We start from the raw sequence: 56315 nt of genomic DNA on the forward strand, positions 1-56315 counted from the left end.
GATCCCGCAGTAGCCCCAAACAAGGTCCATCGCGATGGCGATCAGACAGAGGCACAGCGTTTTGCCGAGGGTTTTCACGAAGCTGGTCGAGATCACGCCAGCGCCGAACCCGTCGGCCAGAACCGAAACCGTAAGCGTAAAGAGCGCGAGGCAAGCGATGAAAATCAAGACCGAAGGGTTACGGGCAAAAAAGCTCTTGTTCATGGCTTAATCTCCTGCCGCGCGGCCTTTGAGGGCAATGATGCCTTTGGGCCGGAATTGGATGAATATGATGATAAAGACGATCATGTAGGTTTGAGCGGCAAGCGTATTGGATGGGTTCATCCACTCGATGCCTTTTTGCAATCCGCCGATCATCGCAGCGCCCGCGAGCGTTCCCCAGATGTTGCCGACACCGCCAACGACGACCGTCATGAAGCTTTGTACGATATAGTCGGAACCAAGTTCGGAGGTCACTTTGGCAAAGAGGCCGATGGCAACGCCAGCGATCCCCGCGATCCCCGAGCCAAGCCCGAAGGTGAGCATGTTGATGCGATCAGGATTGATCCCCATCGAAGATGCCATGCGCGGGTTTTGCGTTACTGCGCGGACTTCGAGGCCAAGGCGGGTCCTCTTCATGATAAAGAGGAACAGCACGAGGAACACCAGTGCGAGCACGAAAATTGCGATGCGAATATAGCTGATCGAGACGACATCGTTGAATGTCAGAGCGCCGTCGAGCCACGCAGGAGACGTCAGCGGACGGGCCTGTGTGCCGAAGATATTCTTGGCAAGCTGTTGCAGCGCGACAGAGATACCGAACGTTGCCAGAAGTGTCTCAAGCGGACGATTGTAAAGGAAGCGGATCACGAGCCGCTCCATCGCCACACCGGCAGCAAAGGTCACAGCAAAGGCTGCGGGCAGGGCCACGATGATCGACAACGTATAATCGGGAATGATTTGTTGAACCACATAGCCGGTATAGGCGCCCATCATGATGAATTCGCCGTGGGCCATGTTGATCACGCCCATAACGCCAAATGTGATGGCAAGCCCGATTGCCGCAAGGAAATAAATCGATGCGAGCGACAAGCCATCAAGTCCGAGGTCAATGGCTTGGCTCATTCCAACCTTGAGTTCGATAGAGTCGAGCGTGTCTTGCGCGGCGTCGGTGATCCGGCTGTCGGCGATATCATAGACTTCGAAATACTTATGAGCCGCGACAAGCGCCCTTTGCTCCGCAGCTGAAATAGCGGGCGGGACGATGCCGTTTTCTGCGAGGGTATTGTAAGCCTTAAGGCGCGTCTCTTCGTTTGAGAGTTGCGCAGTTGGGATACCTGCTACAGAGCCTTGATCGATGTTTGCGGCAAGCGCATTGCGGATGTCGTCGCTGCTTGGCACAGGTTGAGCAAGGCCGGAATTCACAAGAAGCGCGTAAGCTTCGTTTTGGCTGAAATCATCGTCACCAGGCTCAAGTTCGCGCGCAATGTTGCCTTCGGCCTCACCAAGTACAGCGATCCGCTTTGTGGCGAGGAGCGGATTAAGTGCTGCACGGGCATCTACACCAAGGTCGCCCTTAAGCGATTGGATGGCGGTAATACGCGCTTCGGTGTCGGTTTCGTATTGGACCGAAAGGAGCCGTTCTAGGCGGATCTTCTCAGCTTTGATTTGCGGATCAGGCTCACCATCAATTGCACCACGCAGAGCGGGAAGATGGCTTGCATTTGGGTCTCGTCCAATTGCGACCAAAGCTTCGCGGCGTTTATCGATGTCCGCATCAAGAAGTTGGAATTGAACAAGCGCTGCGCCGATCAATCCACGCACACCAGAGTTTGGCTTGATTTGTTTCAGTTCTTTCTTGTCGGCTTGACCCTCTGCAGCGCCAGTTACCACGTCAAAGAGGTTATAGGTCGAGCCGCTGTCTTTCTCGGCGGTAAAGAAAGCCTTGTCCGCCTTCCGTTGCCAAAGTTCCTTGGCTTGCCAGATTTCGAGAATTTTCTGGGCCTCAGGAAGACCGGAGTCCCGAAGGGCGGCGATTGCGGGCTCAATCGTTTTGCGAGAGCCCTTAGCGATAGCGGCCTCATGGGTATTCAGGATGTCCTGAATTGTCTCTGCTTGCGACGATTTTGGGGAAATAGTCATGAGCAGGGCCACGAAGAGTGCGAGAAAGATATTTTTCATGACAGCCTGGCTGGAATTTGGGGCAAAGAAGGGGGCAAGTTTCTGCCCCCTTCGTTCATATGAGCGGTGCGATTAGTAGTTGGATTTCAACTGTACGCAGGACTCTGTTTCGACGTTGTACATGCCGCAGCCGAGGTCTTTCCAATCGGACTTAAGAACCGCGGATTCTGGCAGGAAGTCTGTCCAAGCATCGCCAGGAACTTCTTCAGTCTGGCTGATGATGTCGAACTGGCCGTCCTCAAGGATTTCACCGATCAGAACTGGCTTGGCCAGGTGATGGTTTGGCAACATAACGGCTGTGCCGCCTGTGAGGTTCGGGAATTCCTGGCCGTACATAGCTGTGCGAACAGCGTCTACGTCAGTTGTGCCTGCCTCTTCGACAGCGTTCACCCACATGTTGAAGCCGATGTAATGCGCTTCCATTGGGTCATTGGTTACACGATCTTCGCCCATCTTAGCTTTCCAAGCGGCGATGAACTCTTCGTTTGCTTCGCTTTCTGCGGACTGGAAGTAGTTCCAAGCAGCGAGGTGGCCAACGAGGTTGGATGTATCAAGGCCGGAAAGCTCTTCTTCACCAACGGAGAATGCAACAACTGGGATGTCGTCAGCGGAAATGCCAGCAGCGGCGAGTTCTTTATAGAAGCCGATGTTTGCGTCGCCGTTGATTGTCGAGATCACGCCAACTTTTTTGCCGTCTGCGCCAAGCGCAACAACATCTGCAACGATCTTGGACCAGTCGGAGTGACCGAATGGCGTGTAGTTTACAAAGATGTCTTCGGCTGGAATGCCTTTATCTTTGAGATACTGCTCGAGAATTTTGTTTGTTGTGCGTGGGTACACATAGTCTGTGCCGAGGAGGGCGAATTTTTCAACGCCAAGCTCTTCGAGGTAGTAATCAGTTGCGGGGATCGCTTGCTGGTTTGGAGCCGCACCTGTGTAGAATACGTTTTTGGAGCTTTCTTCACCTTCGTATTGAACGGGGTAGAAGAGAAGGCCGTTCAGCTCTTCGATAACCGGAAGAACCGATTTACGCGAAACCGATGTCCAGTTGCCGAACATCACGTCAACTTCGTGAACAGTCAGAAGTTCGCGTGCTTTTTCTGCAAAGAGAGGCCAGTCGGATGCCGGATCAACAACGACGGGAACGAGCATTTCGCCGTTCACACCGCCTTTTGCGTTCTGCTGTTCGATCAGCATCAGCATAGTGTCTTTAAGAGTTGTTTCGGAGATCGCCATCGTGCCGGAAAGCGAGTGGAGGATACCGACCTTGATGTCGGCGTGCGCTGCAGAGGCTACAGTAGCGGCTACGGCGGCAGTTGAGAGGAGTTTCTTCATCATGTCTGAGGTTCCCTGTGTCCTGTGGCATCGAAATCGGTCCGGTGCCTGAGAAAAGGGGTAAAACTTGTGCAGTGTTGCTGTCTGTAACAATTTTTGTGTATATGCGTTGCAAAATACGCAACATACAGAAATGACAACACAGTGCGCCACCTACAAATCTATCGTGCAATTAAGACAATCGCAGAACAGGGATCGTTCCGTAAGGCCTCGGAATTATTAGCAATTTCTCCTTCTGCCTTGGTGCGGCAAGTGAAGGCTCTGGAAGATGAGCTTGGAGCGGAGCTTTTTGACCGGCTCCCGGTTGGTGTTCGGCTGTCGACGGTCGGAGAAATCTATCATCGCCACTTTATTGGGCACCTTGCTGAAATAGAACGCGCAAATGGAATCGTGTCCGACATGAAGGGCATGAGAATCGGGAGTGTTTCGGTGGCGGTAAGTCCGCAAATGGCGATAAGCTTCTTGCCGAATGAAATCGCCCCGTTTCGCGAAGAGCATCCCGGTGTGAGCTTTTCGACCATTTCGACAGGCGGCGAAGAGGCAAACACGATGCTCTTGGCGGGTTCGGCCGACCTCGGCCTTATCCTAGAGCCAACGGAGCGATCCGGTGTTGAGATGCTAGCGAGCAACGACATTTCGCTTTCGCTTGTTTTGCCGATTGGCAGCAAGACAGTGTTGTATCCGCATGAGTTGGAAGACCACGATGTGATCTTGCCAAGTCGCGGGACAGGGTTGCGGCGGCTTTTGGATACGCATTTCGCCTCAAAGCGACTAAGTGTACGCCCTGCTATGGAAGCGGATGTATTGCTGCCGCCGCGATTATCTCCGCGTCCAAGTTTGCAGTTTTGGCCTGCGCTCGGGCTCTCGGCTGATCTGGTTCAGCAAATGGGCGGACAGGTCGGGATTATGAACGGCATGCCACGAACACGGTTGGCGCTGTGCCAAATGGAAGGGCGACCGCTCCCTATTGCAGCGGCGCGGTTTGCGGGGCGCTTGAGTGAAAAGATCGGAGTTTAAACGCCGGGAACCGGTTTGTCGGTGACAAGGCGAAGGCCGAGATGGGCAGGAGGAGTGCCCACCGCACAGCCGCCGCGCGCAGGGTCGCGGGTAAAGATCGACATGGCCGCAACATGCTCGCCGCCCATCCAGAAAGCCGGACAGTTGTCTGCATTAAGGCCCAGTTCTTCGCCGGCATAGCAATCGGAGGTCCATTCCCAAACATTGCCGTTCAGGTCGGAGATGCCAGCGGATGTGGTTTTGAAGCTGCCAGTTGGGCGCAAGCTTCGGTTGATCTGTGGCTCCATGAGATATGCGGACGCCCAAGTTAGCTCCGGATCGGTAAAGATCGGGTCTTTCTTCTTCGGAAGAACCTCGGCGGCCATCTCGTTCCACTCGGCCAAAGTCGGCAAACGGAATTCGTGGCGCGATGTTTCGTTGATCCATGCAACATATTCGTTGATGTCCATCCAGTTCAGACCGGTCGCGGGGTAATCATCGCCTGATTTCCGCTCTCGCATCTGAATACTGCATGCACCAGCCTCATAGCATCGGTTCCATTCTGCGGTGGTGACGCTGAATTTCTGAACATAAACGCGGCGACCATCGGCAAATTCAACAGGCGCCATAAGTGGAATGTATTCGACGTTAGGCCCCCGAAGAGGCCCAACAGTGATCGCAGCCACACCCATTGCCAAACCAGCCAAGGCTGTTAGCCCAAGGATTAGTTTTTTAGAAGCAATAGACATAGCTGCGACTTTCTTAGTGTGTGGCACTTAGCTGCCGATTGGCTGTGGAGCGACGACCTGTTCCATTAGCTCGTTGTCCCATTCGCCTTCGACGACGAAGTGTGCGGATGCACCGAGCAAGGTTGCTTCGATCAAGTTGTGGTTTACATAGGCGTACACACCTGGCTGAAGGAAAGTGTACATCGCTGCACCGGCAGAGCCGCCGCGGATGAACCATGTTTCAAAGCCGGTTTGTGGCGCGTCAGTAAAGCTGCCGCCTTCCCAGAGGTAATCCGCGTGGCCGCCAATAAGGTGAGGACGTGTGTCGCGGTTCGCTTGGGCGTGGATCATAAGGACGGTGTTGCCAACCTTGGATTTCAGCGCATTTTCACCTGTCAAGGCGCCCACGGCACCGTTGAATACGGAGTGAGTTGGGATCAGGCCGCGCATTGCATCGAGTGCATCGGAGTAATCTTCACCAGCGTCTTCGTATTGGATGTATTCGCCGTCTTCGTTCATTGGCAGGTAATAGTCCTGCTCACCGATGTATGCGATTTCGTCGTAACGGAGTGGGTTACCTTCGCCGTCTTTCAGACCGTCACGTGGCAGAACCATTACCGCGCCGTTCATACCTTTACACACGTGGTAAGGGATCATCGCGCCGCCTGGGGCACAGTGATAAACAAACACGCCTGGTTTTGTTGCCTTCCAGCGTAGGACGGTTTCTTCACCTGGGAGAACGTGGGTCAGACCACCGCCACCAAGCGCACCTGTGGAGGAGTGGAAATCGATGTTGTGCTCGAACACAGAGGACTCTGGGTTGGAGAGTGTCAGTTCAACATAGTCGCCTTCATGAACAATGATCAGCGGACCAGGAACAGAACCATTATATGTCAGAGCCCAGACTTTTGCGTCTGTGTCTTCGTCAACGGTCATCAGCTTTTCTTCAATGTCAAAGCGCACTTCGACGATTTTCGGACCACCAGTTGCAACTTGATCATGCTCAGGAGCAAAAGGAGGCATCACCATTTCCTGCTTGACGCGAGGGAGGTGGGAAAGGTCAACGGCTTTACCGGACACTTCTTGTTTTTCAGCAACGGGAAGGACCATGCCTTCGCGTGTTTTTGAGAGTTTAGGAGCAGCGCGTCGTGCGGATGCCATTGCAGGAACAGCACCTGAGAGCATCGCAGCACCTGCGAGAGCGGACCCTGTTAGAACAGAGCGGCGGCTAGGTTTGAAGCCAATCTTTTTAGAGGCGGTCATTTCAATGTCCTTCCAACTTTGCCGCGCTGTCATCGCGCAGCTTCATTCGGATTATTGCCGGATTTTTCCGGTCATTATCCCGACCAGATTCGGTTTGTTCTGGTCGTTGGAAGGGACATTGCTGCAAGAATCATTTGCGCGCTTTGATCGACATCAACCGAATTCTTGACATTGATCAACTCGCTTGAATGGTACAATGGGAGCGGATTTCGTTCGGTGTTAAGATATTGAAAATAGTCATTAAAAGTTAATTAAGTCGCAGCGCGACAGGTTGCCCCGTAGCGCTGCGACTTTCAATATTGGAGAGTTTTTCTCTAATTTATGCGCACGTGAGTTGGCGATAGATTTGCGGTAATGCCGCAGTCAGGTGGTCAGGGTTCGGAATGACCGAGAACCGACCCGAGCCGAACATCCGCGAGAACCAAGCCTTGGATTTGGCGTCAATCGTGATGCCATAGACCGCCGCACCTCCGCGCCGCGCTTCGCGGATCGCCATGCGGGTGTCTTCGATGCCGTGGCGACCTTCGTAGTGGTCCAGATCGTTGGGTTTCCCGTCTGTCAGGATCAGGAGAAGCTTGCGTTGCTGGCTCTGTTTCTGAAGGTCAACGCTGACGTGGCGGATTGCAGCGCCAAGGCGTGTGTAAAAGCCGGGCCGAAGCGCTGCGATCTTGGCTTCGACATTTAGTGACATATCTTCGTCGAACGCTTTGCAGCGGTTCACATAGACACGGTTCCGTTTCAGCGAAGAGAACGAGTTGATTGCAAACGTGTCGCCGCAGGCATTCAGCCCCCAAGACAATGCAGCCATCGCCTCGCGTTCAATTTCGATTACAGGGCGGCCCGCGACAACGCTTTCGGTTGAGCGGGACGTATCGAGCAAGATCGACACCGCCAAATCTCGGGCCTCTGGGCGGGATTGCCGCCAGATGCGGTTGCTGCCGTGGCCGCAGGCCGAGATGTCGACATAGGATCTCACCGCGGCTTCGAGGTCGAGGTCTTCACCGTCTGGCTGGGCGGGAAGGATAACGCGACCAGGGCGCAGGGCTTCGAACTGGCGGCGCACAGCCTGAATACGGCGCTTGGCGCGCGGGTCTGTTTGAAAGGCAGCTTGCGCATCACTCGGTTCGGCGGGCGCGTCAAACACACAGGTGTGGTCCTGCATATAAGCGCCGGTGCGAGCGTCCCATTCAGGATATGTGAACTGTCCCGAAATGGCTTCGCGGTCCACATCTTCGGGCGCGAGATCTAGGTGCAGTTTCAGTTTGGTTGCGGGCGCCTTGCTGATCTGGCCAAGGCCGATTTCTTCTTGATCGTCGGCGGCCTTCTTGGCGTCGTCGTTATCGTCATCATCGACGCGGCGGTTGAGGTTAAGGAACTCTGCCCAGCTTAGGATGCCTTCGAATTTGTGTAGGATTAGGCTGTCTTTGCGCTCCGCTTGATCCGATTTGCGGCGGCGGGCGCGGTGTGTCTTGCCGGAGGTGTTCTCTTCGGGCGTGCCTTCTGTGTCGCGTGTCTCTAGGTCGCTCGGCGCGCTGAATGTTACGTCGCGCAACTCCGGCCAGATTGGCACAGGCTGGAACGGCTTATATCCGCGAGGTACGGGCAAATCGGCGGGAATGTTGCCAGAGAGGGCCGCTTCGTAAAAGGATTTCGCAAGGGCGCGTTCGGGCGTTTCGCCGATCAGGAGACCACAGAGAGCTGCTTCAACGGCAGCTTCGTATTTCGGAAGGTTCGCGATTTTGCGCGCGGCAACGGACGCAGCGGAGAGATCGCGGTGCAAGCCGGCAAGTCCAGGGCAATCCTCAACAACAGCGCCGCACATTTTATGCGCTTCAGAAAGGGCGCGAAGATCGCGTTCGAGCGGGTTCTCGGCTTCGACGTAGCGGCCTGCGTGGGCGCTTGCGGCGGTAAGCCAGAGATAAAGCGCGGCGTTTGCTTCGCGCGCGGGGAATAGGGCCAGTCGAGCGGGAAGGCGTAGGGCCTCCCCGTCGAAACTGGTGCGGGGCAGGGCTTCAACTTCGGTGCCCAAGCGCCGCTTGAAGGACAGCCGGTGATGGCTGCTTTCGTCTTCTGTTGGTCGAATTTCAACGGATGGGGCGCCGCCAAGTGCGCGGAAAAAGACCGCCAGACGCCCCGACACTTCGCCAAGCTCCACAGAGGCTTCGGGATAGCGTTGGGGTGCGTCGATCCGGCTGGCGAGGCCGTGCCAGATCTTGCCTACGGTTTCTTCGGGTTCCCAAGGTTCAAATTCGACAAGGGCCATGATTTATCCAAACACTGCTGTGACCAGATCCAGTAGGCCGGTCTTTACATCTTCGTCATCGGTGAGCGGTTCGATCATTGCTGCTTCGATGGCGCGTTCAATGGGCATTCCTTGAACGACAAGCGTTGCCGCATAAACGATCAAACGGGTCGAGACACCTTCTTCGAGGTCTTGGCCCTTGAGCGCACGCAGCTTATTCGCAAGCCGCACCAGCCCTTTGGCTCGATCCGCATCGATGCCTGTTTCGCGCAAAACAACGTCGATCTCGCGCTCTGCATCGGGGAAGTCGAACGCAACCGAGAGAAAGCGCTGACGTGTCGAAGGTTTGAGCGTTTTAAGGATGTTTTGGTAGCCCGGGTTATAGGATGCCACGAGCATGAACCCATCAGCGGCCTCAAGCTCTTCGCCCGTGCGGTCAATCGGCAGGATGCGCCGATCATCCGTCAGCGGGTGAAGCACAACGGTCACGTCCTTGCGCGCTTCGACCACCTCATCGAGGTAACAAATCGCGCCCTCACGCACCGCGCGAGTTAGCGGCCCGTCAACCCAAACCGTTTCGCCGCCCTTAAGAAGGTAACGCCCGATCAGGTCAGCGGCGGAGAGGTCGTCATGGCAGGCCACAGTATAGAGCGGCCGACCGAGCTTTGCGGCCATGTGGCTTACGAAACGTGTTTTACCACAGCCGGTTGGCCCTTTGAGGAGCAGGGGCAGATTGTTCTCTGCCGCTGCTGCGAATACGTCGCATTCATCCCCTTGCGGGAGGTAGAAAGGGGCGGTTGCCCCTTCCATTTCGAGTGTGTCCTTAGCCATCATTCAGCCGCCTCTGTTGGAGATGCAGAGATAACCTCACTGCGTGGTACGAAAATGGCATAGAGGTACAGGGCCACACCAAGGAACACGACAACGCCAGAGCCGAAGCGCATCCAGTAGAAGAGTGTGAGGTAATCCTGAACATCCATGTAGTAGTCCCCGATCACACGCTGCATGTGGGTCTGGATTGTACCGGCGAAAGTCAGCACGAATGTCATGAAGACCATACCACCAGACATGAGCCAGAACGACGCCATGTTGAGCACTTGGTTATAGGGATCGCGGTTCTTAAGGATCGGCATTGCATAGGCCATGATCGCAAGGTTCAGCGATACATATGCGCCGAAGAAGGCGAGGTGGCCGTGCGCCGCTGTGATCTGGGTGCCGTGTGTGTAGAAGTTCACACCGTGCAAAGTATGCAGGAAGCCCCAGACACCAGCGCCGAAGAACGCCAATGTGGCACAACCAAGCGACCAGAGAAGCGCAGCTTTGTTGGGGTGATCCCGACGACCCTTCCAAACCATCACGAAGGCAAATGCCATCATGCCGAAGAATGGAACGACCTCGAGTGCAGAGAACACAGAACCGAGCCACTGCCAGTAACCAGGCGCACCGATCCAGAAGTAGTGGTGACCTGTTCCGAGGATGCCGGAGAACAGCGCAGCCGCTACGATCACATAGAGCCACTTTTCAACAACCTCGCGGTCAACACCTGTAAGCTTGAGCATCAGGTACGCAAGGATCGACGCCATGATCAATTCCCAGACGCCTTCCACCCAAAGGTGAACAACATACCACCAGTACATTTTGTCGAGTGACAGGTTCTCAGGGTTGTAGAAGGAGAAGAGGAACAGAAGCGCAAGGCCCCAAAGCCCCAACAGAAGGATGTTGGTAATGGCTGTTTTCTTACCCTTCAACACAGTCATTGTGACGTTGTAGAGGAAGATCAGCGCTGCAACGACGATACCGGCCTTGACCCATTTGGGTTGCTCAAGGAATTCGCGACCCTCTTTCCCAAGGAAGAAGTTGCCTTCGAACAGGTTGAACACATAGGTCAGAACCACACCAAGCGTGCCGATCACAAGAATGGCAAGCTGGATATAGGCCAGTTTAGGTGAGTGAATTTCGCGCTCTGCTTCCTCGGGAATAAGGAAGTAAGCCGCGCCGAAGAAGCCCAGCAGAAGCCAGACGATCAGGCTGTTTGTGTGCAGCATCCGCACAATGTTAAAGGGCAACAACTCCGATAGAGTGTTGGGCATGACATAGATCCAGCCCGCCAGCAGACCGCCGAGGATTTGGATTGCAAATAGCCCAAGAGCGCAGATAAAATACGCGTAGGCGATTTTTTGGGTTTGATATTTCATCTCGGTGTCCTTTCCTAGCCTGCCTCGTTTGGCGGCCAGCCTTGGGTGTCAATTGTTCCGGTCCAGAGCAGGAAGTCCGAAAGCGCACGAATATCTTCGTCGCTCAGGTTGAAGTTCGGCATCTGGCGACGCCCTTCGATTCCTGTTGGTTGAGCTTCCATCCAGCCTTTGAGAGCCTCAAAAGCGGTCTCTGGGTCATCGTCCACGCCCCAGCGGATCATCACGTTGCCGACTTCGGGGGCAAAGTACGCACCCTCGCCGAGAATGGAGTGGCAGTTGATGCAGGAATGGTGTTCCCAAACTGCTTTGCCGTGGGCCACGCTTTCAGTGAGGCCTTCGGCATCCGTCGATTCCGTTACGATGTAGTTGTGAGAGTGGATCGAGAGGCCAATAAAGATGGCTATGAAAAACAATGACCCGCCATAGAATATGTTTCGGGCCATGCTTTTGGTCATGACTTCGCGCATTGCGCTCTCCTTCTTCGGAGGGTTTCAGATGGTGCTGAAATGCGGGAAGTTAGATGCGCTCGCCTTGATCATTCTCAATTAGAAGGAATTTTGTCAGTTTTTTGTGACTGTTATTCTCGAATCGAAAAAGCGACCCCGAATTGGGGCCGCTTTTGTTTTTGTAGTTGAATATCAGGCTCTTGCAACACGAGGGCGCGAGACAACAGGCCAAACCATCCTAACAAAGAGTGACAGACTGACACACCAGAGTACGCCGGAGCCAAGAATAGCCATTTGAGCTAACTCTCCTCCAAGTTGACTGCCGATCCAACGCAAGAGAGCCGAAAAAGGAAGAATCGCATAGGCAACGCTTACGCCGGGCGTTGCGATAAGTTCGCGCCCGGTATGCCCTAAGGATGCGCGGCTCATCACTGCGAGTGTCATGCCGCCGACGGCGCCAATCGCCAACACATGCAATGCGCCGACTTCGCTTCCGAGTCCCGTGCGTGACAGACCATAAAGGAAGTAGCCGAGCGCCAGCATGCCGTAAGCGAGATGGAGGCTCCAGATGATTGGATTGTGGCGTGTCCAATCGCTCCGCCATCCTGATAGGCGTAGCATTTGCGCGATGCCTGCAATGATCGCAACAAAGCCTACAAGCATATCCGGCGCGGAAAGAAGGATAACTATCGGCAATAAGACCGCACTTGCAGCCCCTGCAATCTCGAAGGGTTTGCGCGAAACGGGCAAGTTGCTTTCAATGCCGAGTTTACGCATGGCGTTGCGTGTGAATGCTGGCGTTACGCGTCCGCCCAGAATCGCGATCATCGCACAGATACCCATCATGCCCGCTCGCAATCCTGCATATGCGTCGCCCCAGCTGAACCCCATCCAGTCAAGGTGAACCCGAAGGTTGCCGAACCAGATCAGGGCAAGCAAAACAAGAAACATGAGGTTTGCCGGTTTGGGGTTGCGCATGAGTTGATGGGCAATGTTCGCGCCCATGACGGGAATGAATAACAGGTCAATGGCCGCCAACACGTAAGGATTAAGTACGCCCGCAAAAAACATTGCCACGCGACCGGCAAACCAGATTACAGCCAATAAGGTCACGAATGAGGCAGGCGCCATCTTGCCCTTCGTCCAGTTGGGAACGGCCGTTAAGAAGAAGCCGCCAAGAGCAGCGGTCCCGTATCCGAAGATCATCTCGTGGGAGTGCCACGCAGATATCGACATGTCGCCCGGAAGAACCAACGGGGCGTTAGGCATTGCAAGCGACACCGTCCAAAGCGCGATAACGACAAAGCCGAAAATACCTGCTGCGAGGAAAAAGAACCGAAATCCCTCGGTAAAGAGCTGACGAAACTGCGACATGATTGGAACCTGATCAATAATGAAATCTATGGCGCAGTATCTGCTCCCCGGTTGCAAGAACCTTGACCGAAATCAAAGCAATCCACGCGAAACGGAAATAAAACCCAACACAACCTAGGAAAATGAGCGCGCTATGAGCACCGACACCAGCAGAATTTGGCCACTTTGGAAATTTGCCGTGGTCTTTTATCCGTTTGCTTCAACTGCGGCGGCGATCAATATCTTTATGGTGTTCTTGTTGCTTCAGGCACTGGGCATCGTGGCGATTTCGCCCGTGGTCGCGCTTATCTTTGGGCTGGTCACGGGGCCGTATTTTAGCTGGCTCGCGGCCAAATGGATACGCGGCCTTATCATGGAAGCAGAGCGCAAACCTGGTTAGCGGCTCAATTCCTGCTCTAACCGCTGTTTTGCTATGGCTTCGTTCTTTTCGTCGCGGGTCTTTTCGAATAGCGACTCTTCGACATAATCCAAATGCGCGGTCGTCGCTTGCCGCGCTGCCTCTGGGTCACGGTTCTGAATGGCGCTATTGATGGCGCGGTGCTGCTCAAGGATAGTGTCGCGTGTTGTGCGTTGCTTGAACATGACCTGCCGATTGTAAAACACACCTTCACGCAGTAGCGCATACATCGCCCGCATCATGTGAAGCATCACAGTATTGTGGCTCGCCTCGATGATTGCGAGGTGAAACTCCGCATCAAGCGCGGCTTCTTCTGTTGGGTTGCGCTTTGAGTGGGCCGCTTCCATCTTGCGGAAAATCGCGTCAATCACCTTGAGGTCTGTCTCCGACCCGTTGCCCGCGGCGCGCTCTGCGGCGAGCCCCTCCATATCCCGTCTGAACGAAACGTAATCGAAAAACGCATCATCATGGCGGCCGAAAAGCTGGACCAAAGCGCTGGAGAAAGCGCTTCCAAGACTTTCGGAAACGTAGATTCCGGCCCCCGCCTTGCTTGTCAGAAGGCCCGCATCCTGCAACTCTGAAATTGCTTCGCGCAAGGATGGGCGCGATACACCCATGCGCTCTGCCAATTCGCGCTCCGCAGGGAGCCTTTCGCCGGGCCTAAGAATCCCGCGCAGGATAAGCCGCTCAATCTGAACGACAACGGATTGCGAAAGTTTTTCGGATTGGACTTTTTGAAATGGCATCGGCGGTTGCCCCTCTGGAATTGGTAAAAATATATGACCAGTGAGGGGAGAGGACAACCGTAAACCTGACGCGCCGCCTTAGAGCGCATCAGGAAATAGCTTCGTAAACTTGTTAGGCGTTAGGCCGGATAACGATTTCAACACGGCGGTTCTGGGCGCGGCCTTCTTCGTTGAGGTTGCTGGCAACGGGCTGGTCTTCACCATAGCCAACCGCCGAAATGCGTCCCGGTGCAACGCCATCAGATTGCAATATCCGCGATACCGCGGAAGCGCGTTCCTGTGAGAGAGTCAGGTTGTAATCCGCCGCGCCGACGTTGTCTGTGTGGCCCGCAATTAGAACGGTAGAGTCCGGATAATTCCGCAGGTTAGCAGACAGTGCGCCAAGATCGCCATAGAGCGAAGATTTCACAACCGAGCTATCAGTATCAAACAAGATTCCTTGCGGCATCAGAACGATAAGTTCGTTGCCAGTGTTGGTTACGGTGATTTCGTCATTCGCCAAGGAGGCTTCAAGCTCGCGTTTTTGTTTATCAAGCTGTTGCCCGACCAAACCACCAACAACTGCACCCGCAACTGCGCCTGCTGCAATGCTTGTTGCGTCTTTGCTTCCGATTGTGGAGCCGATCAAACCACCAAGAGCCGCGCCAAGCGCGACGCCACCGGTTGTCTTTGGGTTGGCCGCCGGCTGGCCCGTGATGTATGCGGGATCAGTACAGCCAGCAAGTGCCGCAACGGCCGCACCTGCAAGTGTGAGTTGAATCTTTTTTTGCATTATTTCTGCCTTTTGTCTGCTCTGGCTGAATTACAGCAGAAAAGTTGCAAAAGTGAAAGAATGCAAACTTATTTCTCGGCGAAGTGATGCCATATGTTGGAAATTAACGGGCGACTTTGCTGCTTTGCCCCTCATTGAGGGCGGTTTCATAAGCCAGCATCGCCCGTTTGACGGGCAATCCCCAATGGTATCCACCCAGCCCGCCGGATTTGCGCAATGCGCGATGGCAGGGGATGATCCAACTCACCGGATTTCGTCCAACGGCTGTACCAACGGCGCGAACGGCCTTTGGGCTGCCGACACGTGTGGCGATTTCGGAATATGTGGTGACGTGGCCGGATGGAATATTAAGCAGCGCCTCCCAGACTTTGATCTGAAATGGCGCGCCGAGCAGGTGTAGGTTTGCTGTTCCGTTTTGTTGGAAGGCGGCCTCGACCCATGCTGAAATGCGTTCCGGAGCTTCGCGCAGGACGGCGTTAGGCCAACGGCTTGCAAGGTCTGCGAAGGTCTCGTCGCGCGGGATTTCATCGGCGAACCCAAGGCCGCAAAGCCCCTTGTCCGTTCCCATTGCGAGGCAATCCCCAAAGGGGCTTTCAAACCACCCCCAGTAAACAGTTAGCCCGTCACCTTTGCGCGCAAATTCACCGGGGCTCATTGCTTCCCATTTGATGAAAAGGTCGTGCAGGCGCCCGCTTCCTGAAAGGCCGACTTCATTCACGACATCGAGGGTTGTGAACCGCTTTTGCAGCAACGCCTTTGCGTGGCCGAGCGTAAGGTATTGCTGATAGCGTTTTGGAGAAACACCGACCCAAGCTGAGAACACCCGTTGCAAATGCGCGGGGCTCATCCCGACCTCTCGCGCCAGATCGTCCAGCGCGAGGGGGGTACCTCCGGCGGCATCAACAGCCTCAATCGCGCGTTTAATGACGCCGTAATGATAGCTGGTTTCGATGTCGATCTTGGTCATTTGCAGCTCCTTTGCTCACAGAATAGGCAAATGCCGCAGAACGTCGATCCATTTCTTGCGCAATTCTGTCTGTTCTGTCCTTGCCCGTTTGGGCACAAACATGCATACCCTGCGCCCATGGCAAAACAGATGACCTATCACCAGATCGTCGAGATATTTGAGCGATTTCAAGAGGCGGAGCCGGAGCCGAAGGGCGAGTTGGATCACACCAACGCCTATACGCTTGTGGTGGCTGTTGCTCTTTCGGCGCAAGCGACGGATGTGGGCGTCAACAAGGCCACAAAAGAGCTGTTCAAGATCGCCGACACGCCGCAGAAAATGCTCGACCTTGGTCTTGAGGGGCTGACTGAGCATATCAAGACAATTGGCCTTTACCGCCAAAAGGCTAAAAACGTCATCCGCATGAGCGAAATTCTGGTGAACGATTACGGCGGAGAAGTTCCTTCGTCGCGGGCCGCACTAGAGTCGCTGCCCGGTGTTGGGCGCAAAACCGCGAATGTTGTTTTGAATATGTGGTGGCATCTCCCGACCCAAGCGGTTGATACGCATATTTTCCGTTTCGGGAACCGTTCTGGTGTCGCTCCGGGCAAAGACGTTGTGGCCGTCGAGCGCGCAATCGAAGACAACATCCCCGCTGAATTCCAGCGCCATGCACATCACTGGATGATTCTGCATGGGCGCTATACCTGCAAAGCCCGTAAACCGATGTGCGGCACCTGCCTTATTCGGGACCTTTGCGCTTTCGAGGACAAAATCTATGACTAAACAATACAAAACCGTCGGCATCGGAAACGCGATTGTCGATGTGATCTCGCACGCAAACGACAGTTTCCTCGATATCATGGGTATCGAGAAGGGCATCATGCAGTTGGTGGAGCGCGAACGCGCCGAAGTCCTTTACGCTGCTATGGAAGATCGCGTTCAAACTCCGGGCGGCTCGGTTGCAAATACGCTGGCGGGGCTTGGTGCTCTTGGCCTCAAGACAGCATTCATCGGGCGGGTACACAACGACGCGCTTGGCCGTTTCTATGCCGATGAACTTACCAAAGGCGGGACGGATTTCGTCAATGATCCTGTAGCTGACCAAAACATGCCAACATCACGTTCTATGATTTTTGTGTCCGAAGATGGCGAACGCTCGATGAATACATACCTCGGCATTTCAGCGGACCTTGGTCCTGATGATGTCTCGGAAGAGGTTGTTGCCGATACGGAGCTGCTGTTCCTTGAAGGTTATCTCTTTGACAAACCCAAGGGGAAAGAAGCATTCGAGCTTGCCGCGAAAACCTGTCAGCAGGCGGGCGGCAAAGCGGGTATCGCGCTGTCGGACCCTTTCTGCGTGACGCGCCATCGTGAGGATTTCCGTCGTCTATCGCGTGAGTTGGATTTCGTGCTGGGCAACGAGCAAGAGTGGCTTGAGCTTTACCAAACCGATGATCTGGAATCGGCGCTTCGCCATGCGGTTCAGGAGTGCGGGTTGGTGGCGTGCACCCGTTCTGGTTCCGAAGTTGTTGTGCTTCACAAAGAAGATCAGGCTGTGATTCCGGTAAATCGCGTGGTGCCAGTGGATGCAACCGGCGCGGGCGATCAATTTGCCGCCGGGTTCCTTTATGGCATCGCAACCGGACAGAGCCTCGACGTCGCTGGTAAAATGGGTTGTATCGCCGCCGCTGAGGTCATCAGCCATGTTGGCCCACGGCCACAAGAAGACGTAAAGGCGCTCTTTTCCGCAGCAGGTCTTTAGGCCGCTTTCCCTTTCGCGAATTGCCGTTACACTGCGCACTCGTGAGGAGAAGCGCGGGGAGGCGATATGCACGTTTTGATAATTGGTGCGGCCGGAATGGTCGGCCGCAAGCTGGTCGATCGATTGGTGGCAGACGGTGGCCCCGCAGGGGCGGAGCTCACCAAACTTACGTTGGCCGATGTCGTGCGCCCAGAATTTCCAGCGGCTTTTGCCGGAGATGTAAGCACGCTCGAGGTCGATATTGCGGACCCAGCAACGGCCCCGCGGTTGGTGCAGGAACGACCAGATGTGATATTTCACCTTGCCGCGGTTGTCTCGGGTGAGGCGGAAGAGAATTTCGACAAGGGCTATGCGATAAATCTCGAAGGGTTTCAGCATCTCTTGCACGCGATTGAGCGGCAATCGATTGAGGCTCCATATGTGCCGCGCCTGGTCTTTACGTCATCGATCGCTGTTTTTGGCGCGCCTTTCCCTGATGTGATTGGTGATGATTTCCTCATGGCACCACTAACAAGCTATGGGACGCAAAAAGCGGTTTGTGAGCTGCTGCTGAATGACTTCTCGCGCAAAGGGCTGGTTGATGGCGTTGGTATCCGTTTGCCGACGATCTGTATCCGCCCAGGAAAACCGAACCTCGCGGCGAGTGGTTTCTTCTCTAACATTTTGCGCGAACCATTGGTGGGACAAGAAGCCATTCTTCCTGTCGATCGCGACGTCATGCATTGGCACGCCAGCCCTCGCGCGGCGGTCGGGTTTCTGCTTCATGCAGCAGCAATCGACACGGGGCCGCTTGGCGGGCGGCGGTGTTTGAGCATGCCGGGCGTTGCGGCGACGGTGCAGGAACAGATCGACGCGCTTGAACGCGTTGCAGGGACCAAAGCGACTCGGCTGATCAAATACCAGCCAGACGAAAAGATTGCGCGTATTGTTGCAGGATGGCCCCGCGCATTTGATCCGCAACGCGCGTTGGCGCTCGGGTTTGAAGCCGAGAGTAATTTTGATGAGATCATCCAAGCCCATATCGAAGATGAACTTGGCGGCAAGATCGCTTGATGCTGTTACACGCTGCGCTGTGACAGAAGCTCGTGAAAACGCGCAGGGCCAATGTTTGAGCCACACGCCACAAGCGCCACGTTTTTGCCTGCAAGATGCTCGTGCAATGGTCCGGTTGCCGCTGCTGTCGTCGCTGCACAAGCGGGTTCAGCCACGATTTTCAGCCCATCATAAAGCAGCCCCATCGCGTTGATGAGCGCCTGATCGTCAACGCATATCATCTGGTCAACATGGTCTTTGGCGAGCGAAAATGAGTAGGACTGTGCTGAAGGCGCACCAAGGCTGTCAGCGATTGTTTGTACCTTTTCGATGGCTTGCGGTGTGCCTTCGGCAAAGCTCCTGGTCATCGTGTCCGCGCCAAACGGCTCTACTCCGATTACTTCACAGGATGGGTTGATGAGCTTAACAGCACGCGAAATGCCGCTGATCAAGCCGCCGCCACCTACTGGGACGACAACCGCGTCGAGCTCGGTGATATCTTGCATAATCTCGAGCCCGCAGGTCGCGGCTCCGAGTGTCATATATGGGCTTTCAAACGGATGTAGCGCCGTGGCTCCTTTCGCCGCGAGCTCTTCCATGCGCGCCACGCCCGTAGCTATATCTTCAGCAAGCTCAACCTCCGCGCCAAGCGAACGGCATCCTTCGATGCGGGCGGGATCGGTGGCTTTGGGCATGATGACTCGGGCGCGGATGCCGAATTTTTTCGCACCATAAGCAACAGCGAGGGCATGATTGCCGCCGCTCACCGCTACAAAGCCAGCCTCTTTTTCTTTGCTACTTGCGGCCATGATGGCCAGTAACACACCGCGCGCCTTAAATGTCCCGGTTTCCTGAAACAATTCAAGCTTGGTAGAAACCTTTGCCCCATTGGGAAGGGCAGGGATGCGGTCGTGGCTCAGGCGCACGACTGGTGTGCGGATGATCTGGCCAGCGAGAATTTCGCTTGCTGCTTTGATTTCGTCGAGCGTTGGGGCGTTTGGCATATTATTGACCGAGCTTTGCATGGATTTCGTCAAGGTCGATTTCACCCGTCGGCATTTTGTTTGCGGGGTTCTCGAAATCATATTTGAACAGGCGGAAATCGCGTTTGTAGATCTCAAACATTAGATGCATCGACAGGTCGTCGAAATAATCTTCAACCGGATGCAAACGTTTGGGGCCGTGGCCTTCGCTCTCATTAAAACGCGGAATTTCGGCAAGATTGACGGCATGTGGCGTTTCGATTGCGTCGATCACCCGCTGCATCCCTTCGTTAAAGTTTTCGGTGTGGACAATGGCGTCGTACTGCCCACCATTCTGAATCAACGTTGAGACATGCCCAGATGTGGCAGACCAATGAATGTCCGGATCCATCGGTCGACGCCAGCGAATGGTGTCCCGTGCAAAAAGCAGGAAACGGCGGAAGCTCTTGATTTGGTCAAATTCAAACCCTGTGTCTGGGCTGCCAACTTCGATCCCGTACTTCTGGGCCAGCAGAGGCACCAAATTGCCGCGATAGCGTTTGCCGTTGCGCTGGATACCGCAAATCTTGTCAAAGAAAGACGAAAGGATGCGCGTGTAAGGGTTGCGCACACAGGTAAAGGTATAGCTCTTGTGAGTGGTGATATTCGTTTCGATCAGCGCTTGGCTATCTTCGAACGCCCATTTGTGCATGCCGCTGGTTGCGTCATGAATGTCACCGTCGAAAAATTCGCCATTGTCAGAGTAATACATGATCTGACCAATGGTTGAGCAGGCGCATTTAGGCACCACGCGATACACGACGCTCTCGCTCTCGGTCATCCAGACACCGGGAAAGCCCATATGAAAATGCCTCCGTAAACTCTCGGCGTTTGCCAACACACCGAGATTAATTTCGCTTATGAGATCAAAGAAATGCTGTTTATTCAACGTCTCTTGGCGTTAAACAGGAAAACAATCAAGACTTTCGCATGCGCAGGTTCGCAATATGGCAAAAATAGCCTTCATACTTTTATGTCATAAAGACCCGGATGCCATTATCCAGCAGGCTCTCCAGCTTACGGCGGCTGGCGATTATATGGCGATCCATTTTGATGCAAGCGCCAGCTCAGAGGCATATCAACAGCTTCGCTCGGCGCTCGATGGAAATCCGAATGTCGTTTTTGCAAAGAAGCGGATCAAATGTGGCTGGGGCGAATGGTCTTTGGTGCAAGCTACGCTTAATGCCATCGAAAGCGCCACGGTGGCCTTTCCGCGCGCGACCCATTTTTACATGCTGTCAGGCGACTGTATGGCGATTAAATCCGCCGCCTATGTCCATACCTATCTTGATGATCGGGATGCGGACTTCATTGAATGCTATGATTTTTTCGAAAGCGACTGGATCAAAACGGGCCTCAAAGAAGACAGGCTTCTCTACCGCCATTTTCTCAATGAGCGGAACAACAAACGGGCATTCTATGCCTGTTTGGATCTTCAAAAGAAGCTGGGACTTAAGCGCGAAATTCCGGCCGATATACAGGTGCAGATCGGGAGCCAGTGGTGGTGTCTGAGGCGGCGGACCATCGAGTGGATTCTCGACTTCACCCGCCAGCGCAAAGACGTCATGCGGTTTTTCAAAACAACATGGATTCCGGACGAAACCTTTTTCCAAACGCTTGTGCGGCATTTGGTGCCTGCCCAAGAAATCGAATGTCGAACGCTGACGTTCCTGATGTTCTCAGATTACGGCATGCCCGTTACGTTTTATAACGATCACTACGACATGCTGCTCGGGCAGGATTTCTTGTTCGCACGTAAAATTAGCCCCGAAGCTGATGAGCTCAAAAAACGCCTTGGGGCGCTTTATGCGAGCGAGCGGGAGGATTTCATTGTCTCGAACGAGGGGCAGAATCTCTTTCGTTTCCTGACAGGGCGTGGGCGCGAAGGGCGGCGGTTTGCGCCTCGGTTCTGGGAGTCTGAGGCAACACTCGGGCGCGGTCGGGAATTGATGATCATCGCGTGCAAAAAATGGCACGTGGCGAAGCGGCTGGCCGAAAGCATCCGCAATAGCACCAACTACCCTGTTGTCGATTATCTCTTTAACGAAGAGCATACCCCCCTGCCGGATATTGGCGGCATCCAAGCGTCGCTTGAAAAACGTACCCGCCATCGGCGCGCGCTGACGCGGATGTTGTTTGATTACTATGAAACCGATCGCATGGTGATCTGTATGGATACGAGTAACATTGAACTCATCCATGATTTCTATGCCGACCGCAGCAAAACAAAGCTGCTCGAGATCGAGTGTAGCTTTTCCGAGGACTACTTACATGGGCACGCCATCAGAGTAGGGCTTCTTGGAGAGCAGGCAGCAGAGGAGACTTTTGCACGATTACTTCCCACAATCCGGCAAGATATTCACCACGAAGTTGACCGCATTCGCGATGAGGAATTCGCCGATCACTATCGGCTTCGAGAGGACGCCTTGCCCGAAGCAAACGCGCAAGCGTTGTCGGATTTCCTTGATATCCCGATGGAACGCGCTCTAGATATTGCCAAAACCGAACACTTGTTTGTCGACTAACAAACAAAACCGCAAGAAGGAGCCTAACCATGGCATACGCATACGATCCTGAAAATATTTTTGCCAAAATCCTGCGCGGTGAGATTCCAAGCACTAAGGTTACTGAAACAGAGCATAGCTTTGCGTTTCGCGATATCACCCCACAGGCGCCCGACCATGTGTTGGTAATTCCGAAAGGGCCATACGTTTGCTTTGACCACTTCGCGCTTGAGGCAAGCGACGCCGAAATTATTGACTTCAACCGTACGGTTGGCGAGATTTGCAAAGAGCTTGGCGTGCAACCAGGCGAGGGTGGCAATGGCTATCGTCTAATTGCGAACTCGGGCGAGGCCGCCGTGCAAGAGGTACCGCACATGCACGTGCATATTCTTGCAGGACGTCCGCTTGGTCGGATGCTCAACCCAGCTTAAACAAATCAGGAGCCGGATTTGCTGCTTGTGAGGCTCACGAAAACCTCCTCAAGGTCCGGCTCTTCGCTTCTGACATCCTTGATCGTTACATTCTCGCGGCTCAGCGCGCCAAAAATGCTGTTGGCGCTGGTTGTGCCGCTTGAATAGGTGAAGGCAAGGCTTCCGTCGGCGCGTTTTTCCAGCTCTGTACCTGCGGGTGCGGCAAGGCCGGTTACTTCGGTCTCGGGTGTGATCACCAAAGTCTTGCGATCGAGCCGCCCTAGGAGAGCGGGTGTCTTATCCTGAACGATAACCTCGCCGTGGTTGATAATGGCGATCTCGTCACACATATCCTCGGCCTCTTCGAGGTAATGTGTTGTCAGGATGATCGTCACGCCCTGTTCATTCAGCTTGCGTACGTTATCCCAAAGCATCTGGCGGATTTCGATATCGACGCCCGCTGTTGGCTCGTCCAGAACCAGAACATCAGGATGATGCACCAGTGCTTTGCCCAAGAGGAGCCTGCGGCGCATCCCGCCAGAGAGCGTGCGCGCATAGGCATCCGCTTTGTCGGTGAGGCCGATCATAGCGAGGATCTCATCGCTTGTTCGTTTCGACTTTGGAATGCCATAAAGACCCGCCTGAACTTCAAGCGCCTCGCGTGGCGAAAAGAAGGGATCGACGTTTAATTCCTGTGGCATCACCCCTATTGAAGCGCGGGAATGGCGCGGGTTGGTGTCTTGATCAAAGCCACAGATGTTGATCTGCCCTTCGGTTTTCGTAACCAAACCCGCGAGGATATTGATCAATGTCGATTTCCCCGCGCCGTTGGGGCCGAGTAGTCCAAAAATGCTTCCCTTTGGAATCGCCAGATCAATTCCCTTGAGCGCTGTTTTCGGAGGTTGGTTGCCATGTGCGGCATAGGTCTTTTTAAGACCGGAAATTTCGATGGCATTCTCAACCATTTGGCGCTCTTTCGTCGGGTTTTCGATCTTGCCCCTATGGCGTGGATCGCTATCATGCGCCAGACTTAAGCCCGAAGCGCGCCTTCGACAAGCCATACGGAGCCACTATGACAATTGAAGCCCCCGAAACCGAGATCGTTGAGAAATCCCGCGTTGCCTGTGATGGCGGCGAAGGAGCACTTGGCCATCCGCGCGTGTGGCTGAGTATTCCCGAGGAGAGTGGCTTTGTCGAATGTGGCTATTGCGACAAGAAATTCATTCTCAAAGGTGGCCCTGCAGACTCCTAAACCCGCCTGTTTCGGGTGGCGTAGCGCGGTCAAACATGTAAAACTTTTCCGGCATTGAATTCGGGAAGGGCGTAGCATGGGTTTGGCTTTTGGCAAGGGGTGTCATCTTCACCTCATTGATGGTTCGGCATTCATCTTTCGCGCCTACCACGCGCTGCCGCCGCTGACCCGCAAATCCGATGGCCTGCCGATTGGTGCAGTGGCCGGATTTTGTAACATGCTGTTCAAGCAGGTCGAGGACAACAAAGGCCCCGACGCGCCCACGCACGTTGCAGTAATCTTTGACCATTCCGGAAAATCCTTCCGCAACGACATCTACGACAAATACAAAGCCAACCGCCCGCCAGCGCCAGAAGACCTGCGTCCGCAGTTCCCGCTCACGCGTGATGCCACACGGGCCTTTAACATTGCCTGTATCGAGATCGAAAATTTCGAGGCCGATGACATTATCGCCACGCTCGCCCGTCAAGCCGATGAGGCCGGTGGGCGTTGTACAATTATTTCAAGCGACAAGGATATGATGCAGCTTGTAGGCGGCGGCGTTGAAATGCTCGACGTTATGAAAAACCGCCGCATTGACCGCGAGGGTGTTGAGGAGAAATTCGGTGTCGGGCCCGAACGAGTTGTTGATGTTCAGGCGCTCGCAGGGGATTCGGTTGATAACGTCCCTGGGGCGCCGGGAATTGGGATCAAGACAGCCGCGCTTTTGATTAACGAGTATGGCGACCTTGAAACGTTGCTGGACCGCGCCGAAGAGATCAAACAGCCCAAGCGCCGTCAGACCCTGATTGATAATCGCGAGTTGATCGAAGTTTCCAAACGGCTTGTGAAGCTCGATACGCATATGGACCTCGATTTCACCCTTGATGATTTTGAGGTGAGGGAGCCTGAGCCAGAGGCGCTCCTTGGCTTCCTTTCCGAGATGGAGTTCCGCACGCTCACCAAGCGCATTGCCGATAATCTTGGCGTTGAGCCGCCCGCGCCCAAAGAGGTTGCCGAAACCGAAGAGGCGCAACCGGTTGAGGCCATTCCGTTTGAGCCCGAAAGCTATGAGTGCGTCTCTGATGCGGCCGCGCTTGAGCGTTGGATTGACAAAATATATGGGCGTGGTTGGGTTGCGGTTGATACAGAAACAACCGGCCTGAACGAGATGACCGCTGATCTCGTTGGTATTTCGCTGTGTGTCGAAGCAGGAGAGGCCTGCTATATTCCGCTCGCGCACCGTGCCAATGCTGGCGATGACCTCTTTGCAGATGATACGCTCGCAGATGGTCAGATGCAGATGGAGAATTGCCTCGACCTCCTGCGGCCGATGCTTCAAGACCCGTCGATCTTGAAAATCGGCCAAAATATGAAGTACGACGCCAAAATTTTTGCGCGCTACGGTGTCAATGTTGCTCCGATTGATGACACGATGTTGATGTCATATGCGATGAATGCAGGCGTGCATAATCATGGCATGGATACGCTTTCGCAGCGCTATCTTGATCATACGCCGATCCCGATTAAATCGCTCTTGGGAACAGGCAAATCCGCGATTACTTTTGACAAGGTTCCGGTGGAGGAGGCCGTGAAATATGCGGCCGAGGATGCGGATATCACTCTGCGCCTTTGGCAGCTGTTCAAACCGCAGCTTCACCGCAAGAAGGTCACCACCGTCTATGAAACGCTAGAACGTCCGTTGGTGCCGGTTTTGGCCGAGATGGAGATGAATGGCATCAAGGTTGACCGCGATACCCTTAGCCGAATGTCCAACGCCTTTGCCCAGAAAATGGCGGGTCTTGAGGCGGAGATTCACGAGATGGCGGGTGAGACGTTTAATGTCGGCTCTCCGAAGCAGCTTGGTGAAATCCTTTTTGACAAGATGGGCATTGAAGGCGGCAAGAAGGGGAAAACCGGCGCATATGCAACTGGCGCGGATATCCTCGAAGACCTCGCGGCGGAGGGCCATGATTTGCCCGCGCGTGTTCTGGATTGGCGGCAGTTGAGCAAGCTCAAGTCAACTTATACTGACGCCCTTCAAACTCACATCAACCCTGATACGGGGCGGGTTCATACGTCTTATTCCATCGCGGGCGCCAACACAGGGCGATTGGCTTCGACCGATCCGAACCTGCAAAACATCCCGATCCGTACCGAAGAAGGCCGCCGTATCCGTGAGGCGTTTGTCGCTGATGAAGGAAAGCGCCTGATTAGCCTCGACTATAGCCAGATCGAGCTTCGGATTTTGGCGCATATCGCGGGTATCGAAACGCTTCAGCAGGCGTTCAAGGATGGCCACGACATCCACGCGATGACCGCAAGCGAGATGTTTGACGTGCCGCTTGACGAAATGACACCCGATATTCGCCGACAGGCTAAGGGTATCAACTTTGGTGTGATTTACGGCATTTCTGGTTTTGGCTTGGCGCGCAACTTGCGTATTCCGCGCAAAGAAGCGCAAGGGTTCATTGATCGCTATTTCGAGCGTTTCCCTGGCATTCGCGCCTATATGGACGAAACCGTGAAGTTCGCCAAAGAGAACACCTATGTTCAAACGCTCTTTGGCCGCAAAATCAACACGCCGGAAATCAATGCCAAGGGACCGCACGCCGGTTTTGCCAAACGCGCCGCGATCAATGCGCCCATTCAGGGGACCGCCGCCGATGTGATCCGCCGCGCCATGATCCGTATGCCAGATGCAATTAACGGCCTTCCGGCCAAGATGTTGCTACAGGTTCATGACGAACTGATTTTCGAAGTGGATGAAGCGGCTGTCGATGACACGATCAAAGTTGTGCGCGATGTGATGGAAAGCGCCTCGCTTCCAGCGGTCAAACTTGATGTGCCACTTTTGGTTGATGCAGGGCAGGGCGCGAATTGGGCCGAGGCGCATTAAGCTAGGTTGCCGAGCTAAGGCGACGGCTTACATTTTTCAATGCGGTAGAAATCCGCCATGGTCTTGCCGCGCTCCGTTTCAAACGGGGCGCCCTCGGTTAGGTATAAAATGCGATCAAGTCGGAACATCCGAAAATCATTCCGAAGTTCGCACCATCCGACCAACGTCCAGACCCGCCCCCAAAACCACAACCCGAGCGGGCGAACAACTCGGGTGCTTCGGGTGCCATCGGCGGTTTCATAGAGCATTTCGAGTTTCGCGCGAGTGTTAACGGCGGCTTCAATCCGGTCGATCTGAGCGCGCTCTTCGTCAGTAAACCAGAACGGATTGGGCGCGAAAATTTGAACGTTCTCCGCTTCTTTCCGCGCGTCATCTGGCAAGACCGCTTCGATTTTGGCAAGGGCTTCTTCTGCAGCCAACGCCATCGATGCGCCGCCCCATGCGCGCAGCATGCGTGCCCCTGCGACAAGTGCGGTGATCTCTTGGGTGTTGAACATCAGGGGCGGTAGGTCATACCCCTCGCGCATTAGGTATCCGACGCCAGCTTCGCCATCAATCGGGACGCCGGAGCCGATGAGGTCGGCAATATCGCGGTAAATCGTGCGCTCGCTGACCTCAAGTCGTTCGGCCAAGACGTGTGCCGTAAGTAGCCGACCGCCCCGCAGATACTGCACAATCTGAAAAAGGCGGTCGGCGCGTCTCATTAGGCGGCCAATTCAAAGATGCCGATGGAATTGCCGTCTGGGTCGAGCATGTATTGGAAACGCCCCGATGGAATCGTCACCGGTTCGCCAACAATTTCACCACCAGCGTCAAAAGCGCGTGCGACTGTGGCTTCCAGATTATCCGGCGCATTGAGGTGGATAGTCCCGCCTGTTCCTTTCTCGGCTGGTTTCCCCACGTAGATGTGGCCCGAAGAGTCTGTGTCCCCCTCATGAGGGAAAAAGGCGATCTCTCCGCCATCGAACTCTGTTGGCTCGAGTTTGGTGTTGAATACAGCGCTATAGAACTTCACGCCTTTGTTCAGATCAGTCACAGGGATTTCGCACCATACGAGGGCATTTGTTACGGTATCAGACATTTGAATTATCCTTTGTTGAAATTTCCGATACCCATGTTCTGACATACCCCTCCTGACAGCATAGTGTCAGGAGCGTTTCGCGAAATACAGGTTTTTCAAATGTCTTTTGATGGCATAATCGGGAAGAATGTGCCGGAAGACCACAGCCCGAACCAGCTTTTCCCTTCAACATCATGGTGTTGGCCAAGATCAATCAGCCGATAGAAGCTCTTGCGGTCTATCAGCGCCTCAAGGTTGGCGCGGACAAGGATGTAGGGCGATGGCTCTTTTGTGTCAGGATCAAAGGACACGCGGATCGGATTTTCGGCGCTCGCCACAACCGTATCGCCTACATGGGTTTCAAAGGTCAAAACTTGTGCCTCTCCATCGCCTTCGGCGTTGAAATCAATCGCCACGAAGGGCGCATCATCAACTTGAATCCCGACCTTCTCAACGGGGGTCACAAGGAAGTAATCATCCCCATCTTTGCGGATGATCGAGGAAAATAGCCGCACAAGCCCCGCGCGGCCAATTGGGGTCCCGAGGTAGAACCATGTTCCATCCCGCGCGATCCTCATGTCGAGGTCTCCACAAAACGGTGGATTCCAGAGATGAACTGGCGCGGGCCCCTTTTTCGTTGCGGCGCGCGCAGCCGTTTCAAGCGACGCAGCAGTGGCTTTAGGCGCGTCCGATGACGCAGATTTCACAATCTTTTCATCTGGTTTTGCTTTTGTCATTTGTACACCACCGCGTTTTTGGCCTTTAATGCAGTATATAGTTTAAGCCGGAGTCATTCCATGTCCGATACCGAGAATCTTGTTGCCGAAATCGAAGCCCTCTCTGCGCAGCTAGCGAAGGCAAAAGCGAGCCTGACACAGCGATTTATCGGGCAGGAGCGGGTGGTTGATCTGGCGCTTGCAGCTCTGCTCTGTGGGGGGCACGCGCTTTTGGTTGGCTTGCCGGGGCTTGGAAAGACGCGCCTTGTTGAGTCGCTTTCGACGATCATGGGCCTCACGGGTAATCGCATTCAGTTCACGCCAGACTTGATGCCCGCGGATATTCTCGGTTCTGAAATACTGGATACAAATGCCGCCGGAGAACGAGCGTTCAAATTCGTACCGGGGCCGATTTTTTGTCAGCTTCTTATGGCTGACGAGATCAACCGCGCCAGCCCGCGTACCCAATCTGCCTTGCTTCAGGCGATGCAGGAAAAGCAGGTGACAATCGCAGGGCAGGAGCGCGCACTTGATGCGCCCTTCCACGTGTTGGCTACGCAGAACCCGATCGAGCAGGAGGGGACATATACGCTCCCCGAAGCGCAGCTTGATCGCTTCCTTGTTCAAATCAACGTTAATTATCCGGACCGCCACACAGAGCGAGAGATCGTCCTTGCCACGACGGGCATAGAGGATGGGCAAGTGGAACAGGTGTTTACGGCTTCTGATCTTGTTGCGGCGCAAACCTTGCTGCGTCGGATGCCTGTAGGCGAGTCTGTGGTTGAATTGATCCTTAGCCTCGTGCGCTCCTGTCGTCCTGAGGATGAAACCGCGCCGGAGTTCGTGCGGGACGCAGTTGCGTGGGGGCCCGGGCCACGTGCGGCACAGGCGTTGATGATGGTTGTTCGAGCGCAGGCCTTGCTTGAAGGGCGTCTTGCCCCGACGGCGGAGGATGTATTGCGCATGGCCGAGCCCGTTTTGCAGCACCGCATGGCGCTTGGCTTTGGCGCGCGGGCGCAGGGCGTGACGCTCGAAGAAGTGATCGGGAAGGCTGCGGACGTGATAGGTGCGCAGACGCGCGCGGCATGAGTTCCGAGCCGCTCAGATTCAGGCAGCGGGCCGAAGAGCTCGCCGCCCCGCTCCCCGGCTTACTGGCCGAGGCGGAGCATCTCGCGGCGACCATCCAGATGGGTGAGCATGGCCGCCGCCGTAGCGGCGCAGGCGATGAATTCTGGCAATACCGCCCTGCAATGCCGGGCGATCCGGTGCGACTGATTGATTGGCGGCGTTCGGCGCGGTCTGACATCCATTTCGTTCGCCAACGCGAATGGCAAGCGATGCAATCGGTGCGCTTTTGGGCAGATCCCTCGCAGAGCATGAATTTCGCCAGCTCCAAAGACCTCACCACAAAGGCGCGTCGTGCGCGACTGCTTGTTATGGCGACGGCGATCCTGCTTCAGCGCGGCGGCGAACGTGTTGGTCTGCTGGGTGATGCTAACCCGCCAAGCGCAAATAAAGCCGCGCTTCTTCGTATGGCGGAAACACTGTTTGTTATGGGGTCAGAAGCGGAATACGGCGCGCCCGATGCGCCGGAGTTACAATCCAATTCGCAGCTTGTCCTTGTTTCAGATTTCCTAGGCGATCTTGCCTCGCTCGAGCTGGTGATCGAACGCGCAATGGCGCGCGGATTACGCGGCGCGATGGTTCAGGTTCTTGATCCTATGGAGGTCGAGTTTCCCTTTGAAGGCCGAACGGTATTCCAGAGCATCGGAGGCTCTATTCGGTTCGAAACGCAAAAAGCAAATGCCCTGAAATCCCAGTACTACGATCGTTTGAAAGAGCGACAGTTCGAACTTAAGGATTTGGCGAAACGAGCTGGCTGGCTTTTCGAAACCCACCATACCGATACCTCGGCGGCTTCAGCGCTTATGTGGCTCTACCAAGCGCTTGAAAGGGGGAGTTGATGGCTAGTCTGCTTCCCATCAGCTTTGCCTACCCTTGGCTTTTGTTAGGCTTATTGGCGCTGCCGTTGTTGATCTGGCTCTTGCGCGCGGTGCCGCCTGCTCCTGTTTTGCAACGCTTCCCGGCGGTTGGGTTGTTGCTGGGCTTAAAGGACGACGAAGCCCAATCCGACAGAACGCCATGGTGGCTGCTCGCGTTGCGAATATTTGCCTTGGCGGCGGTTATTGTTGGTTTCGCCGGACCCGTCCTTGACCCCAAGACGCCGCCAGCGGAAGGGCGCGGTGATTTGCTTGTTGTGATGGACTCTACATGGGCGAGCGCGGCTGGCTGGAGCCGCACGCGCACGACATTAGAAGCCGAACTTGAGGCCGCAAGCCGCGCTGGGCGGCGCGTTGCTGTTCTTCAATTAACGGATGGAACCACCGAAGCGCCGCAATTCAACACAGCGGAGCATTGGCTTGCGGCTGTGCCGTCGCTAGTTCCACACCCCTATGAGGTTGGTGTTGATCGGGTTCTCGAGCGGATTGAGGGGATCGAAGGCAACGAGCTAGACGTGTTCTGGATGTCGGACGGGCGGAATTGGCAAGGGCGTGAGGATGTTTTGGCCGCGCTGGAGGAGCTTGGCCCCGTGCGCGTTTATGAAACTGGCGCGCCGATATTCGCGCTTGCCGCCGCAGAATTCCAAGATCGTGCTATTACTGTTCCTGTTCTAAGGGATGTTACCGTTTCCGCAGAGGGGCTCTCCGTTGCCGTGATCGGGCCGGACCCGAGCGGCGTTGAGCGCGTGCTGTTGCAAACACCTGTGGAGTTTGATGGCGGGTCTATGGAAACCGAGGTTGTGCTTGAGCTCCCTCCTGAAATTCGCAATCGCATCACCCGTCTAACGCTAACTGGGCAAAACCACGCTGGTGCGGTCTGGCTGTCGGATGATGCGCTGAAGCGGCGCGAGGTTGCTCTCTTCTCTGCGCAATCCGAACAGGAGGCGCTCGCGGTTCTCGACCCGTTGCATTACTTGCGCCAAGCTTTGGTGCCGTCCACTGATCTGATTGATGGCGCAGTTGCCGAAACACTTCTGGCCAATCCGGATGTCGTCATTTTTGCGGATATTGCCCGCCTTGCGGATGAAGACAATGCCGCGTTGATTGAGTGGGTTGAAAAGGGCGGTTTGCTTGTTCGGTTTGCGGGGCCACGCCTTGCGGCAAGTGACCTGAGCCGCGCAGAAGAAGACCCGCTGATGCCCGTTCGCTTGCGTGCAGGAGGACGAACAGTTGGCGGCGCGATGAGTTGGGGGCAACCGCGCGAACTTGCGCCCTTTGCTGCCGAGTCACCCTTTTTCGGGCTAGAAGTGCCTGATGATGTTGCCATAACCGCGCAGGTGATCGCAGAGCCAGACCCTACGCTTTCTGCCCGTGTTCTCGCATCGCTCAAGGATGGCACGCCACTGGTTACGCGCAAAGAGCTTGGCAACGGTCACGTCGTCCTGTTCCACGTCACCGCGAGCGCGCGTTGGTCGACTTTACCGCTCTCGGGATTGTTCGTTCAGATGATGGAGCGGCTGGCGATTTCCAGTCAGGGTATGCCGCTTGAGGAGCAAAAACTGGAAGGTACGGTCTGGACCCCGAAGCAGGTTCTTGATGGGTTCGGCCAAATCGGCTTGCCCTCTGCGGAGCTTGCTGGCGTCAAAGGTGAGCAATTGGCAGAGGCGCCGCTGAGTGCGGAAGTACCGCCTGGCGTTTATACCAGCGAAGACCGCCAAATTGCCCGCAATGTCGGTGTTGATGCAGAGCAGCTCTTGCCGATGGATTGGCCCACGCGAATTCCCGTTGATGGTGTTGTTGTTGAACGACCGCAGCCGTTGAAGGGCATACTTCTCGCTGCGGCGCTTGTCGCGCTTTTGGCGGATGCGCTGGCAGCGCTGATGCTTTCCGGCAAGCTTCGTCGTGAGGTGGTGCATGGCGCTTTCGCTGCCGCAGCGGTTATGCTGTTTGCGGCAGAAGATGCGCGAGCGCAGGAAGAGTTGCCCCCCCTTGACCCCAAGGCTTATGCCGCGACCCGAGAGGTTGTGATGGCCTATGTGGAAACAGGTGACACAGCAGTTGATGAAGTGTCCTATGCGGGGCTGTACGGGCTTGGTCTTGTGCTGAACCTGCGGACATCTATTGAGCCAGCGGAGCCGATTGCGATTGATCTGGAGGAGGATGAGCTTGCGTTCTATCCGATGATTTATTGGCCGATCACGCCGGAACAACCGCTCCCCACGCCCGCAGCCTACGCCAAATTGAACCGCTATATGCAGAAAGGCGGGCTTATCCTTTTTGATACGCGGGACGCGGATCGCGTGTCGTATCGCGGTACTTCTGAAAATGCGCGCAAGCTGCAGCAACTGGCGCGGCAGCTTGATATTCCACCGCTTGAGCCTGTTCCTGATGATCACGTGTTGCGCCGGACATTCTATCTATTGAGTGACCTTCCCGGTCGCTACTACGGGCCGGATGTCTGGGTCGAGGCCGCCCCCGCCGATGCCGAACGCGCCGAGGGGATGCCCTTCCGCAATCTCAACGATGGTGTGACACCTGTTGTGATTGGCGGAAACGATTGGGCCGCAGCTTGGGCCATGACGGAAAACGGCAACCGTATGTTTACCGTTGGTAGAGGCCGAGGCGGCGAACGACAGCGCGAACTGGCATTTCGGTTTGGTGTGAACCTGATGATGCATGTGCTGACAGGTAACTACAAAAGCGATCAGGTGCATGTGCCCGACCTGCTGGAAAGGCTGGGTCAGTGATGCGCGAACAGATCCTATTTGATCCGCTTTTACCGGTTTGGCTTGTTGGTGTGCTTGCCGCTGTTGCTGGGGTTGTACTCGTGATTGCAGCGCTGCGTGGGCTTTCAGGGTGGTGGCTGCGCGGATTGGTGGCTGCAATACTGCTTGGGGCGGTTCTAAACCCGTCGATCCAGCGCGAAAACCGCGAGGCGCTTTCTGATCTGTTGCTCGTGCTCGTTGACAACTCGGCAAGCCAACGTATCTCTGATCGGCCTGATCAAACCGCGGCTGCGCTTGCAGAGGTTCGTGCAAAGGCCGCGGCTTTACCTAATACCGAAGTCAAGGTCGTAACCTTCGAGGAGGCCGAGCAAGATGGCGGCACGCCGATTTTCTCGGCACTCGTGGCTGCGCTCGCGGAACTGCCTCAATCGCGTATCGCGGGGATTATTGCCATAACTGATGGCCGCGCCCATGATATTCCGACACAAGAAGCGTTGACGACATTCGCTTTGCCCGCGCCATTTCAAACTGTCTTAACTGGCCGTAAAAAAGATTGGGACCGCCGCTTCTCTGTGTCCAATGCTCCGGCCTTCGGGATCATTGGCGAGCCTGTTTTGCTCACGCTCAAGGTCGAGGATCAAGGCAACATTCCTGCCGCTGCCGGTGATATGGCGGAGCTGATTGTGTCAATCGACGGTGGCGCGCCCGAAAGTTATCAGGTGCCTGTGGGTGAGGAGCTTGAGGTGCCGCTGGTGTTGAACCACGCAGGGATGAACGTGGTGCAGTTTGAAGTACCCACCGCCGAGGGTGAGTTAACAGACCGTAACAACAGCGCCGTCCTTCAGATTAACGGCGTGCGTGATCGGCTCCGTGTGTTGCTCGTGTCAGGCGAACCGCATCCGGGCGAACGCACATGGCGCAACCTTTTGAAATCTGACAGCTCGGTGGACCTTGTCCATTTCACCATCCTGCGCCCCCCTAATAAGCAAGACGGCGTTCCAGTAAGCGAGCTTTCTCTGATCGCGTTCCCAACGCGGGAACTGTTTCTTGAAAAGATAGATGATTTCGATCTCATCATTTTTGACCGCTATAAGCGGCGGGGTATTTTGCCGTCTGTTTATCTTGAGAACGTGCGCGATTATGCCTTGCGCGGTGGTGCGGTTCTTGTGGCGGCTGGACCTGACTTTGCGTCTGTGGACAGCCTGTTTTACTCGTCGTTGTCAGAAGTCCTTCCCGGAGCGCCGACGTCCCGCTTGATCGAGGAAGAGTTCCTGCCGCGCGTGAGTGAACTCGGGCAGATGCACCCCGTCACCGAAGGGCTTCAAGCTGGCGAAACGCCTGATTGGGGACGCTGGCTTCGTATGATTGAGGTCGCTCCATTTGGTGGGCAAACGATCCTTACGGGCGCAAATGACGCGCCGCTTCTCATGCTTGATCGGGTAGGCGAGGGGCGCATTGCGCTCCTTGCAAGCGATCACGCGTGGCTCTGGCATCGTGGCTTTGATGGGGGTGGACCGCAGTTGGAATTGCTGCGTCGACTTGCCCATTGGATGATGAAAGAGCCAGAGCTTGAGGAGGAGGGGCTTTGGGCCACAGCAATCGGCCAGGAGATGGCAATCACGCGCCGCACACTTGAGCCAGACGCGGCTGAAACTCTCCCACCAGTAACTCTAACGACGCCGAGTGGAGAGGAAATTGCGCTTTCTCTTTCTCAAGCCCGACCAGGGCGGTTCGAGGCGCGGTATTCAAGCGATGAGTTGGGCCTCTATCGCCTGACCCAAGGCGAGCATTCCGCCGTTGTCGCTCTAGGGCCCACAGCGCCACGCGAATTCATCGAGACCGTGGCGTCCGCCGAAGCGCTAGAGCCGCTCTCATCGCAAAATCGCGGCGGCAGTTTCCGCGCAGAAGAGGGTGTACCGGACTTCAGGTTCGTTCGAGAGGGAAGACCTGCAGCAGGGACGAACTGGGCGGGCTTTTGGCAGCGCGAGGCTTTCTTGACCACAGATATTACAGTTCACCCGCTTGCGCCCGCGTGGCTTGTGTTGTTGCTTGCCTCCGCACTCACCCTATGGGGCTGGTTGCGCGAAGGGCGGCGTTAATTACTGGCTAAGCTCTACGGCAAATGGCGGGCTTGTCTCTCCATCCTGCGAGCAGTTGGCAAAAATATAAACCGTTTCGATATCCTCGGGAATGACGACACCAGAGACCGAGCGGGTAAAGGGCTGTTCCGTTTCATGCGGATGGGCCAGCGGGCGGGCGCCAAGCTCTGTGCCATCTTCGGTCCGAACAACCCAGCCATCAACGTAATGATCCCAGCCTGTATCTGGATGTAGGATTGTCACGTCAAAACGCCAGCCGTTTTTACCTTTTTGGGCAACGACCTCGGTGATCTCGATTGGATCGGCCATCACGGGGGAAGCCAACATCACAAGCAAAAGTCCAAGTAAGCGCTTCATTTCCGAACCTCCTTGTCCAACAGAACAATACGCGAATGGGAAGCAAATTCGCGCCGCCAAAGGACAAGGCTGGTAAATACAGTTGCCGCAATGAGCGGTATCGCACCGAGCATCCATCCAAGGGCCGCAAGCGCGAAATATACGCTTCGCAAACCGCGATTATAGCTGCGTGCAGCGGTAATGTTAATCTCGGCTGATTGTTGGGCGCGATGCAATGCAAGCGGGTTATTCTCGTCATTTGGCGCAGCAGCCATCACAACGGCTGCGTAGCCGAACAAACGATGCGACCAGACGAATTTGAGAAATCCACTGGCCAGCAACAGCAAAATCAGCAGGATTTTCACCTCCCAAACAAGCGCTGGCGCACTTTCAAGCGACAGGTCCTGTGCTAGGCCGCGCAATTGTTCCTGATTGCCGATGAGCGCGAGCCCGCCGCCGATCCCGATCATACAGGCGGATGCGAAGAAGGTTGTCCCAAGACGAAGTGTGGAGAGGATTGTTGCGTCGAAAATGCGCGGCTGCCGCGTGACGTATTGCACCATCCATTCGCGACGGTAATTCGCCATGAGGCTGGATACAGAGGGCTTTGAGCGCGGCGGATTCTCGATATGCCAGCCGATTGCGACCCAGCTGACGAGAAAAAACAACACTGCAAAGGCGTCTAAAAGGTCAAAATATTCAAGTCTGACAAGTAGTTCCATGAGAGCGAGCATAACGGCGGGGATTGTGGCTTGCTAGTCTGAAAAATTGGTTATATTTTCTTACCAATCCAGCGGAGGAGCCAGATTCCATGCAAATGCCCCAGCCAAATCAGGACGTCCTAGGGCGAAAATCCCGCATCGTGGCACTCCTTGCCGAGGCGCTGCCAGAAGGTGCAGTCATTCATGACGAGAACGAAACGCGTGCCTATGAATGCGATGCGCTGACGGCATATAAGTGCCCTCCTATGTGCGTAGCGCTGCCCACTTGCACCGAAGAGGTGGCGGCAGTCCTTAGGATTTGCTCGGAAAACAATGTGCCTGTTGTGCCGCGGGGGGCCGGTACCTCGCTTGCAGGCGGAGCGCTTCCGACGGCCGACTGCGTGATCCTTGGCGTGGCACGCATGAACGAGGTGTTGGAAACCGATTACGACAACCGCTTTATCCGCGTTCAAACGGGTCGCACGAACCTGAGTGTTTCTGGCGCAGTGGAGGAGAACGGTTTTTTCTATGCCCCGGACCCGAGCAGCCAGCTTGCCTGCGCCATTGCGGGTAATATCGCGATGAATTCGGGTGGCGCGCATTGCCTCAAATACGGCGTCACGACGAATAATCTCTTGGGGGTGAAGCTCGTGACCATGGAGGGCGAAATCGTCGAGATCGGTGGCGCGCATATGGATGCGGCGGGTCTTGATCTCCTCGGCCTGATCTGTGGTAGCGAGGGGCAGCTTGGCGTGGTCACAGAGGCAACATTGCGGATTTTACACAAGCCCGAGGGCGCGCGCCCCGTGTTGATTGGTTTTGACAGCAACGAAGTCGCCGGCGCTTGTGTGAGTGACATTATTCAGGCGGGTATCTTGCCCGTTGCGATTGAGTTCATGGACCGCCCTTGTATCCGCGCTGTCGAGAAATTCGCAAAAGCGGGCTATCCTGATTGCGAGGCGCTTCTGATTGTCGAGGTCGAGGGGAGCGACGCAGAAATTGATCATCAGCTTGGCCTAATCAAAGACATTGCCTCGGCGCATAATCCGGTAGAATTCCGTGAAAGCGGCTCTGCCGAAGAAAGCGCTGCGATCTGGCTTGGGCGGAAATCGGCGTTCGGCGCGATGGGGCAGATCAACGACTACATGTGCCTAGACGGGACAATCCCTGTGTCGGAATTGCCGCTTGTGCTGGGCCGTATTCGCGAGCTTTCCCAAGGCTACGGGCTTGAGGTTGCGAATGTGTTTCACGCAGGCGACGGCAATATGCACCCACTGATCCTGTTCAACGCAAACAAGGATGGCGACCTTGAAAAATGCGAAGCACTAGGGGCGGATATCTTGCGCTTATGCGTTGAGGTTGGTGGTTGTTTAACGGGCGAGCACGGCGTTGGGGTTGAAAAGCGAGATCTGATGACGAGCCAATATACCGCCGATGATCTAGAAGCGCAGCTTCTGGTGAAGGACGTGTTTGACCCGAAGTGGCTGCTGAATGCGGCCAAAGTCTTCCCTCTCGAAGTGACGCAATCGCGCCGCTCTGCTTGATTATTCAAGGATACATTCAAGAATGACCGATATTTTGAAACCAGAGAGCGAAGCTGCGCTGGCCGAAGTTATTGCAACTGCGGAAACGCCGTTACGCATCACGGGCGTCGGAACGCGTGGGACTACATCGGGGCTAACAGGGCAGCAATTGTCGACTTCTGGCATGAGCGGTGTCACGCTTTATGAACCTGGCGCGCTTACACTTGTGGCGCGAGCCGGAACCTCTGTTGCCGAGATTGAGGCGCTTTTGGCCGAGAAAAAACAGCGGCTTGCGTTCGAGCCGATGGACCATCGCGGATTGATGGGTACGACAGGGGAGCCGACGATAGGCGGGATTGTCGCGGCTAACGTTTCTGGTCCGCGCCGCGTTGCGGTTGGGGCGTGCCGTGATCATTTGCTTGGCGTCCGCTTTGTGGATGGACGCGGAAAGGTCATCAAAAACGGTGGTCGCGTGATGAAGAATGTCACGGGCTATGATCTGGTGAAGCTGATGGCGGGAAGTTTCGGAACGCTCGGTGTTTTGACTGAAGTTTCGCTCAAGGTTTTGCCCGAAGTGGAGGCGCGCGCTGTTCTTCTTATCAACGGCTTATCTGTTGCAGACGCGGTTGCGGCCATGTCTCGCGCGCTTGGCTCGCCTTATGAGGTAAGCGGTGCAGCGCATACGCCTTCGGGGCTAGACGGGCATCCGGTAACGATGCTGCGCGTGGAGGGATTTGCCGAGTCCGTGGCCTATCGCGCAAAGGCGTTGCAAAAGCTTCTTGCGGAGCTCGGTGAAAGTCAGATTGAAGACGACCCTGCGCGCACAAAGGCCGGTTGGAACTGGGTCCGAAATGTAGAGGCATTTCACGGCAGTCAGGGCGATGTCTGGAGGGTGTCGTGTAAGCCAAGTGATGCGCCGCGTCTGGCTGAGGAGGCTGGCGGCGAAGCGTTGCTGGATTGGGGCGGGGGGCTTCTTTGGGTGCAACTGCCAGAAGGAACAGACCTGCGCGCGCGGCTTTCTTCGTATGACGGGCACGCGACTCTTGTGCGTGCGAGTGCCAAAACACGCGACGCGCTCTCTGTTTTTGAGCCGCAAAACGAAATTCTTACCCGTATGGCGCAAGGCCTGCGGGACCGGTTTGACCCGAAACAGATATTTAACACAGGCCTGATGGGGTAATCTATGCAAACGAATTTCAGCCCCGAACAACTTAAAGACCCCGCAATCGAACGGGCCAACGAAATTTTACGGGCCTGCGTCCATTGCGGGTTTTGTACTGCCACTTGCCCGACCTATCAGGTGTTGGGCGATGAGTTGGATTCTCCGCGCGGGCGAATTTACCTGATCAAGGATATGCTCGAAAGCGGTCGACCAGCGGATGCGAAGACGGTGAAGCATATTGATCGCTGCTTAAGTTGCCTTGCCTGCATGACGACCTGTCCTTCGGGCGTGCATTATATGCACCTTGTCGATCAAGCGCGCGCCTATATCGAACAAACCTACAAGCGCCCCTTCATGGACCGCGCCCTGCGGTGGATGCTGGCACAGATTCTGCCCTATCCAACGCGGTTCCGGTTGGCATTGCTAGGAGCCAAAATCGGACGACCTTTTGCGTTCCTAATGCCCGATGCGCGACTCAAGGCGATGCTAAAGATGGCGCCTAAGAGGATTCCCCCTGTTTCGCGCAACGATGATGCACAGGTCTTTCCGGCGATTGGCGTGCGCAAAAAACGTGTGGCGCTGATGACGGGCTGTGCGCAAAAGGCGCTGAACACGGATATCAACGATGCAACAATCCGACTTCTGCGGCGGCTGGGCTGTGATGTTGTGATTGCCAAAGGTATGGGATGCTGTGGCGCGCTCACGCACCATATGGGGCAAGAAGACAAGAGCCACGCGGCAGCAGCCAATAACATCCGCGCTTGGATGGCCGAGGTAAATGGTGAGGGGCTCGATGCGGTTGTGATCAATACCTCTGGCTGTGGCACAACTGTTAAAGACTATGGCCACATGTTCCGCAACGATCCGCTTGCCGCAGATGCGGCGAAGGTTTCGGAATTGGCGATGGACGTGAGTGAGCTGTTGATGACGCTCGACCTTCCCCAACAACAAGAACAGGGATTGCGCGTTGCATATCATTCGGCCTGCTCACTGCAACACGGTCAGCAAGTTAAGACACACCCGAAAACCCTATTGAAAAATGCGGGGTTTGAGGTTGTCGAGCCTGCTGATCCACACCTGTGTTGCGGCTCTGCTGGGACTTACAACCTGATGCAGCCCGAAATTTCCGGGGAACTCAAGAAGCGGAAAGTGGCAACACTCGCGGCGAAAAAGCCTGACGTTATTGCCGCAGGGAACATCGGTTGTATGATGCAAATCGGTGATGCGGCAGGTGCGCCGATTGTTCATACGGTGGAGTTGCTGGATTGGGCCACAGGCGGGCCAAAACCCCCATCTTTGAGCGAAGGACCAAAACCGCCATCATTGAGGTAGGCTTGGTCATATTCCTGCCTTAACTCGCCACTAGACCACTATTAATTGGAGGTCAAATGCGTCGGTTGTTGGTGATTTTGTTCTTGGTACTCGGGTTTGCGCCTGCGCAGGCCAATGAACTTGTGAGCCTTCAAACTGGTGATGACGGGCGTGGCTGGGAAGCCGTTGGGCGGCTCAACATCAACAAAACGGCAATGTGTACCGGAACCCTGATTGCGCCAGACCTTGTTCTTACGGCAGCGCATTGCCTGTTTGATAAGGTGACCCGCCAGCCGATTGATCCACGCACCATCGAATTCCTCGCGGGGTGGCGCAATGGTCGGGCGTCTGCGTATCGTTGGGTTGCACATGCGGTGAAGCACCCGGATTACAAATATGATTCCAAGAACCCAGCCATTCGCGTGCGCAATGATGTGGCGCTGCTTCGGCTTTCGCAGCCGATCCGAAATCAGAATATCGTGCCGTTTACCACTTCGGTTCACCCAAAGAAGGGTGCGGCGGTTGATGTGGTTTCTTATGCGCATGACCGTGCCGACAGCCCTAGCCTTCAGCGGGAATGCCATGTGCTTGCATTGCGGCTTGAAACGCTTGTTTTGTCCTGTGACGTTGATTTCGGAGCGTCCGGCGCGCCAATCTTCAGCTATGTAAACGGTGTGCCGGAAATTGTTTCGGTCGTGTCTGCGCGCGCGGAAGCGGGCGGGCGTCAGGTTGCGCTTGGGACATCGCTCGAAAAACCGCTTGATGTGTTGATGGAAGAGATGGCCGCTGCGCCAAGTGTTTTCAAACGCGGCGCGCCGATCATGCGCAATGGGGTTCGCGAGGGCTTCAAGCAATCAACTGGCGCGAAATTTGTGCGGCCCTAGTCGAAAAACTGCGTTTACGCCCCCTTGAAACGCAGAAATCCATTTCCCAAATTGAGTGTACCGGAGTGCCGAAGTCGGGCTCTGTAACCGCCTGTCCCATGAGGGAAGGCCTTAACGTTGTTGCTCAATAGGAGAATGACCATGAGAAACTTTGACCTTACACCGCTTTATCGCGCAACTGTTGGCTTTGACCAAATCGCTGATCTAATGGATCGCGTCAGCACAACAGACCAGACGCGCCAAAGCTACCCCCCATACAATATCGAGAAAACCGCTGATGACGCGTGGCGTGTGTCTATCGCTGTTGCAGGATTTTCATCGGAAGAGCTGACCGTAGAGCTTCGTGCCAACGAGCTTGTCGTGACAGCCAAGAAGGAAGCCGATGATTCCGAAGTGAAATACCTGCACCGTGGAATCGCAACCCGCGCATTTGAGCGGCGTTTCCAATTGGCAGAGCATGTGCATGTCACTGCGGCCAACCATGAGAATGGTATGCTGTCGATCGACCTGAAGCGTGAAGTCCCTGAAGCGCTTAAACCGCGTCGCATTGAAATTGCGAGTTCTGGTGTGAAAGAGTCACCCAAGATCGAAGCAAAACCGGTGAACTAATACGCTGCGGCGTTTGAGAACTTGTAACGAGTAAGGCCGCCGCCGTCTGTCTCGGACGTGTGAAAGCCAGAGTTGATGTGAAAGCCCGCCGGAAGCCAAGTGCCTCCGGCGGGTATTTTGTTATTTGCCTTGCAGAGATTTGGCGAGACGCATGAGGGTTACGGCTTCGGCGCGGTAGCCAAACTCGTCCTGACCCTTGGCGCCATTGGCCAGCGCAATCGCCTCGTCCCAGCCCCAATCACTAAGATACGTATCATCGCGAAGAAGCTGGCCAAAACCTGCGATCGCGGCGGAGAAACGAACGTCATCATTTCCGTTAACCTCGTTGCGGTTGATCGGAGTTTCCAGCAATTCGCTTGTCGTCTCGCCAGGGCGTTTGAAGCGCAATTTGAGGAAGCCCATTTCATCGCTCGGCACGAATTCGGCGGCGCTTTCGTCGCTATACCGAAGCGTCTCAACCTTTACCGCGGGTGAGCCAACAGGTGTGATTTCATAGATCGCGGTCACAGAATGGCCCGCGCCGATGTCTCCGGCGTCTACTTTATCGTTGTTGAAATCTTCGCGGTTGAGGATGCGGGTTTCATATCCGATCAGGCGGTATTCCGCGACTGTTGCGGGGTTGAATTCCACCTGAATTTTCACATCATTCGCAATCGGGTAAAGCGCGCCAGTAAGTTGATCGACGAGCGACTTCTGTGCTTCCGCGAGTGTGTCGATATAGGCGGCCTGCCCGTTGCCATGTTGGGCGAGGGCTTGCATCGTGGCATCGTTCAGATTGCCGCGCCCGAAGCCAAGTACCGACAGATAAGTGCCAGAGTCGCGTTTTGTTTTGATGAAGCTTTCAAGTGCATCTGGATCGCTGATGCCCACGTTGAAATCCCCATCCGTGGCCAGCAAGACCCGCGAAACTTCGCCATCTTTTTGCATAGTCTCGGCAATTGCATAGGCCTGTTCCAAACCGGCCTCACCGGCGGTGCCGCCACCAGATTCAAGTTGGTCTAGCGCGGCGAGAATTTTGGAAGACTCACTTGCAGCGGTTGGCGCAAGAACTTCACCTGCGCTTCCAGCATAGGCAACGATTGCAACCTGATCTTCGGGCCGCAATTGACCGAGCATGAGGCGGAAGCTCTGTTTCAAGAGTGGGAGTTTGTCCGGCTGGTTCATCGAGCCAGAAGTGTCCACAAGGAAAACAAGGTTGAGTGGCGGTCGGTTATCGATCACCGGCATTTCGCCTTGAATTCCGATATGAACAAGGCTTGTGTCAGGATTCCAAGGTGTTTCAATCATTGTTACCGTTTGCTGAAACGGCACATCGCCAGCGGGTGCTGGGTAGTTATAGGGGAAATAGTTGATCATTTCCTCGATGCGCACCGCCTCTGGATCAGGGAGATAGCCGTTGGTGAGCGAGGAACGGATAATCGAATAAGACGCTGTATCAACATCGATCGAAAACGTTGAAACCGGCTCTTCGCGTGTCACCTTGAGCGGGTTTGGCGCTTCGTTCGCGTATGTTTCGCCGTCAGCGTCAAATTCCGGCATCGGGCGCGAAATGTTGTGGTCTTCGAAGTTCGCAATCGGATGGACAGGACGAATTTGACCATTCGCGCCGCCGGTTGCCATCATGCGGTCAGCAGCGACCGAGGCCCGTGGCGCGGGTTGAACTTGCTCGAGGATTTCAAGCTGCCCTTCTTTTGGCGCTTCGAGGTATTGCAAAGTTGGCTCGCTCTCGGCCGCCATCTCTTCGGTTGCGATAGCGGTTGAAACATCTTCGGGGGCCTTGGCCTTTTTGGGCAAGAAACCTTCCGAGCCGCCTTGCGGTAGTAGTACGAAAACCACCAGCCCGAGGGTTGCAACAGATGTGGTTGCGGCCAGCGCGCCGCGTGTGGTGAGGGAATTCAGCAATGCTCTTACTCCTGTGTTTAACCAGCCCCTCTTGGGCTTGGTCTCAGAAGTAGGACGCGCGCCATCGCGCGATCCTTGGAGGTCGGCAAAGTTTTTTTCCGCCAGCGCTATATTCTCGTGCTTTTTCTCCGCGTCAGGGGCGGGTGTGTCTTGCAAGAGTGCCTTTAGGGCCTTGAGATCATCGCTCATGGATAGCCCTCCTTTTGGTGGTATGCGCGCAGGTGTTTCTTCACTTCAGACATCCGCCACGCGATTGTGCCTTCGGAAACGGATAGAATTTCGCCCGCCTGCGCCTGTGTCAGTTCTTCGCCGAGGATAAGGATCACTGTATCACGAAGCTCTACTGGCAATGTGGAGATCGCCGTCGCGAGCCAATCTGATTGTTGTGCGGCTTCTTCGTTTTCGGCCACGCGGTTCAGTTCCCAATCGCCCCAGTTGTTCGCGGCGCGGGCATGGGTGGCGCGGCGGCGGCGTCGATCATGTGATGCGTTGATGGCCACACGATAGAGCCAAGTTGTGAACTTTGCGTCGCCGCGGAAGTTCGCGAGTTTGGCGGGAAGCGCTGCGCAAATGTCCTGCGTGAGGTCTTCGGCTTCTGTTGTGTTGCCAGCAAGGCGGCAGCACAGACCAAAAAGCCTGTCGTAGTGCCGTCGAAGCAGCAAGCCAAATGCCTCGCCGTCTCCGTTCGCAGCGGCGAGCGCAAGTGTTTCGTCATCGGTTTCCATCAACATCACATAAAGTATGACGCGCGCCGTGGGTCAATCCTTGGTATCGCGTGGAAAAAATCTACAGAGCGTATTGCGCGCGGAATTGCTTGCATCCCGCCGCGCCCACACGCAGAGTTAGATCGTTGTACGACAGGAGCCCCTCATGGACACAAGCGACGCCTATGCCAACGCGAAATATATTGAAAATGCCGCGTCATATCCGCCGAAATGGGAGGCGCAGGCAGCGGCATTTCGCGAGGAGTTGAGCAAAGCAGGGCGCGCTGAAATTGGTGTTCGCTATGGTGATCATCCGCGCGCGCAGCTTGATCTATTCCGACCGGAAAGAGAGGCGAAGGGGCTGTTTGTCTTTGTGCATGGTGGGTATTGGCGGGCGTTTGACCGCTCCACATGGTCACATTTTGCAAGTGGCGCATTGGCCGAGGGCTGGGCCGTTGCGATGCCTGGCTATCCTTTGGCACCAGAGGTCACGATTTCCGAGATCACTGCGAACATTAAAGTTGCGATCGAGAAGGCAGCTACGCTGATTGATGGCCCGATTGTTCTGGCGGGGCATTCTGCGGGCGGGCACCTTGTGGCGCGGATGTTGTGCGATGATGGTGTGAGCGAAGAGGTGGCCAAGCGGATTACAAATGTTGTGCCCATATCGCCATTGTCGGATTTACGGCCGCTGATGCATGCGGACCTGAATGATGACCTGCACCTGACAGAAGCAGAGGCCGCAAGTGAAAGCCCAATTCTGCGCAATAAAGCTCATCCTGCCCCCGTGACTGTGTGGGTTGGCGCGGAAGAGCGCCCGGCGTTTCTTGATCAGGCGCGCTGGCTTTCGGAGGCTTGGCCTGACACGGTTTGCGAAATTGAGGAGGGCAAGCACCATTTCGATGTGATCGACGGGCTCTTGGACGCGCGGCATCCCCTTTTGCGCGCGATTTTGGGCTAGCGGCTTGCTAGAAAGGCGAAGTTAAAATGCTGTTTTCATTTCTGCGGGCGTCGCTTCTTGGTTTTGCTGTCCTGACGGTGATCTACTTCATTATGCGTTGGTACGTATTCTCGCTTCGCCGCGAAGAACTGGAAAAAGAATTTGACCAAGAGGTGCAATCCGGCGATCGCGATGCCTATGTTGAAGCAGGTATGAAGGAGTATCGGAAGTCGCCGTTGCGTAAACTTCTGTTGCTAGTGTATATCGTGCCGCTTCTGCTCTATGTTGCTGTGATGTATTTTATAAATTTTAACTGAGGGCGTCATGCGCTACGTAAAAATAACTTTCTGGGTCCTTCTTGCGGCGCTTGTTGTTGCGTTTTTTAGTTACAATCTTCCCAAGCGTGACATCGTTCGGATTACGGGAACTGAAGTCATTCGCACGGATTTGTCAGGGGCGAACCGGTTTTTCTATGCCGAGCCGGATAGCGGAAATTCCCCTCAAGCCAACCGCGATCTGCGGCTTATCAATACGGTTTTCGAGAGCGGAAAGGTCAAGGTTTTCCGCAATGAGGATACTGGGTTATTCGGCTGGCCGCCCTACTTTAAAATCGACAGTTCCAACATGCACGCGGAGGCTGCCGATCTTGTTTCGACCCGCGATGCACCAGTTTGGGTTGCGATAACACATTATGGTTGGCGCAGCGAATTCCTGTCGATCTATCCGAATGCCATCAAGTTCAAGGTGGTTGAGGGGCCGGATGTGCGGCTTATCCCGTGGATGAGCATTATCATTCTGTTGCTCTGTGTGGCGTTTGTGTTTTGGCTCTGGCGGGTTTGGGTGCAGTTCAAGGAGCGCAAGATTGACCCTTTGCTGGATGATGCCAACAATACGATTGAGGCCGTGGATCAGCGCGCTGACGCCGCCAAAGATCAGGCGCGAAGCTGGTGGGCGCGGCTGACACGCCGCAAACCCTGATTATTCGCCGTATGGCCTACTCTCCGTAAGGCACCCAGATGTTCTTGACCTCGGTGGCGTGCCCAAGGAACTCGCGGCCTTCGCCATCTTTGCCGAACCAGTCGCGCGCTTGGCCTTGGTTAAGCCATGTGCGCTTGAGGTTAGATGCCGATGCTGCCTCTAGAGTTGCCGTCAAGTCAGGCGTAGAGGAGAAACTCCACACTGCATCCACATCCATGTGATCGGCCAGCGTTTTCCCAAGGTCGGCATGGTCGCCTGTCACGATACTTACCACACCCGCAGGAACATCTGATGTCTCGAGCACCTGATAGAAATCGGTTGCGGCAAGGGGGAAGGCTTGGCTTGCGCAAAGGATTGCGGTGTTGCCCATTGCGATCGCAGGAGCCATCACTGAAATCGCGCCAAGAAGCGGCGCCTCATCCGGACACAGGGCGCCGATCACGCCAACCGGTTCTTTCATCGCCAATGCAACGCCACGGATCGGAACCCCGTGGGCCTGACCGTCGTATTTGTCGGCCCATGCCGCATAGGTGAACAAACGAGAAATCGTGGCTTCAACCTCGGCTTTGCCACTATGTTTCTTGCTTTTGGGCTGCATCTCGCCGAGCCGCGCGGCAAATTCCTCGGCACGCGCTGAAAGGTTCTCGGCGATGTAGTAAAGGATCTGCGCACGCAGGTGCCCCGTTGTCTTGGCCCAGCCAGCGGCTTTGTGCGCAGCTTCGACCGCGTTGCGGATATCCTTGCGATTACCGATGCCGACGTGACCCAGCAGGTGGCCTTTCGGCCCATAGACAGGTTTTGAGTAGCCGCCGTCTGGGCGCGCTTGTTTCCCGCCGATATAGAATTTTGCAGTACGATCAAGCCCATCGACAACCGGTGATTTCGGCGCGGCAATCGGAGCGACTGGTGCAAGTTTTTTCGCCGTGGTTTTGGGTTTTGTATAGGCAGCAAGCCCCTCCCAGCCGCCTTCGCGGCCCATACCGCTTTCGCGACGTCCGCCAAATCCGGCGGCCGCATCAAAGAGGTTGGTTGCATTGACCCAAACAACGCCCGCAACCAGTTTTGGCGCGATATCAAGTGCGAGGTTTATGTTCTCCGTCCAGAGCGTGGCGGCCAATCCATAGCGCGTGTTATTGGCAAGCTGCACAGCCTCAGAGGGGGTGCGGAACGTTGTAGCACAGAGGACAGGCCCGAAGATTTCCTCCTGCATGAGCGGCGAGGCGCTGTGCAGGTCGGTAATCAATGTTGGTGGATAGAAACAACCTTCGACAGGCATGTCGCAAGGAGCGTGATAGACCTCGCCATCACCGCCATGGGTTTTCACGAGGTTGGTGATGGTTTCAAGCTGCACTGGATCAACGATTGCACCTACGTCGATGCATTTATCAAGTGGATCGCCGATGCGAAGGCTGGCCATACGTTTGCGTAAGCGGGCATAGAATTCTTCCGCAATACCTTCCTGCACCAAGAGGCGTGACCCTGCACAACAGACTTGCCCTTGATTGAACCAGATCGCATCAACAAGCCCCTCAATGGCACTGTCGATATCGGCATCCTCGAATACGATGTAAGGGGATTTGCCGCCCAGTTCGAGCGTGAGGGATTTGCCTTGCCCTGCGGTGGCCTCGCGGATTCTGCGGCCAACCGAGGTGCTGCCGGTAAAGGCAACTTTGTCCACGTCCTCATGCGTGACAATGGCTTCGCCCGTTTTCCCGTCGCCCGTTACGATGTTGATAACGCCCTTCGGTACATCAGCTTCTACACAGATCTCAGCAAAGAGGAGTGCGGTGAGCGAGGTATACTCCGCCGGTTTCAACACAACGGTATTGCCGGTTGCGATGGCAGGCGCGATTTTCCACGCGAGCATTAAAAGCGGGAAGTTCCACGGGATGACCTGCCCACAAACGCCGATTGCCTCTGCCTCGGGCAGTTCGCTTTCCATGAGCTGCGCCATGCCAGCGTGGAAATAGAAATGTCGCGCGACAAGCGGGATGTCGATATCGCGGCTTTCGCGGATCGGTTTCCCGTTGTCGAGTGTTTCCAGAACAGCAAAGAGGCGCGCGTGTTTCTGCAAAAGGCGGGCGATTGCATAAAGCACCTTGGCGCGCTCATGCCCCTTGGTCTTGGACCATTTCGGGAATGCCGCGCGGGCAGCGGAAACGGCTTTGTTCACCTCGGCTTTACCTGCTTGCGAAATTATCGCGAGCTCTTCGCCTGTTGCTGGATTGCGCGTTGCAAAGCCTTTGGCAGGGGAGGTGAACTCACCATTGATGAAATGGCCGAACTTGCCGTCTTTTTCTTTGATCCACGCCATGGCCTCGGCGCTGCTTTCGGGCGCGGGGCCATATGTCATGGAGTCAAAAACCTCTTTCACGTTTACGGTCATAATCTATCCAATCGCGTGGCGGTAATCGGCGGAGTAGCGGCCGGTGACCTGATGTTCGAGTTGTCGTTCGATGTCGCCCAGAAGCGAGCTTGCGCCGAAGCGGAAGAGGTCTGGCTGAAGCCAGCGGTCTCCGAGTTCGTCCTTGATGAGGGCAAGGTAAGTGAGGGCATCCTTGGCTTTGGAAATCCCGCCCGCAGGTTTGTACCCGACACGGAATCCCGTACGCGCGTGATAGGCGCGGATGGCGCGGATCATCACAAGGCTTACGGGCAGAGTGGCATTCACTGGCTCCTTGCCCGTTGAGGTTTTGATGAAATCAGCGCCTGCCATCATGCACACAAGGCTTGCTTTGGCGACGTTGCGCAGAGTGCCGAGCTCGCCTGTGGCCAAAATCGCCTTAACATGAGCGTCACCACAGGATTCACGCATGGCGCGCATCTCGTCATAGATTGCCTGCCAGTTTCCGGTAAGGGCGTGGCGGCGGGATATGACGATATCAATCTCCTTGGCACCTGCGTGAACGCTCTCGCGGATTTCCTGTAGTCTTAGGGGAAGCGGCGAGAGACCCGCGGGAAAGCCCGTGGAAACAGCGGCAACGGGAATGCCGGTCCCATCAAGTGCCTTGACCGCGGTTTCGACCATATCGTGATAAACACAAACCGCGCCTGTTGTGATTGGCGGCATGTCGAGCGCGTCGAGAATGTCCTGCCGCACCGGATGAGCAGCTTTGGCACATAGGCGGCGCACGCGTCCCCATGTGTCGTCGCCCGAAAGTGTTGTGAGGTCGATCATTGTGATCGCCTTCAGGAGCCACGCGGCCTGATACTCCTTCTTGACCGAGCGCCGTCCTGGAAGTGTTTTTGCGCGGCGTTCAATGGCGGATGTGTTGGCCTGTGCGGCGGCAACCCAATCCATATCAAGCTCCATACCGGCATTGCGCGGCTCATGGAGTTGGGGCAGTTGCGAAGCAGACTTGGTGTCGGAACTGGCGGTAGCGGTGGCTTGGTTTTCCATGTGGAACTCCGATATTGGCAGGCGCAAAGCGTCTCATGGTTTCTGTGCTATTGCAAGTTTGACCAATTGGTCAAGTATTGTGTGCTGCGCCCTGTTCCCAAGAGAGGCAAACCGCGCTAACAGGGGGCGAGAGACTTGCCAAACCGCCTAGCCCACGGAGACAGACATGAGCTTTGACCGCAGCATAAAAATCGCCCCATCCATCCTTGCCTCCGATTTCGCCAACTTTGGCGCAGAGATCGAGGCCGTCGAAGCGCAGGGCGCGGACTGGATCCATGTGGATGTGATGGATGGGCATTTCGTGCCCAACATCACCTTTGGCCCAGAGACGTGCAAAGCAATTCGTCCGCATATCAAGGGTGTGATGGATGTTCACCTGATGATTGCGCCGGTTGATCCATATATCGAAGCGTTTGCCGCATCTGGCGCGGATATCATCACCGCACATGCCGAGGCCGGCCCGCACATTCACCGCACGCTCCAAGCTATTCGTGGCGCAGGGGCAAAGGCGGGGTTGGCGCTTAATCCTGGGACTCCGGTCGAGGCCGTGGATTACCTATTGGATATGGTCGATCTGATCTGTGTGATGACAGTAAACCCCGGGTTCGGCGGTCAGAAGTTCATTCAAAGCCAGATTGCCAAGGTCGAGGCCTTGCGCGCCAAGGTTGGTGATCGCCCGATCCATATTGAGATCGACGGAGGCGTAACGCCGGTAACCGCGCCGCTTGTGGCTGCTGCTGGTGCGGATGTTCTGGTTGCTGGATCGGCGGTTTTCGGCGGGGGAAGCGTTGCTGACCCTGCGCCTTATGGCGAAAATATCCGCGCCATTCGGGACGCGGCAACAGCGGCGCAATCCTAGGCGAAGCACGAATTCGCAGTGCGCTTCCCGCAGACTCAACGGTTTAAGGGCGCAACAATTAGCACACTGCTGGTCGTAGGCAGGGCTGTTGCCATTGCGCGCGGATTTTCCGATACATCCACAGGTGTTCAGCCTGCAGATATTTCGGAATCTGGGTAACTAAGTTTTTCGGCGCAATGTTTGCGGCCTTTTACTTTGGTTGGCTGATCCCCCTGCGCATCAAATGGAGGCCATAGATGGCAACAAAGATTTATCACAACCCTGCCTGCAGCACGTCGCGAAACGCACTCAAACTTTTGCAAGAAGCTGGCGAAGAGCCCGAGGTGATTTTGTACCTAAAAGTTGGCTGGACTCGCTCGCAGCTCGAGGCGCTTTTTGAGGCCGCTGGAATTACTGCCCGCGATGCCATGCGCACGCGCGGCACTCCCGCAGAGGAACTAGGACTTCTTGCAGAGGATGTTTCGGAAGGCGCGATCCTTGACGCGATGATTGAACATCCCAAAATGGTCGAGCGCCCGTTCGTGACCACAGATAATGGCACGGTACTTTGTCGTCCGTTTGAGCGGATTGCCGAGGTACTGGGCCCGACAGCGCCGCGCGAGTTCACGAAGGAAAACGGTTCGATGATCGCGCTTGCGCGCTAGCCAAAGATAACCCGCGATCCGTCTGGCATATTGCGTATGGCGGCTTCGACCTTATCGCGTGGCAGGATGCAAAAACCGGTTGAAAGCCCATCTGCAATCGCGGCGGACTGGCTTAAGACCGAAACGGTGTTGTTTTCGGTTGCTGGCAATCCGGTGCGCGGGTCGAGGATGTGGCCGACTTTGCCTGCTTGGTCAAAGCCAGTACCTCGGATTGCGGAAGTTGCGACGGCCTGATTGGAGAGCGCGAGGCGTTCAGCGGGTGTCTGAACAGGCCAATCGCCAAGCCCTACGATCTCACCTGTGTTCACCAAGGCTTCGTGCACGCCGTTCGCACGAAGGAGTGCCGCGACCTTATCAGCGATGTAGCCCTGCGCGATGCCGTTCAGCGTTAGCGCCATGCCTAGTTTGTTGAACGAAACCTGCGCGCTGTCGAAGCGAATGTTGTTCCATCCGGTGATCGATCTGGCCGTCTGAATTTCGGCTTCAGTCGGTGCAGCACCCTTGGCATACGACTGTGCATAGAGCGCCCAAAGAGGCTGGATTGTTGGATCGAAAGCCCCTTCTGTCTGGGTATGCACGTGTCCCACGATTGAAAGCAACTCCACCATCTCTTGCGAGGGTGCTGTAAGCTTGCCTTGCCTGTTTAAGCGGGAAAGCTCGCTGTAGTTCTGATAGAGGCTGAAGATGTGTTCAAGTCGATGGATTTCAGAAACCGCAAGCGGCAGAAGCGTCTCCGCCTTTGGGTGATCCAGCACGATCCGCGCCTCGGCACCAAGGGCGACCCCGCGCCAAGTCTGGGTGTTGGCGGTTGCTGTACCAGCCAAAGGAAGGGCCGTGGCACCAGCGAGGATGGAAAGCATGCGGCGACGTGTAATCATGTGTCTGGCTCCTGATCGGCAGAGGTGAATTCGACGGGTGCGAGGACCTCGGCAACGGGAATATCTGTTAGTGCGGCGACCCTGCCTCCGCGTGTTTTTGCAAATGCCATTGCATCGGCTTCTCGGGCAAAGGGAACGACTTCGGGCGCACCCATGCCGCCGATTGCATCAGATCCCAAGACATAGAAGGCGTCATTGGCATTTATCCAGTTGTTCGTGCCCGGATCGCTCCAGCTGTTGGCCAGCGCCATGTCGTTTACATAGAGCACGCGTACCTCGCCGTCTTGTTCAGGCGAAAGCAGATAGGCCAAGCCATCGCGGACTTGGCTAAACCAGAGCGGGTTGTCCATTCCTGCAAGGAATACTTGTGCCTTCGGGCCTTCATGTTCGAGGATGAACATCTGGCAATAATGGCCTGCTGCGTCCTCGGTGAGTTCGCGCGGATCGGGGAGTTCGAGATTTGCCGAGTCTTCTTTGCACGCGGCAAGAGCAAGAAGCGATGCAAGTGCGATAGCGGCTCTCATGGCTCGATCCTCCTCAAACGGGTCCAAGCGATTGCCAAAGCAAGCACGGGCCAGCCCAGAATTGAGATAAGCTGCCCGACCGTGCTTGTCGCCATGCCCGCCGCGCCAACGCCAGTTGTTAGCACCGAAACAGCAGCGTCCGGCGTGTTGAGGAGGCGGAACGCATCAGCGGGGTTTGCAACGAGCATCCACGGAAACACGCTCTTGGTGAAATACCCACCATCGTCAGCGACGAGCGCGCCCAGCAAACCCAAGTCATAGAGCACAACACAAACCAGCCACACAAAGATCGCCAGCCCCGAGGCAACAGATGGTTGGCGCACACTTGAGGAGATCGCGTAACCGATACCGAGGAAAGCCGCGCCCAGAGCAAGCGCCGTGAAAAAGAGACGGAGGAGGGGTGTAAAATCAAGTCCGCTCAAGCCATGAGACCAGATGACCAGAAGCGCTGAGACCAGCAATCCAGATGCAATTGCCGCGGCCAATACCGCGAAATGCGCAAGGAATTTCCCGAGCAACAGTTCGGCACGCGACAGCGGGTAGGTAAGGTTCAGTGCCAGCGTACCGCGTTCGGTTTCGCCAGCGATTGCGTCAAACGAGAGGAGCAACCCGATCAGCGGCACGAGATATACCGATAGCGTGGTTATTGAGCTGGCCGCAATGGTGATCGGGCTAACGTTTAACGTTCCGCTTGGCGCGGAGCCGGCGAGGGTCAGGACAGCGGCAAAGAGGGTCATCAGCAAAATTGAAGTGGCAACCCAAAGGTTGCGACGCGCGATGAGCAGTTCAAGGCGAGCGACATGTAAAGTAAACATTACGATGCCTCCTGTGCTGAAAGGCTGTAGTGACGATACAGGTCTTCGAGGCTGGCCGGTGTCATTTCGACATCTTCGATAATCGGCCCAAACGCAGAAATCCGACTGACCAGCTTGAGCTTGTCTTCTTGCTGGCAGGTCAGGGTAACGGAGCGGCCATTGATACGCTCGCCGCCGATTTCAGCGGCAACGCGATCCGCCTCGTGAGCGATGGTGAAGATATCAACTCGGATCGGTAGGCGCGCGGAGTCCCGAAGGTCGCGCAAGCTGCTGTCAGCCAGAAGCTTGCCCTTGTTCATAATGGCGATCCGGTCTGTTCTGGTCTCAAGCTCGGTTAGGGCGTGCGAAGACAGCAGGATCGCCGTTCCTGCTTGTGAAAGCTCCTCGACGATGTCGTAGAACTCGTGGCGCGAAATCGGATCAAGCCCGCTTGTCGGCTCGTCTAGAAGTGCGAGTTTGGGCGTTCCCAGAAGCGCCTGTGCAAGTCCGACCCGCTGGCGCATCCCTTTAGAGTAGGTGCGGATTTTCCGATCAGCAGCCTCATAGAGCCCGACCCGCTCAAGCAAGTCGTCGGCTTGTTTTGTCGAAACGGATTTAAGACGTGCAAAGTGGCGAAGCTGCTCCCTTCCGGTTAGCGCGCCGTGAAACGCTACACTTTCCGGCAGGAACCCGATTTGCGCACGTGCGGCGCGTGATCCAGCACCGCCGCCAAGCACTTCGAGTTTGCCGCCGCTAGGCTTCGTGAGGCCGAGGATCATCCGCATTAGCGTTGTTTTGCCCGCGCCGTTCTGGCCTAGCAACGCCACGCGCTCTCCTTGGTTTACCATCAGCGAGACATCGTCAACGGAGCGGAAGTCGCCATAGGTTTTGCTGACATTTTGAATGCGAAGCGGGGTCATGAGCGTTCTTTCCATGAAGGTATTTCAGGGGTAGGCGGCGCCATCAGCGGGCTCTTGTCGATTACCCCGCCGGGCAGCAGCGCGGGGAATGCCGATTGCGACCAGCGGATGAGCTGCACCGCGGGCGAACCAAGCAAGGATTTCGCAGCGGGTTGGCTCCAGAGCACATGGTCCATAACGTCATTTGGGCGATAGGCAGCATCGGCGATGCCGTTGCCATCAAGATCAAAGGCGCTGCCGTCTGACCAATAGTTTCCGCGCCCTTCCAGACTCCATTCAACCCATTTCGAGCCGACATATTTGACCTGTGTGCGGTTGTTGATAAAGCCGTTCTCGAAGATATCATTCCGTTCGGAGCCGGCGGTGAAGTGGATGCCAATGCCACACCCCTCAAACCGATTGCCGCTAAAGCTGTTCTTGTGGGCGTTATAGATGAATGTGCACTTGTCGCCCGTTTCCAAGACGGTGTTGTCCTTTACGATGCTCTTGTTTGTGTAATTCATCATAATGCCATGGTCGCGATCGCCCACGGAGAGATTGCCGACAATCTCGACCGAGTTTGAATACATGATCGCGTAGCCGAGATGGTTCCCGAGAGAGATATTGTCGGAAACGATGCTGTCGTGGGCGTGCATGTAGTGAACTGCAAACCGCAAATCACGGAACCGGTTGCCAGAGAAGCGGTTCTTTTTCGAGGTGTTCACGAATATCCCGTCGCGCCCGTAGCGGATATCGTTGGCTTCGACCACCGCACCTGGCGCATTCCAAACGTAAACGCCGTTGCCGCGAGAGTTCATGTGGCGGTCTTGGCGGCCCTCGATACGGTTGTTTCGCACGATGCTGTCTTTGGCACCGTGAATGTCCACGCCGTAGAGGTTGCCGAGAATGGAGTTGTTTTCAACGATCACAGCGCGTGCTGTTTTCTTGAGCTGAATGCCGCTATCGATTTCCTGATGGTCAGAGCCGGAGCCGATTACGGTTAAACCGCGAATGGTAACATCAGCGCCAGTGACGGTAATAACGCTGCCTTCACCTTGGCCATCTATTGTGGCCTTGCCCATGCCGTCGATTGTAATGGGCCGATCAAGCACTAGCGTTTCAAAATATGTTCCGGAGCTCAGGCGGAGAGTGTCTCCATCCGCCGCCTGCGCCAGTGTTCGGGCGATGGCCCCTGCTTCATTGGGCACGTCCCAGTCGGCCGCCCAAAGAGGCGACGCAAACAAGAGCGATATGAGCAGGGACCAACGCATGATTTATGCGCCTGTTGGCTCTACGAGCATCCGGCCGCGCATCTCCATGTGGAGTGCGTGACAGAACCACTGGCAATAGAACCAGTGAACGCCTGGACGGTCAGCTGTAAAGGTGATCGAGGCGGTGGCCATTGGTCCGATCTCAAATGCGATGCCATAGTTGCCGAGGCAGAAGCCGTGGGTCACATCGTCCACGTCATCAAGGTTGGTTACGAAGATTGTAACCTCGTCGCCCTGTTTGACGGTGAATTTCTCGTGGCTGAACATCGGCGCTTGGCTAGTCATATAGAGGCGCACTTTATTGCCATCGCGGATCGGCTCCTCGGCGCCTTCTTCAAGGACGACACCATCGGCTTCGGCCTGTTTGCGGGCGTCTTCCCAAGTTACGTCATTCCGATCCCATACATTGACGGGATTAACGATGTCGGCCCGCACAATAATCGAGTCATGCGGCTCCGCAAATGTCGGTCCATCGTGAACCACTTCCATCTGATCGGTGGATATGTCGATCAACTGCTCGTTCTCCGGCTTCAACGGACCAACGTTGATAAAGCGGTCTTTGGAGAACTTGTTCATCGAGATCAGCCATTTGCCATCGGCCTCTTTGGTCTCGCCCATCGAAGTCGAGTTGTGGCCAGGCTGATAATGCACGTCCACTTTGGAAATGATCGGGTCAGCCTCTTCGCCATTAAAGGCTGCGATGGCTTTGTCGATGTTCCATTTTACGATCTGACTGTCGAGGAACAAAGTGGTGAAGGCGTTGCCCTGACCGTCGAACGCGGTGTGGAGCGGGCCAAGACCCAGTTCTGGTTCACCAACGATGCAAGAGCGCGGATCAACGTCGCTTTCAAACAAGGCGTCGAGCTTTGTCACATCCATGATCGACACGGTGGGCGAGAGCTTCCCGTTGATACAAACGTGCTTGCCGTCCG

Annotated in this window: 54 protein-coding genes (2 of these 54 cut by a window edge); 23 read left to right on the top strand and 31 right to left on the bottom strand. The window is 55.5% G+C overall.

Features of this window, described 5'->3' with window-relative positions; genetic code table 11:
* From urtC to urtA, 3 genes are all read right to left on the bottom strand, one after another.
* On the bottom strand, positions 1-204 hold the 5' portion of the coding sequence (urtC, locus tag N9C89_RS02245; RefSeq protein ID WP_263952214.1) for an urea ABC transporter permease subunit UrtC. It extends 1029 nt beyond the left edge of the window; only the first 204 of its 1233 coding nucleotides appear in the window; the start codon lies at positions 202-204; its stop codon lies beyond the left edge, outside the window.
* Between the two features lie 3 nt (positions 205-207).
* Entirely contained in the window at positions 208-2121 is a 1914-nt protein-coding gene (gene urtB / locus N9C89_RS02250; protein WP_263952215.1) for an urea ABC transporter permease subunit UrtB, read from the bottom strand.
* 111 nt (positions 2122-2232) lie between these two features.
* On the bottom strand, positions 2233-3495 hold the full coding sequence (gene urtA / locus N9C89_RS02255) for an urea ABC transporter substrate-binding protein (RefSeq protein ID WP_394358479.1): 1263 nt from the start codon (positions 3493-3495) through the stop codon (positions 2233-2235).
* Positions 3496-3639: 144 nt separating this feature from the next.
* Here urtA and N9C89_RS02260 point away from each other — a divergent pair, with 144 nt between their 5' ends.
* Positions 3640-4512 carry a LysR family transcriptional regulator gene (locus N9C89_RS02260; RefSeq protein ID WP_263952217.1) on the top strand — a complete coding sequence of 291 codons (873 nt, stop codon included), beginning with the start codon at positions 3640-3642 and terminating at the stop codon, positions 4510-4512.
* Here the strand turns inward: N9C89_RS02260 and N9C89_RS02265 are convergent.
* The 7 genes from N9C89_RS02265 to N9C89_RS02295 form a co-directional block, all read right to left on the bottom strand.
* Positions 4509-5240 (bottom strand): formylglycine-generating enzyme family protein, encoded by a 732-nt coding sequence (locus N9C89_RS02265; RefSeq protein ID WP_263952218.1) that lies wholly within the window; start codon positions 5238-5240, stop codon positions 4509-4511. The genes N9C89_RS02260 and N9C89_RS02265 overlap by 4 nt on opposite strands.
* Positions 5241-5267: 27 nt before the next feature.
* Complete coding sequence (gene nirK, locus N9C89_RS02270) at positions 5268-6482, bottom strand: copper-containing nitrite reductase (RefSeq protein ID WP_263952219.1); 1215 nt, start codon at positions 6480-6482, stop codon at positions 5268-5270.
* 319 nt (positions 6483-6801) lie between these two features.
* Positions 6802-8745 (bottom strand): nitric oxide reductase activation protein NorD, encoded by a 1944-nt coding sequence (locus N9C89_RS02275; protein ID WP_263952220.1) that lies wholly within the window; start codon positions 8743-8745, stop codon positions 6802-6804.
* Between the two features lie 3 nt (positions 8746-8748).
* Positions 8749-9558 carry a CbbQ/NirQ/NorQ/GpvN family protein gene (locus tag N9C89_RS02280; RefSeq protein ID WP_317134919.1) on the bottom strand — a complete coding sequence of 270 codons (810 nt, stop codon included), beginning with the start codon at positions 9556-9558 and terminating at the stop codon, positions 8749-8751.
* Complete coding sequence (locus N9C89_RS02285; RefSeq protein ID WP_263952221.1) at positions 9555-10919, bottom strand: cbb3-type cytochrome c oxidase subunit I; 1365 nt, start codon at positions 10917-10919, stop codon at positions 9555-9557. The genes N9C89_RS02280 and N9C89_RS02285 overlap by 4 nt, the downstream gene beginning before the upstream one ends.
* Before the next feature lie 14 nt (positions 10920-10933).
* A complete protein-coding gene (locus tag N9C89_RS02290) occupies positions 10934-11386 on the bottom strand; it encodes a c-type cytochrome (RefSeq protein WP_263952222.1) in 453 nt (150 codons plus the stop codon).
* 171 nt (positions 11387-11557) lie between these two features.
* Positions 11558-12739, bottom strand: coding sequence for an NnrS family protein (locus N9C89_RS02295; RefSeq protein WP_263952223.1), 1182 nt, complete (start codon positions 12737-12739; stop codon positions 11558-11560).
* A gap of 133 nt (positions 12740-12872) precedes the next feature.
* Here N9C89_RS02295 and N9C89_RS02300 point away from each other — a divergent pair, with 133 nt between their 5' ends.
* A complete protein-coding gene (locus N9C89_RS02300) occupies positions 12873-13118 on the top strand; it encodes a hypothetical protein (RefSeq protein WP_263952224.1) in 246 nt (81 codons plus the stop codon).
* On the opposite strand, the gene N9C89_RS02305 is transcribed toward N9C89_RS02300, so the two are convergent.
* The 3 genes from N9C89_RS02305 to N9C89_RS02320 form a co-directional block, all read right to left on the bottom strand.
* Positions 13115-13882, bottom strand: coding sequence for a FadR/GntR family transcriptional regulator (locus N9C89_RS02305; protein WP_263952225.1), 768 nt, complete (start codon positions 13880-13882; stop codon positions 13115-13117). The two genes, N9C89_RS02300 and N9C89_RS02305, sit on opposite strands and share 4 nt — an antisense overlap.
* A gap of 112 nt (positions 13883-13994) precedes the next feature.
* On the bottom strand, positions 13995-14654 hold the full coding sequence (locus N9C89_RS16145) for an OmpA family protein (RefSeq protein WP_317134920.1): 660 nt from the start codon (positions 14652-14654) through the stop codon (positions 13995-13997).
* 103 nt (positions 14655-14757) lie between these two features.
* Positions 14758-15621 (bottom strand): bifunctional helix-turn-helix domain-containing protein/methylated-DNA--[protein]-cysteine S-methyltransferase, encoded by an 864-nt coding sequence (locus tag N9C89_RS02320; RefSeq protein ID WP_263952226.1) that lies wholly within the window; start codon positions 15619-15621, stop codon positions 14758-14760.
* A 117-nt stretch (positions 15622-15738) separates the two neighbouring features.
* On the opposite strand from N9C89_RS02320, the gene nth reads away from it, so the two are divergent.
* From nth to denD, 3 genes are all read left to right on the top strand, one after another.
* Positions 15739-16386: an endonuclease III gene (gene nth, locus N9C89_RS02325; RefSeq protein ID WP_263953266.1), complete on the top strand. Its 648-nt coding sequence runs from the start codon at positions 15739-15741 to the stop codon at positions 16384-16386.
* On the top strand, positions 16379-17365 hold the full coding sequence (locus N9C89_RS02330) for an adenosine kinase (protein ID WP_263952227.1): 987 nt from the start codon (positions 16379-16381) through the stop codon (positions 17363-17365). Before nth ends, N9C89_RS02330 begins: the two co-directional genes overlap by 8 nt.
* Before the next feature lie 66 nt (positions 17366-17431).
* Positions 17432-18418, top strand: coding sequence for a D-erythronate dehydrogenase (gene denD, locus N9C89_RS02335; RefSeq protein WP_263952228.1), 987 nt, complete (start codon positions 17432-17434; stop codon positions 18416-18418).
* Between the two features lie 5 nt (positions 18419-18423).
* Here denD and N9C89_RS02340 read toward each other — a convergent pair whose 3' ends face one another.
* Complete coding sequence (locus N9C89_RS02340) at positions 18424-19401, bottom strand: threonine/serine dehydratase (RefSeq protein WP_263952229.1); 978 nt, start codon at positions 19399-19401, stop codon at positions 18424-18426.
* A gap of 1 nt (position 19402) precedes the next feature.
* Positions 19403-20221, bottom strand: a complete 819-nt coding sequence (locus N9C89_RS02345; RefSeq protein WP_263952230.1) for a sulfotransferase family protein — start codon at positions 20219-20221, stop codon at positions 19403-19405.
* A 145-nt stretch (positions 20222-20366) separates the two neighbouring features.
* Between N9C89_RS02345 and N9C89_RS02350 the strand changes: the two genes are divergently transcribed.
* On the top strand, positions 20367-21944 hold the full coding sequence (locus tag N9C89_RS02350; protein ID WP_263952231.1) for a beta-1,6-N-acetylglucosaminyltransferase: 1578 nt from the start codon (positions 20367-20369) through the stop codon (positions 21942-21944).
* Between the two features lie 29 nt (positions 21945-21973).
* Entirely contained in the window at positions 21974-22354 is a 381-nt protein-coding gene (locus N9C89_RS02355) for an HIT domain-containing protein (protein WP_263952232.1), read from the top strand.
* A 5-nt stretch (positions 22355-22359) separates the two neighbouring features.
* On the opposite strand, the gene N9C89_RS02360 is transcribed toward N9C89_RS02355, so the two are convergent.
* Complete coding sequence (locus tag N9C89_RS02360; protein WP_263952233.1) at positions 22360-23298, bottom strand: ABC transporter ATP-binding protein; 939 nt, start codon at positions 23296-23298, stop codon at positions 22360-22362.
* Positions 23299-23405: 107 nt separating this feature from the next.
* Here N9C89_RS02360 and N9C89_RS02365 point away from each other — a divergent pair, with 107 nt between their 5' ends.
* Entirely contained in the window at positions 23406-23585 is a 180-nt protein-coding gene (locus tag N9C89_RS02365; RefSeq protein WP_263952234.1) for a zinc-finger domain-containing protein, read from the top strand.
* 76 nt (positions 23586-23661) lie between these two features.
* Entirely contained in the window at positions 23662-26463 is a 2802-nt protein-coding gene (polA, locus tag N9C89_RS02370) for a DNA polymerase I (RefSeq protein WP_263952235.1), read from the top strand.
* A 14-nt stretch (positions 26464-26477) separates the two neighbouring features.
* Here the strand turns inward: polA and N9C89_RS02375 are convergent, their stop codons facing one another.
* The 3 genes from N9C89_RS02375 to N9C89_RS02385 all read right to left on the bottom strand — a co-directional run bounded on the left by N9C89_RS02375 (position 26478) and on the right by N9C89_RS02385 (position 28260).
* Positions 26478-27167, bottom strand: a complete 690-nt coding sequence (locus tag N9C89_RS02375; RefSeq protein ID WP_263952236.1) for a helix-turn-helix transcriptional regulator — start codon at positions 27165-27167, stop codon at positions 26478-26480.
* A complete protein-coding gene (locus tag N9C89_RS02380; RefSeq protein ID WP_263952237.1) occupies positions 27167-27544 on the bottom strand; it encodes a VOC family protein in 378 nt (125 codons plus the stop codon). The genes N9C89_RS02375 and N9C89_RS02380 overlap by 1 nt, the downstream gene beginning before the upstream one ends.
* Before the next feature lie 95 nt (positions 27545-27639).
* Positions 27640-28260 (bottom strand): DUF1285 domain-containing protein, encoded by a 621-nt coding sequence (locus N9C89_RS02385; protein WP_263952238.1) that lies wholly within the window; start codon positions 28258-28260, stop codon positions 27640-27642.
* A 60-nt stretch (positions 28261-28320) separates the two neighbouring features.
* Here N9C89_RS02385 and N9C89_RS02390 point away from each other — a divergent pair, with 60 nt between their 5' ends.
* Genes N9C89_RS02390 through N9C89_RS02405 form a run of 4 tightly spaced genes read left to right on the top strand, consistent with a single transcriptional unit; the run spans position 28321 to position 35064 of the window.
* The gene (locus N9C89_RS02390; RefSeq protein ID WP_263952239.1) at positions 28321-29328 is read left to right on the top strand and encodes an AAA family ATPase; all 1008 of its coding nucleotides are present in this window, start codon (positions 28321-28323) and stop codon (positions 29326-29328) included.
* Positions 29325-30203, top strand: coding sequence for a DUF58 domain-containing protein (locus N9C89_RS02395; protein ID WP_263952240.1), 879 nt, complete (start codon positions 29325-29327; stop codon positions 30201-30203). The genes N9C89_RS02390 and N9C89_RS02395 overlap by 4 nt, the downstream gene beginning before the upstream one ends.
* Positions 30203-32986, top strand: coding sequence for a DUF4159 domain-containing protein (locus N9C89_RS02400; RefSeq protein WP_263952241.1), 2784 nt, complete (start codon positions 30203-30205; stop codon positions 32984-32986). Before N9C89_RS02395 ends, N9C89_RS02400 begins: the two co-directional genes overlap by 1 nt.
* Positions 32986-35064, top strand: a complete 2079-nt coding sequence (locus N9C89_RS02405; RefSeq protein ID WP_263952242.1) for a hypothetical protein — start codon at positions 32986-32988, stop codon at positions 35062-35064. The genes N9C89_RS02400 and N9C89_RS02405 overlap by 1 nt, the downstream gene beginning before the upstream one ends.
* Here the strand turns inward: N9C89_RS02405 and N9C89_RS02410 are convergent, their stop codons facing one another.
* Both N9C89_RS02410 and N9C89_RS02415 read right to left on the bottom strand, forming a co-directional pair.
* Positions 35065-35421: a hypothetical protein gene (locus N9C89_RS02410; protein ID WP_263952243.1), complete on the bottom strand. Its 357-nt coding sequence runs from the start codon at positions 35419-35421 to the stop codon at positions 35065-35067. It abuts the gene before it with no gap.
* Positions 35418-36122 (bottom strand): DUF599 domain-containing protein, encoded by a 705-nt coding sequence (locus tag N9C89_RS02415; RefSeq protein ID WP_263952244.1) that lies wholly within the window; start codon positions 36120-36122, stop codon positions 35418-35420. Before N9C89_RS02415 ends, N9C89_RS02410 begins: the two co-directional genes overlap by 4 nt.
* A gap of 89 nt (positions 36123-36211) precedes the next feature.
* Here N9C89_RS02415 and N9C89_RS02420 point away from each other — a divergent pair, with 89 nt between their 5' ends.
* The 5 genes from N9C89_RS02420 to N9C89_RS02440 all read left to right on the top strand — a co-directional run bounded on the left by N9C89_RS02420 (position 36212) and on the right by N9C89_RS02440 (position 41590).
* Positions 36212-37645: an FAD-linked oxidase C-terminal domain-containing protein gene (locus tag N9C89_RS02420; RefSeq protein ID WP_263952245.1), complete on the top strand. Its 1434-nt coding sequence runs from the start codon at positions 36212-36214 to the stop codon at positions 37643-37645.
* 22 nt (positions 37646-37667) lie between these two features.
* Positions 37668-38804, top strand: a complete 1137-nt coding sequence (locus N9C89_RS02425) for an FAD-binding protein (RefSeq protein ID WP_263952246.1) — start codon at positions 37668-37670, stop codon at positions 38802-38804.
* Between the two features lie 3 nt (positions 38805-38807).
* Positions 38808-40118, top strand: coding sequence for a glycolate oxidase subunit GlcF (gene glcF / locus N9C89_RS02430; protein WP_263952247.1), 1311 nt, complete (start codon positions 38808-38810; stop codon positions 40116-40118).
* 56 nt (positions 40119-40174) lie between these two features.
* Entirely contained in the window at positions 40175-40981 is an 807-nt protein-coding gene (locus N9C89_RS02435; RefSeq protein ID WP_263952248.1) for a trypsin-like serine peptidase, read from the top strand.
* Positions 40982-41122: 141 nt separating this feature from the next.
* Positions 41123-41590, top strand: a complete 468-nt coding sequence (locus tag N9C89_RS02440; RefSeq protein ID WP_263952249.1) for an Hsp20 family protein — start codon at positions 41123-41125, stop codon at positions 41588-41590.
* Positions 41591-41710: 120 nt separating this feature from the next.
* On the opposite strand, the gene N9C89_RS02445 is transcribed toward N9C89_RS02440, so the two are convergent.
* Both N9C89_RS02445 and N9C89_RS02450 read right to left on the bottom strand, forming a co-directional pair.
* Entirely contained in the window at positions 41711-43681 is a 1971-nt protein-coding gene (locus tag N9C89_RS02445; protein WP_263952250.1) for a vWA domain-containing protein, read from the bottom strand.
* Entirely contained in the window at positions 43678-44217 is a 540-nt protein-coding gene (locus N9C89_RS02450; protein ID WP_263952251.1) for an RNA polymerase sigma factor, read from the bottom strand. The genes N9C89_RS02445 and N9C89_RS02450 overlap by 4 nt, the downstream gene beginning before the upstream one ends.
* Before the next feature lie 145 nt (positions 44218-44362).
* Between N9C89_RS02450 and N9C89_RS02455 the strand changes: the two genes are divergently transcribed.
* From N9C89_RS02455 to N9C89_RS02465, 3 genes are read left to right on the top strand one after another with little or no spacing between them, the layout of a single operon-like run.
* A complete protein-coding gene (locus N9C89_RS02455) occupies positions 44363-45157 on the top strand; it encodes an alpha/beta hydrolase (RefSeq protein WP_263952252.1) in 795 nt (264 codons plus the stop codon).
* 26 nt (positions 45158-45183) lie between these two features.
* Positions 45184-45453 carry a hypothetical protein gene (locus N9C89_RS02460; RefSeq protein WP_263952253.1) on the top strand — a complete coding sequence of 90 codons (270 nt, stop codon included), beginning with the start codon at positions 45184-45186 and terminating at the stop codon, positions 45451-45453.
* 7 nt (positions 45454-45460) lie between these two features.
* Positions 45461-46114 (top strand): DUF1523 family protein, encoded by a 654-nt coding sequence (locus tag N9C89_RS02465; protein ID WP_263952254.1) that lies wholly within the window; start codon positions 45461-45463, stop codon positions 46112-46114.
* 16 nt (positions 46115-46130) lie between these two features.
* On the opposite strand, the gene N9C89_RS02470 is transcribed toward N9C89_RS02465, so the two are convergent.
* A complete protein-coding gene (locus N9C89_RS02470) occupies positions 46131-48500 on the bottom strand; it encodes an aldehyde dehydrogenase family protein (RefSeq protein ID WP_263952255.1) in 2370 nt (789 codons plus the stop codon).
* A gap of 3 nt (positions 48501-48503) precedes the next feature.
* Positions 48504-49514 carry a deoxyribose-phosphate aldolase gene (gene deoC, locus N9C89_RS02475; protein WP_263952256.1) on the bottom strand — a complete coding sequence of 337 codons (1011 nt, stop codon included), beginning with the start codon at positions 49512-49514 and terminating at the stop codon, positions 48504-48506.
* A 166-nt stretch (positions 49515-49680) separates the two neighbouring features.
* Here deoC and rpe point away from each other — a divergent pair, with 166 nt between their 5' ends.
* Positions 49681-50373 carry a ribulose-phosphate 3-epimerase gene (gene rpe / locus N9C89_RS02480; RefSeq protein ID WP_263952257.1) on the top strand — a complete coding sequence of 231 codons (693 nt, stop codon included), beginning with the start codon at positions 49681-49683 and terminating at the stop codon, positions 50371-50373.
* Positions 50374-50609: 236 nt separating this feature from the next.
* Positions 50610-51017 (top strand): arsenate reductase (glutaredoxin), encoded by a 408-nt coding sequence (gene arsC / locus N9C89_RS02485; RefSeq protein ID WP_263952258.1) that lies wholly within the window; start codon positions 50610-50612, stop codon positions 51015-51017.
* Here arsC and N9C89_RS02490 read toward each other — a convergent pair.
* The 6 genes in view from N9C89_RS02490 to nosZ are tightly spaced (at most 3 nt apart) and all read right to left on the bottom strand, a layout consistent with a single transcriptional unit that may run on beyond the window.
* Positions 51014-51895: an FAD:protein FMN transferase gene (locus N9C89_RS02490; protein WP_263952259.1), complete on the bottom strand. Its 882-nt coding sequence runs from the start codon at positions 51893-51895 to the stop codon at positions 51014-51016. The genes arsC and N9C89_RS02490 overlap by 4 nt on opposite strands.
* Complete coding sequence (locus tag N9C89_RS02495; protein WP_263952260.1) at positions 51892-52419, bottom strand: nitrous oxide reductase accessory protein NosL; 528 nt, start codon at positions 52417-52419, stop codon at positions 51892-51894. The genes N9C89_RS02490 and N9C89_RS02495 overlap by 4 nt, the downstream gene beginning before the upstream one ends.
* Positions 52416-53234: an ABC transporter permease gene (locus tag N9C89_RS02500; RefSeq protein ID WP_263952261.1), complete on the bottom strand. Its 819-nt coding sequence runs from the start codon at positions 53232-53234 to the stop codon at positions 52416-52418. The genes N9C89_RS02495 and N9C89_RS02500 overlap by 4 nt, the downstream gene beginning before the upstream one ends.
* The gene (locus N9C89_RS02505; RefSeq protein WP_263952262.1) at positions 53234-54133 is read right to left on the bottom strand and encodes an ABC transporter ATP-binding protein; all 900 of its coding nucleotides are present in this window, start codon (positions 54131-54133) and stop codon (positions 53234-53236) included. The genes N9C89_RS02500 and N9C89_RS02505 overlap by 1 nt, the downstream gene beginning before the upstream one ends.
* Complete coding sequence (locus tag N9C89_RS02510) at positions 54130-55383, bottom strand: nitrous oxide reductase family maturation protein NosD (protein WP_263952263.1); 1254 nt, start codon at positions 55381-55383, stop codon at positions 54130-54132. The genes N9C89_RS02505 and N9C89_RS02510 overlap by 4 nt, the downstream gene beginning before the upstream one ends.
* A gap of 3 nt (positions 55384-55386) precedes the next feature.
* On the bottom strand, positions 55387-56315 hold the end of the coding sequence (gene nosZ / locus N9C89_RS02515; protein ID WP_263952264.1) for a TAT-dependent nitrous-oxide reductase. The gene runs 985 nt beyond the window's last position; only the last 929 of its 1914 coding nucleotides appear in the window; its start codon lies off the right edge, out of view — the gene reads right to left on this strand; it ends in the stop codon at positions 55387-55389.

Source organism: Halocynthiibacter sp. SDUM655004, from assembly GCF_026015885.1.
In the GTDB taxonomy this organism is placed as follows: Bacteria; Pseudomonadota; Alphaproteobacteria; order Rhodobacterales; family Rhodobacteraceae; genus Falsihalocynthiibacter; species Falsihalocynthiibacter halioticoli.

Bases quoted from the DNA above. Each gene is read 5' to 3' on its own strand.
- urtB (WP_263952215.1), bottom strand. From the start codon at position 2,121: ATGACTATTTCCCCAAAATCGTCGCAAGCAGAGACAATTCAGGACATC.
- urtA (WP_394358479.1), bottom strand. From the start codon at position 3,495: ATGAAGAAACTCCTCTCAACTGCCGCCGTAGCCGCTACTGTAGCCTCT.
- N9C89_RS02265 (WP_263952218.1), bottom strand. From the start codon at position 5,240: ATGTCTATTGCTTCTAAAAAACTAATCCTTGGGCTAACAGCCTTGGCT.
- nirK (WP_263952219.1), bottom strand. From the start codon at position 6,482: ATGACCGCCTCTAAAAAGATTGGCTTCAAACCTAGCCGCCGCTCTGTT.
- N9C89_RS02275 (WP_263952220.1), bottom strand. From the start codon at position 8,745: ATGGCCCTTGTCGAATTTGAACCTTGGGAACCCGAAGAAACCGTAGGC.
- N9C89_RS02280 (WP_317134919.1), bottom strand. From the start codon at position 9,558: ATGATGGCTAAGGACACACTCGAAATGGAAGGGGCAACCGCCCCTTTC.
- N9C89_RS02285 (WP_263952221.1), bottom strand. From the start codon at position 10,919: ATGAAATATCAAACCCAAAAAATCGCCTACGCGTATTTTATCTGCGCT.
- N9C89_RS02290 (WP_263952222.1), bottom strand. From the start codon at position 11,386: ATGCGCGAAGTCATGACCAAAAGCATGGCCCGAAACATATTCTATGGC.
- N9C89_RS02295 (WP_263952223.1), bottom strand. From the start codon at position 12,739: ATGTCGCAGTTTCGTCAGCTCTTTACCGAGGGATTTCGGTTCTTTTTC.
- N9C89_RS02300 (WP_263952224.1), top strand. From the start codon at position 12,873: ATGAGCACCGACACCAGCAGAATTTGGCCACTTTGGAAATTTGCCGTG.
- N9C89_RS02305 (WP_263952225.1), bottom strand. From the start codon at position 13,882: ATGCCATTTCAAAAAGTCCAATCCGAAAAACTTTCGCAATCCGTTGTC.
- N9C89_RS16145 (WP_317134920.1), bottom strand. From the start codon at position 14,654: ATGCAAAAAAAGATTCAACTCACACTTGCAGGTGCGGCCGTTGCGGCA.
- N9C89_RS02320 (WP_263952226.1), bottom strand. From the start codon at position 15,621: ATGACCAAGATCGACATCGAAACCAGCTATCATTACGGCGTCATTAAA.
- nth (WP_263953266.1), top strand. From the start codon at position 15,739: ATGGCAAAACAGATGACCTATCACCAGATCGTCGAGATATTTGAGCGA.
- N9C89_RS02330 (WP_263952227.1), top strand. From the start codon at position 16,379: ATGACTAAACAATACAAAACCGTCGGCATCGGAAACGCGATTGTCGAT.
- denD (WP_263952228.1), top strand. From the start codon at position 17,432: ATGCACGTTTTGATAATTGGTGCGGCCGGAATGGTCGGCCGCAAGCTG.
- N9C89_RS02340 (WP_263952229.1), bottom strand. From the start codon at position 19,401: ATGCCAAACGCCCCAACGCTCGACGAAATCAAAGCAGCAAGCGAAATT.
- N9C89_RS02345 (WP_263952230.1), bottom strand. From the start codon at position 20,221: ATGGGCTTTCCCGGTGTCTGGATGACCGAGAGCGAGAGCGTCGTGTAT.
- N9C89_RS02350 (WP_263952231.1), top strand. From the start codon at position 20,367: ATGGCAAAAATAGCCTTCATACTTTTATGTCATAAAGACCCGGATGCC.
- N9C89_RS02355 (WP_263952232.1), top strand. From the start codon at position 21,974: ATGGCATACGCATACGATCCTGAAAATATTTTTGCCAAAATCCTGCGC.
- N9C89_RS02360 (WP_263952233.1), bottom strand. From the start codon at position 23,298: ATGGTTGAGAATGCCATCGAAATTTCCGGTCTTAAAAAGACCTATGCC.
- N9C89_RS02365 (WP_263952234.1), top strand. From the start codon at position 23,406: ATGACAATTGAAGCCCCCGAAACCGAGATCGTTGAGAAATCCCGCGTT.
- polA (WP_263952235.1), top strand. From the start codon at position 23,662: ATGGGTTTGGCTTTTGGCAAGGGGTGTCATCTTCACCTCATTGATGGT.
- N9C89_RS02375 (WP_263952236.1), bottom strand. From the start codon at position 27,167: ATGAGACGCGCCGACCGCCTTTTTCAGATTGTGCAGTATCTGCGGGGC.
- N9C89_RS02380 (WP_263952237.1), bottom strand. From the start codon at position 27,544: ATGTCTGATACCGTAACAAATGCCCTCGTATGGTGCGAAATCCCTGTG.
- N9C89_RS02385 (WP_263952238.1), bottom strand. From the start codon at position 28,260: ATGACAAAAGCAAAACCAGATGAAAAGATTGTGAAATCTGCGTCATCG.
- N9C89_RS02390 (WP_263952239.1), top strand. From the start codon at position 28,321: ATGTCCGATACCGAGAATCTTGTTGCCGAAATCGAAGCCCTCTCTGCG.
- N9C89_RS02395 (WP_263952240.1), top strand. From the start codon at position 29,325: ATGAGTTCCGAGCCGCTCAGATTCAGGCAGCGGGCCGAAGAGCTCGCC.
- N9C89_RS02400 (WP_263952241.1), top strand. From the start codon at position 30,203: ATGGCTAGTCTGCTTCCCATCAGCTTTGCCTACCCTTGGCTTTTGTTA.
- N9C89_RS02405 (WP_263952242.1), top strand. From the start codon at position 32,986: ATGCGCGAACAGATCCTATTTGATCCGCTTTTACCGGTTTGGCTTGTT.
- N9C89_RS02410 (WP_263952243.1), bottom strand. From the start codon at position 35,421: ATGAAGCGCTTACTTGGACTTTTGCTTGTGATGTTGGCTTCCCCCGTG.
- N9C89_RS02415 (WP_263952244.1), bottom strand. From the start codon at position 36,122: ATGGAACTACTTGTCAGACTTGAATATTTTGACCTTTTAGACGCCTTT.
- N9C89_RS02420 (WP_263952245.1), top strand. From the start codon at position 36,212: ATGCAAATGCCCCAGCCAAATCAGGACGTCCTAGGGCGAAAATCCCGC.
- N9C89_RS02425 (WP_263952246.1), top strand. From the start codon at position 37,668: ATGACCGATATTTTGAAACCAGAGAGCGAAGCTGCGCTGGCCGAAGTT.
- glcF (WP_263952247.1), top strand. From the start codon at position 38,808: ATGCAAACGAATTTCAGCCCCGAACAACTTAAAGACCCCGCAATCGAA.
- N9C89_RS02435 (WP_263952248.1), top strand. From the start codon at position 40,175: ATGCGTCGGTTGTTGGTGATTTTGTTCTTGGTACTCGGGTTTGCGCCT.
- N9C89_RS02440 (WP_263952249.1), top strand. From the start codon at position 41,123: ATGAGAAACTTTGACCTTACACCGCTTTATCGCGCAACTGTTGGCTTT.
- N9C89_RS02445 (WP_263952250.1), bottom strand. From the start codon at position 43,681: ATGAGCGATGATCTCAAGGCCCTAAAGGCACTCTTGCAAGACACACCC.
- N9C89_RS02450 (WP_263952251.1), bottom strand. From the start codon at position 44,217: ATGGAAACCGATGACGAAACACTTGCGCTCGCCGCTGCGAACGGAGAC.
- N9C89_RS02455 (WP_263952252.1), top strand. From the start codon at position 44,363: ATGGACACAAGCGACGCCTATGCCAACGCGAAATATATTGAAAATGCC.
- N9C89_RS02460 (WP_263952253.1), top strand. From the start codon at position 45,184: ATGCTGTTTTCATTTCTGCGGGCGTCGCTTCTTGGTTTTGCTGTCCTG.
- N9C89_RS02465 (WP_263952254.1), top strand. From the start codon at position 45,461: ATGCGCTACGTAAAAATAACTTTCTGGGTCCTTCTTGCGGCGCTTGTT.
- N9C89_RS02470 (WP_263952255.1), bottom strand. From the start codon at position 48,500: ATGACCGTAAACGTGAAAGAGGTTTTTGACTCCATGACATATGGCCCC.
- deoC (WP_263952256.1), bottom strand. From the start codon at position 49,514: ATGGAAAACCAAGCCACCGCTACCGCCAGTTCCGACACCAAGTCTGCT.
- rpe (WP_263952257.1), top strand. From the start codon at position 49,681: ATGAGCTTTGACCGCAGCATAAAAATCGCCCCATCCATCCTTGCCTCC.
- arsC (WP_263952258.1), top strand. From the start codon at position 50,610: ATGGCAACAAAGATTTATCACAACCCTGCCTGCAGCACGTCGCGAAAC.
- N9C89_RS02490 (WP_263952259.1), bottom strand. From the start codon at position 51,895: ATGATTACACGTCGCCGCATGCTTTCCATCCTCGCTGGTGCCACGGCC.
- N9C89_RS02495 (WP_263952260.1), bottom strand. From the start codon at position 52,419: ATGAGAGCCGCTATCGCACTTGCATCGCTTCTTGCTCTTGCCGCGTGC.
- N9C89_RS02500 (WP_263952261.1), bottom strand. From the start codon at position 53,234: ATGTTTACTTTACATGTCGCTCGCCTTGAACTGCTCATCGCGCGTCGC.
- N9C89_RS02505 (WP_263952262.1), bottom strand. From the start codon at position 54,133: ATGACCCCGCTTCGCATTCAAAATGTCAGCAAAACCTATGGCGACTTC.
- N9C89_RS02510 (WP_263952263.1), bottom strand. From the start codon at position 55,383: ATGCGTTGGTCCCTGCTCATATCGCTCTTGTTTGCGTCGCCTCTTTGG.